This is a genomic window from Eubacteriaceae bacterium Marseille-Q4139 (genome assembly GCA_018223415.1).
Taxonomy (GTDB): Bacteria; Bacillota; Clostridia; order Lachnospirales; family Lachnospiraceae; genus CABSIM01.
In genome coordinates this window covers 574,329-631,999 of sequence record JAGTTQ010000001.1, presented here as the reverse complement: position 1 = coordinate 631,999, position 57,671 = coordinate 574,329, and the positions used below count along the sequence as shown (strand labels likewise).

The 57,671-nt window shown below is 50.7% G+C and carries 55 protein-coding genes and 1 tRNA gene (2 of these 56 cut by a window edge); 41 read left to right on the top strand and 15 right to left on the bottom strand.

What is annotated here, in order from left to right; genetic code table 11:
- The 7 genes from KE531_03060 to KE531_03030 form a co-directional block, all read right to left on the bottom strand.
- Positions 1 to 1,575, bottom strand: the 5' portion of a protein-coding gene (locus KE531_03060) for a DEAD/DEAH box helicase family protein (protein MBR9952608.1). It extends 1,059 nt beyond the left edge of the window; the window shows 1,575 of its 2,634 coding nt (coding positions 1–1,575); the start codon lies at positions 1,573 to 1,575; its stop codon lies off the left edge, out of view.
- Entirely contained in the window at positions 1,572 to 2,495 is a 924-nt protein-coding gene (locus KE531_03055; protein ID MBR9952607.1) for a DUF1837 domain-containing protein, read from the bottom strand. The genes KE531_03060 and KE531_03055 overlap by 4 nt, the downstream gene beginning before the upstream one ends.
- A gap of 73 nt (positions 2,496 to 2,568) precedes the next feature.
- On the bottom strand, positions 2,569 to 5,544 hold the full coding sequence (locus tag KE531_03050) for a type I restriction endonuclease subunit R (GenBank protein MBR9952606.1): 2,976 nt from the start codon (positions 5,542 to 5,544) through the stop codon (positions 2,569 to 2,571).
- A gap of 2 nt (positions 5,545 to 5,546) precedes the next feature.
- Complete coding sequence (locus KE531_03045; GenBank protein MBR9952605.1) at positions 5,547 to 6,866, bottom strand: restriction endonuclease subunit S; 1,320 nt, start codon at positions 6,864 to 6,866, stop codon at positions 5,547 to 5,549.
- Positions 6,866 to 8,698, bottom strand: a complete 1,833-nt coding sequence (locus KE531_03040; GenBank protein MBR9952604.1) for an SAM-dependent DNA methyltransferase — start codon at positions 8,696 to 8,698, stop codon at positions 6,866 to 6,868. The genes KE531_03045 and KE531_03040 overlap by 1 nt, the downstream gene beginning before the upstream one ends.
- Before the next feature lie 97 nt (positions 8,699 to 8,795).
- Entirely contained in the window at positions 8,796 to 9,005 is a 210-nt protein-coding gene (locus KE531_03035) for a helix-turn-helix domain-containing protein (GenBank protein ID MBR9952603.1), read from the bottom strand.
- Positions 9,002 to 9,874, bottom strand: coding sequence for a hypothetical protein (locus KE531_03030; protein MBR9952602.1), 873 nt, complete (start codon positions 9,872 to 9,874; stop codon positions 9,002 to 9,004). The genes KE531_03035 and KE531_03030 overlap by 4 nt, the downstream gene beginning before the upstream one ends.
- 253 nt (positions 9,875 to 10,127) lie before the next feature.
- On the opposite strand from KE531_03030, the gene KE531_03025 reads away from it, so the two are divergent.
- Together KE531_03025 and KE531_03020 are read left to right on the top strand one after the other, a co-directional pair.
- Positions 10,128 to 10,268: a hypothetical protein gene (locus KE531_03025; protein ID MBR9952601.1), complete on the top strand. Its 141-nt coding sequence runs from the start codon at positions 10,128 to 10,130 to the stop codon at positions 10,266 to 10,268.
- 282 nt (positions 10,269 to 10,550) lie between these two features.
- Positions 10,551 to 11,024 (top strand): helix-turn-helix domain-containing protein, encoded by a 474-nt coding sequence (locus tag KE531_03020; GenBank protein ID MBR9952600.1) that lies wholly within the window; start codon positions 10,551 to 10,553, stop codon positions 11,022 to 11,024.
- A gap of 71 nt (positions 11,025 to 11,095) precedes the next feature.
- Here the strand turns inward: KE531_03020 and KE531_03015 are convergent, their stop codons facing one another.
- The 3 genes from KE531_03015 to KE531_03005 form a co-directional block, all read right to left on the bottom strand.
- Complete coding sequence (locus KE531_03015) at positions 11,096 to 11,278, bottom strand: Sec23/Sec24 zinc finger-containing protein (GenBank protein ID MBR9952599.1); 183 nt, start codon at positions 11,276 to 11,278, stop codon at positions 11,096 to 11,098.
- A 118-nt stretch (positions 11,279 to 11,396) separates the two neighbouring features.
- The gene (locus tag KE531_03010; protein MBR9952598.1) at positions 11,397 to 11,807 is read right to left on the bottom strand and encodes a hypothetical protein; all 411 of its coding nucleotides are present in this window, start codon (positions 11,805 to 11,807) and stop codon (positions 11,397 to 11,399) included.
- Positions 11,804 to 12,862, bottom strand: a complete 1,059-nt coding sequence (locus KE531_03005) for a MerR family transcriptional regulator (GenBank protein MBR9952597.1) — start codon at positions 12,860 to 12,862, stop codon at positions 11,804 to 11,806. The genes KE531_03010 and KE531_03005 overlap by 4 nt, the downstream gene beginning before the upstream one ends.
- A 273-nt stretch (positions 12,863 to 13,135) precedes the next feature.
- Between KE531_03005 and KE531_03000 the strand changes: the two genes are divergently transcribed.
- The 16 genes from KE531_03000 to KE531_02925 all read left to right on the top strand — a co-directional run bounded on the left by KE531_03000 (position 13,136) and on the right by KE531_02925 (position 29,661).
- Positions 13,136 to 13,363, top strand: coding sequence for a hypothetical protein (locus KE531_03000; protein ID MBR9952596.1), 228 nt, complete (start codon positions 13,136 to 13,138; stop codon positions 13,361 to 13,363).
- Positions 13,360 to 13,731, top strand: a complete 372-nt coding sequence (locus tag KE531_02995; protein ID MBR9952595.1) for a hypothetical protein — start codon at positions 13,360 to 13,362, stop codon at positions 13,729 to 13,731. Before KE531_03000 ends, KE531_02995 begins: the two co-directional genes overlap by 4 nt.
- A 236-nt stretch (positions 13,732 to 13,967) precedes the next feature.
- On the top strand, positions 13,968 to 15,710 hold the full coding sequence (locus KE531_02990) for a recombinase family protein (protein ID MBR9952594.1): 1,743 nt from the start codon (positions 13,968 to 13,970) through the stop codon (positions 15,708 to 15,710).
- Between the two features lie 182 nt (positions 15,711 to 15,892).
- On the top strand, positions 15,893 to 16,399 hold the full coding sequence (locus tag KE531_02985; GenBank protein ID MBR9952593.1) for a hypothetical protein: 507 nt from the start codon (positions 15,893 to 15,895) through the stop codon (positions 16,397 to 16,399).
- A gap of 128 nt (positions 16,400 to 16,527) precedes the next feature.
- A complete protein-coding gene (locus tag KE531_02980; protein MBR9952592.1) occupies positions 16,528 to 17,295 on the top strand; it encodes a M15 family metallopeptidase in 768 nt (255 codons plus the stop codon).
- Positions 17,296 to 17,695: 400 nt separating this feature from the next.
- A complete protein-coding gene (locus KE531_02975; protein MBR9952591.1) occupies positions 17,696 to 19,597 on the top strand; it encodes a leucine-rich repeat domain-containing protein in 1,902 nt (633 codons plus the stop codon).
- An 18-nt stretch (positions 19,598 to 19,615) separates the two neighbouring features.
- Positions 19,616 to 20,101, top strand: a complete 486-nt coding sequence (locus KE531_02970) for a pyridoxamine 5'-phosphate oxidase family protein (protein MBR9952590.1) — start codon at positions 19,616 to 19,618, stop codon at positions 20,099 to 20,101.
- 44 nt (positions 20,102 to 20,145) lie between these two features.
- Positions 20,146 to 21,582 (top strand): amidohydrolase, encoded by a 1,437-nt coding sequence (locus KE531_02965; GenBank protein ID MBR9952589.1) that lies wholly within the window; start codon positions 20,146 to 20,148, stop codon positions 21,580 to 21,582.
- A gap of 282 nt (positions 21,583 to 21,864) precedes the next feature.
- Positions 21,865 to 22,437 carry a hypothetical protein gene (locus KE531_02960; GenBank protein ID MBR9952588.1) on the top strand — a complete coding sequence of 191 codons (573 nt, stop codon included), beginning with the start codon at positions 21,865 to 21,867 and terminating at the stop codon, positions 22,435 to 22,437.
- A 135-nt stretch (positions 22,438 to 22,572) separates the two neighbouring features.
- On the top strand, positions 22,573 to 23,064 hold the full coding sequence (locus KE531_02955) for a tetratricopeptide repeat protein (protein ID MBR9952587.1): 492 nt from the start codon (positions 22,573 to 22,575) through the stop codon (positions 23,062 to 23,064).
- Positions 23,065 to 23,144: 80 nt separating this feature from the next.
- Positions 23,145 to 23,540, top strand: a complete 396-nt coding sequence (locus tag KE531_02950) for a DUF1801 domain-containing protein (protein ID MBR9952586.1) — start codon at positions 23,145 to 23,147, stop codon at positions 23,538 to 23,540.
- A 468-nt stretch (positions 23,541 to 24,008) separates the two neighbouring features.
- A complete protein-coding gene (gene uvrB, locus KE531_02945) occupies positions 24,009 to 26,015 on the top strand; it encodes an excinuclease ABC subunit UvrB (protein MBR9952585.1) in 2,007 nt (668 codons plus the stop codon).
- Between the two features lie 130 nt (positions 26,016 to 26,145).
- On the top strand, positions 26,146 to 26,379 hold the full coding sequence (locus tag KE531_02940; protein MBR9952584.1) for a ferrous iron transport protein A: 234 nt from the start codon (positions 26,146 to 26,148) through the stop codon (positions 26,377 to 26,379).
- Positions 26,372 to 28,372, top strand: a complete 2,001-nt coding sequence (gene feoB, locus KE531_02935; GenBank protein MBR9952583.1) for a ferrous iron transport protein B — start codon at positions 26,372 to 26,374, stop codon at positions 28,370 to 28,372. The genes KE531_02940 and feoB overlap by 8 nt, the downstream gene beginning before the upstream one ends.
- A gap of 72 nt (positions 28,373 to 28,444) precedes the next feature.
- The gene (locus KE531_02930) at positions 28,445 to 29,218 is read left to right on the top strand and encodes a threonine/serine exporter family protein (GenBank protein MBR9952582.1); all 774 of its coding nucleotides are present in this window, start codon (positions 28,445 to 28,447) and stop codon (positions 29,216 to 29,218) included.
- A complete protein-coding gene (locus KE531_02925; protein ID MBR9952581.1) occupies positions 29,215 to 29,661 on the top strand; it encodes a threonine/serine exporter family protein in 447 nt (148 codons plus the stop codon). The genes KE531_02930 and KE531_02925 overlap by 4 nt, the downstream gene beginning before the upstream one ends.
- Here the strand turns inward: KE531_02925 and KE531_02920 are convergent.
- Positions 29,597 to 30,565, bottom strand: coding sequence for a hypothetical protein (locus tag KE531_02920; GenBank protein MBR9952580.1), 969 nt, complete (start codon positions 30,563 to 30,565; stop codon positions 29,597 to 29,599). The genes KE531_02925 and KE531_02920 overlap by 65 nt on opposite strands.
- A 494-nt stretch (positions 30,566 to 31,059) precedes the next feature.
- Here KE531_02920 and KE531_02915 point away from each other — a divergent pair, with 494 nt between their 5' ends.
- From KE531_02915 to KE531_02905, 3 genes are all read left to right on the top strand, one after another.
- Positions 31,060 to 32,148, top strand: a complete 1,089-nt coding sequence (locus tag KE531_02915; protein ID MBR9952579.1) for a response regulator — start codon at positions 31,060 to 31,062, stop codon at positions 32,146 to 32,148.
- Between the two features lie 135 nt (positions 32,149 to 32,283).
- A complete protein-coding gene (locus KE531_02910) occupies positions 32,284 to 33,633 on the top strand; it encodes a diguanylate cyclase (GenBank protein ID MBR9952578.1) in 1,350 nt (449 codons plus the stop codon).
- Between the two features lie 31 nt (positions 33,634 to 33,664).
- On the top strand, positions 33,665 to 34,282 hold the full coding sequence (locus KE531_02905; protein MBR9952577.1) for a flavodoxin family protein: 618 nt from the start codon (positions 33,665 to 33,667) through the stop codon (positions 34,280 to 34,282).
- A gap of 422 nt (positions 34,283 to 34,704) precedes the next feature.
- Here KE531_02905 and KE531_02900 read toward each other — a convergent pair.
- Positions 34,705 to 34,776 (bottom strand) — tRNA-Arg (locus tag KE531_02900).
- Positions 34,777 to 34,907: 131 nt separating this feature from the next.
- On the opposite strand from KE531_02900, the gene KE531_02895 reads away from it, so the two are divergent.
- Positions 34,908 to 35,705 carry a hypothetical protein gene (locus KE531_02895; protein MBR9952576.1) on the top strand — a complete coding sequence of 266 codons (798 nt, stop codon included), beginning with the start codon at positions 34,908 to 34,910 and terminating at the stop codon, positions 35,703 to 35,705.
- Positions 35,706 to 35,724: 19 nt separating this feature from the next.
- The gene (gene queA / locus KE531_02890) at positions 35,725 to 36,750 is read left to right on the top strand and encodes a tRNA preQ1(34) S-adenosylmethionine ribosyltransferase-isomerase QueA (GenBank protein MBR9952575.1); all 1,026 of its coding nucleotides are present in this window, start codon (positions 35,725 to 35,727) and stop codon (positions 36,748 to 36,750) included.
- Between the two features lie 59 nt (positions 36,751 to 36,809).
- Here queA and KE531_02885 read toward each other — a convergent pair whose 3' ends face one another.
- Positions 36,810 to 37,679: a LysR family transcriptional regulator gene (locus tag KE531_02885; GenBank protein ID MBR9952574.1), complete on the bottom strand. Its 870-nt coding sequence runs from the start codon at positions 37,677 to 37,679 to the stop codon at positions 36,810 to 36,812.
- 106 nt (positions 37,680 to 37,785) lie between these two features.
- Between KE531_02885 and KE531_02880 the strand changes: the two genes are divergently transcribed.
- Both KE531_02880 and KE531_02875 read left to right on the top strand, forming a co-directional pair.
- Positions 37,786 to 38,298 (top strand): YbaK/EbsC family protein, encoded by a 513-nt coding sequence (locus KE531_02880; protein MBR9952573.1) that lies wholly within the window; start codon positions 37,786 to 37,788, stop codon positions 38,296 to 38,298.
- Complete coding sequence (locus KE531_02875) at positions 38,279 to 39,070, top strand: PhzF family phenazine biosynthesis protein (protein MBR9952572.1); 792 nt, start codon at positions 38,279 to 38,281, stop codon at positions 39,068 to 39,070. Before KE531_02880 ends, KE531_02875 begins: the two co-directional genes overlap by 20 nt.
- Before the next feature lie 193 nt (positions 39,071 to 39,263).
- Here KE531_02875 and ychF read toward each other — a convergent pair whose 3' ends face one another.
- Together ychF and KE531_02865 are read right to left on the bottom strand one after the other, a co-directional pair.
- Entirely contained in the window at positions 39,264 to 40,361 is a 1,098-nt protein-coding gene (gene ychF, locus KE531_02870; protein MBR9952571.1) for a redox-regulated ATPase YchF, read from the bottom strand.
- A 97-nt stretch (positions 40,362 to 40,458) separates the two neighbouring features.
- Complete coding sequence (locus tag KE531_02865; GenBank protein MBR9952570.1) at positions 40,459 to 41,757, bottom strand: amidohydrolase; 1,299 nt, start codon at positions 41,755 to 41,757, stop codon at positions 40,459 to 40,461.
- Between the two features lie 181 nt (positions 41,758 to 41,938).
- On the opposite strand from KE531_02865, the gene lgt reads away from it, so the two are divergent.
- From lgt to KE531_02785, 16 genes are all read left to right on the top strand, one after another.
- Entirely contained in the window at positions 41,939 to 42,817 is an 879-nt protein-coding gene (gene lgt / locus KE531_02860; GenBank protein ID MBR9952569.1) for a prolipoprotein diacylglyceryl transferase, read from the top strand.
- Positions 42,817 to 42,972, top strand: a complete 156-nt coding sequence (locus tag KE531_02855) for an aspartyl-phosphate phosphatase Spo0E family protein (GenBank protein ID MBR9952568.1) — start codon at positions 42,817 to 42,819, stop codon at positions 42,970 to 42,972. Before lgt ends, KE531_02855 begins: the two co-directional genes overlap by 1 nt.
- A 254-nt stretch (positions 42,973 to 43,226) precedes the next feature.
- Positions 43,227 to 43,652, top strand: a complete 426-nt coding sequence (gene mraZ, locus KE531_02850) for a division/cell wall cluster transcriptional repressor MraZ (GenBank protein ID MBR9952567.1) — start codon at positions 43,227 to 43,229, stop codon at positions 43,650 to 43,652.
- Positions 43,649 to 44,593: a 16S rRNA (cytosine(1402)-N(4))-methyltransferase RsmH gene (gene rsmH / locus KE531_02845; GenBank protein MBR9952566.1), complete on the top strand. Its 945-nt coding sequence runs from the start codon at positions 43,649 to 43,651 to the stop codon at positions 44,591 to 44,593. The genes mraZ and rsmH overlap by 4 nt, the downstream gene beginning before the upstream one ends.
- A 17-nt stretch (positions 44,594 to 44,610) precedes the next feature.
- Positions 44,611 to 45,102 (top strand): septum formation initiator family protein, encoded by a 492-nt coding sequence (locus tag KE531_02840; GenBank protein ID MBR9952565.1) that lies wholly within the window; start codon positions 44,611 to 44,613, stop codon positions 45,100 to 45,102.
- Positions 45,080 to 47,308 (top strand): penicillin-binding protein 2, encoded by a 2,229-nt coding sequence (locus KE531_02835; protein ID MBR9952564.1) that lies wholly within the window; start codon positions 45,080 to 45,082, stop codon positions 47,306 to 47,308. Before KE531_02840 ends, KE531_02835 begins: the two co-directional genes overlap by 23 nt.
- A gap of 21 nt (positions 47,309 to 47,329) precedes the next feature.
- On the top strand, positions 47,330 to 47,989 hold the full coding sequence (locus KE531_02830) for a YkgJ family cysteine cluster protein (protein ID MBR9952563.1): 660 nt from the start codon (positions 47,330 to 47,332) through the stop codon (positions 47,987 to 47,989).
- 69 nt (positions 47,990 to 48,058) lie between these two features.
- On the top strand, positions 48,059 to 49,771 hold the full coding sequence (locus KE531_02825; GenBank protein MBR9952562.1) for a peptidoglycan glycosyltransferase: 1,713 nt from the start codon (positions 48,059 to 48,061) through the stop codon (positions 49,769 to 49,771).
- Between the two features lie 126 nt (positions 49,772 to 49,897).
- Entirely contained in the window at positions 49,898 to 50,866 is a 969-nt protein-coding gene (gene mraY / locus KE531_02820) for a phospho-N-acetylmuramoyl-pentapeptide-transferase (protein MBR9952561.1), read from the top strand.
- Between the two features lie 11 nt (positions 50,867 to 50,877).
- Entirely contained in the window at positions 50,878 to 52,224 is a 1,347-nt protein-coding gene (locus KE531_02815; GenBank protein ID MBR9952560.1) for a UDP-N-acetylmuramoyl-L-alanine--D-glutamate ligase, read from the top strand.
- Positions 52,225 to 52,247: 23 nt separating this feature from the next.
- Positions 52,248 to 53,405 carry an FtsW/RodA/SpoVE family cell cycle protein gene (locus KE531_02810; GenBank protein ID MBR9952559.1) on the top strand — a complete coding sequence of 386 codons (1,158 nt, stop codon included), beginning with the start codon at positions 52,248 to 52,250 and terminating at the stop codon, positions 53,403 to 53,405.
- Between the two features lie 58 nt (positions 53,406 to 53,463).
- The gene (gene murA / locus KE531_02805; protein MBR9952558.1) at positions 53,464 to 54,723 is read left to right on the top strand and encodes a UDP-N-acetylglucosamine 1-carboxyvinyltransferase; all 1,260 of its coding nucleotides are present in this window, start codon (positions 53,464 to 53,466) and stop codon (positions 54,721 to 54,723) included.
- A gap of 67 nt (positions 54,724 to 54,790) precedes the next feature.
- Complete coding sequence (locus KE531_02800; protein MBR9952557.1) at positions 54,791 to 55,495, top strand: cell division protein FtsQ; 705 nt, start codon at positions 54,791 to 54,793, stop codon at positions 55,493 to 55,495.
- Between the two features lie 193 nt (positions 55,496 to 55,688).
- Entirely contained in the window at positions 55,689 to 56,882 is a 1,194-nt protein-coding gene (gene ftsZ / locus KE531_02795; protein MBR9952556.1) for a cell division protein FtsZ, read from the top strand.
- 113 nt (positions 56,883 to 56,995) lie between these two features.
- Positions 56,996 to 57,244, top strand: a complete 249-nt coding sequence (locus tag KE531_02790; GenBank protein ID MBR9952555.1) for a hypothetical protein — start codon at positions 56,996 to 56,998, stop codon at positions 57,242 to 57,244.
- A 50-nt stretch (positions 57,245 to 57,294) separates the two neighbouring features.
- Positions 57,295 to 57,671 carry the start of a sigma-E processing peptidase SpoIIGA gene (locus KE531_02785; protein ID MBR9952554.1) on the top strand. 412 nt of this gene lie beyond the right edge of the window, so the window shows 377 of its 789 coding nt (coding positions 1–377); its start codon is at positions 57,295 to 57,297; the stop codon falls past the right edge of the window.

Below are 57,671 nucleotides of genomic sequence, written 5' to 3'. Positions count from 1 at the left end.
GACAAGAAATACATTCCCATAAAGGTTGTATTCTATCCTGCCTACACGTCCGATCAGATTACGGAAATCAACTGCATCCATATAGGCATAACCCTTTTTGTAACTTGTGATAAAGAGGTTATCAGCAGGCATATTGACTCCCTCCACGAGGGTACTGGTGCAGAAGATTGTAGTAATGGCACCGCTTCGAAATAGTTCTTCAATTCTCATTCGAATAGTAGACGGGAGATATCCAATATGATAAGCAACGCCTTTTGTGATCAATTCCGCAAGGAAATAATCGCCGTGGACCTCCTGCTTTATCTCCTTGGAAAGAGTCCAAATATCCTGATTAGCCGTTACTGTAGGAATTTTATTTGCATAGCTGCGGGCAAGGTTTACTGCCTGTGCAATGGAACTGCAATATACAATATTCTGCTTGATTCTCCCGTCAGAGTCTCTGCTTACAAGCGGAAGAATTGTGTCGAGGCTGATTTCTCCGGTGAACTGTGCAATCTTCGTCAGCATCCTCGAATAGTCGTTAAACATACTAATCGAACGTTGCCTAAAACTAATAAGAAACTTAAACTGTGTCACAGGAGAAAAAGAAGACGCCAGTTTCCATTTTTCAGGTGTTTCTATGTCCGGTATGCTTCTTAAATATATTTCCGGATTTGGAATATTGGGCGAAGCAAAGATGACATGAGGCTTATTCTTTCTCTCAACCAGTTTATCTATAACCTTATAGTAAAAAGGACCGCGGCTATCCACCTCAGACAGCTTGTGTGCCTCATCCACAAAAAGGTAGTGCAGTTCTAAATCGGGATTGCTTATCAATAGGTACAAAAGGCGCTCTGGTGTCAGTACAAATATAAAATTATGTTGTTCCTTCAAAACAAGAGCACCTGCGGAGGTAACAAGCCTGTAATTGTATTTCTTAAGATTTTCTTTGAGATCGTTGATTATTTTGCTTGTGACTTCGTTAATAAGTGCCTTTGTAGGAACAATCAATGCAAAATTTTTCTCTACACCAGACTCGACCTGCGATTTAAGAAACATCCTCATAATAAAGGATTTTCCCATTGATGTCGGACCAGAATAGCTAAAATATTGATCAGTAAGATGGTCGTACACCTGCTTTTGAGCGCGGAGGAACTGAAACTCAGGCATAGCCGGAATCGTCAGCAGTTCCTTGGAATATTCCGAATACATACGGTCAAGCACGGCTCCACTCTGGTAGTCTTTCGCTACAAGATTCCGTCCTTGGTAATTTCCTGTACTGGTTAAAACAGAACCAGCATAATAGCTTACGGCAGGGTCATCAGGATAAATGCTGCACAAAAGCGTGATGATTTCCTGTGCCCACATTTTGTGTTGGTCGCTGTTTGTCGAATGCGTTGATTTTGACAGCAAATCTGCAAATCGAAGGGCATCGATTTTATCCACGGGTCTTGATGTCTGATCAAATATGTTAAGCATCTTCGCAGCATAATTGTATAAGAGATTGTCGTGTATTTCTCTCAGATATTCATTACTGTCAATATCTGCATATATGACATCACCGAGGTGGATGGTTGCAACTTTGTTATCGCTCATGGCATCACACCTCCCCGCATGGCTTTCTCCATAATGTCTGACTTATCCTTGTCAGCGTCATTCAATGGTAAGATATAAAAATAAAATGAATGTGTCCCAAGCCCACGACTGTTGATTTGCCGGGCAATGTATGCGGCATGATTCTTTATATCGGTATTCATCTTATGGTTTAACGCATTTTTGTATTGCATCGTCGAATAGCTGGCAGGGTTAAGCCCAAGAGTATATCCTATGAACACACCATAGGCTGTATCTCTAACGACACTAGAGCCCTTTTTCGGAAAAACAACTTCCTTGATTTGCCGTGCTGTTTCTGGATCAAAGTCTCTATCGAGACTTGACGGTTCTAAAAGCTGAAGCCGGTTTTTATTTGTTTGCTCGATGTCCATTATGGCATCAAATGCTTGGTCAATGGCATCTCGCATATCACCTACTACACTGGATGAACCAAAAACAAGCTGATAATATGGCTGGCCATAGCCTCCGAGTGAAAGCAGGTGAATACCATCACATTTGCTGCTTTGGGTATTCGTTGTTGAAAACAACTCGACCTTGCTCATAATTTTGGGTGCATCCAGTATCTGTTCCAGGAACGCATACAGCAGGATTTCCCCCAGTGAATTCCCTGTGTTCTGCTGTCCGGGGCGTCCATTTTTTTGCATGACTGCCATAGCCTCAAGGCCAATGCTCTCCAAGTCATCATTTATCTTAAACTGCTCCAGCTTTGCTCTTGAGAACACATATCTCCCTACATTTTTTCGGATGAATGCTTGCAAATCATCCGAAACAAATTCATTATTCATGACATTGAGGTGAAAAAGGCGCAGTTGTTCTGGGTTAATCAATCCGAGAGATTCCGAATGTATAACCTCAGTGAAGATGTTGTCAAAATCACTGCCTTTTATTGTTTTATTCAGCATACAACTGCCTCCTTTTCACCTATTTGCGTTGACCGCCATGCAGGGCATCCTCTGTCACCACACCCACAGGAGTCTAATGCTGAGCGTAGTCCAGGATTTTTGCGTCCTTATCGGTCTTCGGTTCGTATGTCAAATTGAAAACCATATCCGATAGCCACTTCTTAAAGGAAGGATTATCCTGAAACTGTTTGAATAGCTCCATGTTGTCCGCCATAATAGAGAACATGACCTGTTGCAAAGCACGTTCACTTTCTGTGCGTGCTTCCTGTTCATCAGAGTTCTTCATGGCATTCTGATACTTCTTATCCTTGGACACCATCTCCGGAATGGCCAGAATCTGGCGCTGCACATTGTCAGCATCATTCCAGTTGATATTTCCGAACATATCATTGAAGTCCATGATAATCTTGGAAAGCAAATCCATTTCAGGCTCAACGGTATGGCCAATCTTGCCTGCGGGCACCGGTGCAATTTCCGCATCGGTGTCTTCCAGTTTGATTGCAATGGCCTCCTGCGCCTCATTCCGATAACTGCTCAGATCGATAGTTTGAAGGATGCCCTCCGAGAGGTCATCGTCACGCGGCGACGGAAGTTTCGGAATCAGCAGATTCAGGAAAATCGACAGTTTCTCCCACTCGACGTTTCCGTAAGGCAGGATTGCACCAAGGAAACCATAGGTACGCACAAAAGATTTAGCCGCACTCTTGAACTTAATCTGATCGTCCAGCTCCAACTGCTTATATACGGCTGTGCAGGCATCCAAAATCGGATCAAGCCTATCACGCTCCGCACCACTCAGGAATAGATCAACCAGCGTTTCAATATCGCTGTCATCGTAAACTTGATAGCTGTCCATCAGCGTTATAAGGTCATAGAGCTTATTCGGATCAGTCTCGCCAGAAAGAATCGTAGTCCTGTAGAATTTCTGGAAGGCGTCTTCAATGGTGGATGTTTTATTGGCAAAGTCCAGAACATAGACCTCATCCTTGCCGGGACAAGCTCTGTTGAGACGAGAAAGAGTCTGCACCGCAGCAATATCATAGAGCGGCTTGTCCACATACATCGTCTGCAGCAGCGGCTCATCAAATCCCGTCTGGAACATATCCGCCACAATCAAAATCCTATACGGTTCCTTCTTAAACTCCTTCGGAATCTTTGCATCTGGAAATCCGTTCATCGCAGCCGATGTAAGCGCAGGTTCCTGACCGTTATATTTATGCTCACCGGAAAAGGCCACAATTGTCTTATACGGACTATGCCTGTCTGCGAGACACTTGTTGATCGCATAGTAGTATTCGATACATCTCGGAATGCTGGCCGTAACCACCATTGCACGAGCCTTGCCGCCCAGCTTCTTCTTTGCAATAACCTGCTCGTGGAAATGCTCCACCATTATAGCAGCCTTCTTTGCGATAACGTCAGGATTGCCCTCCACGAAGGCACGCAGTTTTTTCTGCGCACGCTTCTTATCAAACATCGGATCATCCTCGACCGTCTTCATGAGCTTGTACCAGCTGTCAATGGTTGTATAGTTGCGGAGCACATCCAGAATGAAGCCTTCCTGAATGGCCTGCTTCATGGTGTAGACATGGAATGGGCGATGCTTGATTTCTCCGTCCTCTTCATAGAGAACACCAAACATCTCCTCGGTCTTATTCTTCGGTGTGGCTGTGAAGGCAAAGTAGCTGGCAGAAGAGACGAGCTTACGTCCCTCCATCATGGCATTGATTTTGTCTTCATTATCCGCTTCGTCGTCTGTAGCAAGGCCGGAAAGTGCCAGATTCATATTGGCAGAGTTACGCCCGCTCTGGCCAGAATGCGCCTCGTCGATGATAATGGCAAACTTGTTATTTTTATGTTCCTGCCCGATCTCGGAGATAATGTACGGGAACTTTTCAATCGTAGATATAATGATGCGCTTGCCATCCTGTATGGCTTTGCGTAGATCGCCGGAATGCTCCGCCCAGACGACCGTATTCTTGACCTGCATGAACTGCTTGATCGTATTACGGATCTGCTTATCCAGAATACGGCGGTCGGTAACCACAAGAACAGAGTCAATCATCGGATGACCATCTTTCTCAAGACCGATCAGCTGATGTGCAAGCCATGCTATCGAGTTTGACTTTCCGCTTCCGGCGCTGTGCTGGATCAAATAACGCTTGCCGACACCATTTTCCTGCACATCAGCCAGCAGTTTTTCTACGCAGTCGAGTTGATGATAGCGAGGCCAGATCTGCTTGACGGATTTCTTTTTGGTATCCTCATCTACCTCTTCGATAACCTGTGCGTAGTTTTCTATAATCCGGGACAGCTTTCTCTTGGTAAGGATGTCCTTCCAGAGATAGTCCGTCATAAGGCCGTCCGGATTCGGCGGATTTCCTGCGCCGTCGTTGTAGCCTTTATTAAACGGCAGGAACCAGCTATCCTTTCCGGCGAGCTTGGTGCAGAACTGAATCGTAGCGTCGTCCACAGCAAAATGAACCATGCAACGCTTGAAAGAGAACAGGAGGTCATGGAAGTCCCGGTCTTCCTTATACTGGCGCACGGCGTTTTCAGTATTCTGCTTTGTGAGCTGGTTCTTCAGCTCCATCGTGATGACCGGAAGTCCGTTGATAAATAGACAAACATCCAGAGCCAACTTCCCGGCATCCTGCGAATAGCGTAGTTGCCTCGTCACGCTGAAGATATTCTTCTCATACATGATTCTGGCTTGCTGGTTATTCTCGGTCGGCGTCAGATAGAACATGATGAGGTCTGCCGGGTAGACCTTCACACCATTGCGAAGCACATCAATGATGCCGCGCTTGGCGATTTCTCCAGACAACCGGTTCAGAAACTGGCGCTTCTTAGTGTCCGAGATAAACACGCCCAGCTTGTCCATTTCCTTCGGCTGCGTGTCTTGCAGGAAGCGGAACAGCCGAGTCTCGTCGACAGCATATTCTTTGTTATAGTCGGCGTTTGTTCCTTCCTCATACCCATTCTGTTCAACCAGCCACTTCACGATTAAGGATTCAAGACCGCTTTCCTTTGTGTTGGTAAAAGCCATTGTCAATCCTCCTGTTCTTCCTCTTCGCTATCTTCGTCATCCACATATTCATAATCGGGAATACTTACTCCTCTGACATCGAGTTTTCCTGTCACTACAGAAAAAACAATTTGCTTTTTCAAATCTGTCAGTACATCTATCTCTTTCTTGAATACTTTTTCAATGTTATCGTAATGTTTAATTACTTCCGCAACATCTGAAACGATGGAGGATTGTTCTTCCTCTGAGGGCAGGTAAATGCTTTGGTTCAAAAAATTATTTGTTTTTATCACCTTTCTGAGCCCTGAATACAACGGTTTTAATGCCTTTTCATCATCAAGCACTGTAAAAAGCTGTAGTAAGTATTCTGGATTGCATTGCTTAACATCAAAAACAGTATAAGCTCCGGTTATCATTCCTTGCATAGTTGCCAGCCCAACAGTTCGAGGTGTTTCATCTATATCAAAAAGGCAAAATACAAACTGCCCCGGATTAACGACTTGATAGGCAGAAAAGTCTGATGGGAATTTCCCCTTTGCCTCACTTAGGTCTCGTACAATAACACCGTTAGTTGTAAGCGATAACAACGTATATTTCTCACTTTCATCTCCAACAGATTCTTTCACCTCTGTAAAAAGGTTCCGTAATTTAACTTTCGTCCATTTCTCAGGAGCGTTTGTCATCCATGGATTATCAGTGGGCTTTCTATTTCCCTTTATATTCAATCCAAAAACAAGCTTTTTTACCTCGTTGTGCTTTATCTCTTTAACTAATTTTAGCTCGCGTCTCTTAGCAGAAATAAGTTTATTCATTCTTGATGTCTGCCAGTTTAAATAGTCAACAATCTGTCTTTGCTCAGTAATGGACGGCGCGGGCATTTTCATAGATAAGAAAGCATCTGCCTTGACTGTTTTTCTTAAGCCAGTATAGTAATACCTTAATGCCTTTATATCGTCTAAAGCAGTGTAATAATATGTAACATATTCAGGAAGCAGTCCCGATACCTGATATATTGTGTAAGCACCGGTCAACATTCCATCTTCATTGGCCAAACCAACTGTCCTTGGTGTTTCGTCAATATCAAAAAGGCAAAAAGCAATGTCATTCTTATGCACAATTTTGTACGATTTGAAATCAGATGGAAACTTCCCTTTTCCGCTTTCTAAATCGCGAGGGATCACGCCCTTTGTAGTCAAAGACAACAATGTGTAATTCGAAAAATCATCTCCGACCACATCCGTTTTTTCTGTAAAAATATCTCTATTGCGAACTAAGCACCACTGCTGTGGCATTTCGCTTAACCAAGGCAAGTCTACCTCTTTATAAGCTGGATATCGATTCACTATCTTATGCCTCCAGTTATTTCGTTAAACATTCCGTCTGTTTCTTGTTCCAGCGAATGCAACTCACTCATAACTTCTTCAAATGAACGCAATCTGAGCGGACGATAGAAACACTTTGTAAAGCTCACTTCGTAGCCAGCCTTAGTCTTTTTGTCATCAATCCAAGCATCGTCACAAAACGGAAGAATCTCACGATTAAAATATTCTTCGATACCTCCGTTATATGTGAATGGGACAATTTCGGTATAGGTTTTATCCTTGTCAGAAACTTTGTTTCCTTTTTTATCTATCTCAATCGAGCCATCCTCTTGATACTTAGGCCTCAATACTGTAACTTCCCAAAAACCGAACTCCTCATTCTTGTATATATGGCTTATATCGCTCTCTTCAAAAGAGAGGAATACATCCAATATCTGTTTTCTGAATTCAGATGTAAGTTCATTACTTTTGTCTCCCAGCTTTTTTCTTAATGGCTTTTTCATAGCCATTGCATCAATCAGTTGTATTTTGCCTTTACGTCTATCTTCTTTTTTATTTGAGATGACCCAAATATATGTGTTGAGCGGCGTATTATAAAACATCTTATCGGGAAGAGCGATAATAGCTTCCACAAGATCATTCTCAATTAAATATCGGCGGGCATTACTTTCACCGCTTCCAGCATCCCCAGTAAAAATGGAAGATCCATTATGTACCTCAACAATTCTACTTCCAAGTTCCGTATCCTTTTTCATTTTGGATACATTATTAAGGAGAAACAAAAGTTGTCCATCACTGGTACGCGGAATCATTGGCATCAGTTTTCCGCCTTCAAGGTAAGTGTTGAAGCGCGTGTCGAGGATCTCCTTTTTGCCGCCCATCTTTTCGGCATCAACTTTCCAGCTTTTACCATATGGTGGGTTGGAGAGCATGAAATCAAACTGGCGGGAAGCGTGCTGATCGTCAGAAAGCGTGGAGCCATACATAATGTGCTCGGCCTCTTCACCGTCACCTTTTAGCAACATATCTGCCGTGCAGATTGCATAGGTCTCTGGCTGAACTTCCTGCCCGAACAGATGGATAGCGACTTCCTTGCCGCGCCTCTTGGCAAGCGTCAAAAGTCTATCCTGAGCGACGGTGAGCATTCCACCGGTACCGCAGGCTCCGTCATAACAGGAATAGGAAGCGTCTTTGATTTTATCGGCAATCGGTATGAACACAAGGTCGGCCATGAGCTCGACAACATCACGAGGCGTCCAGTGTTCTCCGGCTTCCTCGTTATTTTCTTCATTAAATTTCCGAATCAGCTCCTCAAAAATAGTACCCATACCGTGGTTATCAAGACCAGGGTGCTTGAGGATCGTCTTCGCGTCGTCCTTGTAAATAGGATTCGGACTCAAGTTAATGTCAGAGGATGTAAACTTTTCAATGACTGCACCGAGAATATCCGCATCCACCATCGTATCAATCTGATTTCGGAATTTGAACTTATCCAGAATCACCTGCACATTGGGAGAAAAGCCGTCAAGGTATGCTATAAAGTCAGCTTTGAGTGTCTGCGCCTTGGCACGACTGGTCAAATCCTTCAGCAGGAAGGGCGATGCATTGCAGAAAGCCTGTCCAGCTGCATTGCATAGCGCAGGCCACTGATTATCGATCTTTGCAGCATCGAGCTGCTTTTTCATAGCCAATACTGCCGGTTTTGTTTCTTCCAGCATGGCATCCAGACGGCGGATGACCGTCATCGGGAGAATGACATCACGATATTTACCACGCACATATACATCACGCAGGCAGTCATCTGCAATTCCCCATATAAAGCTTACTATTTGATTATGCACTTGATTGTCCATATTTGTTTTCCTTTCCTGACCTATATATTTTCAGTCAATGCGATAAAGTTCACTCCTGCATTTTAATTTCATCAGCGATACTGCACATTATAGGGCCTTATTCAGAATCTTTGCTGTTGTCATCAGCCGCTCCACCTGAACGAATCCACTCATCCACCTCAGACAATTTAAATTTCCAAAGTCTCCCAACCTTGTAAGCAGGCATATTTCGCTTAGCAATCCAAGCGAGGACTGTTTCTCTGCCGACTCCGAGATATGACTGAACTTCTTTCACTGTTACCCATTTCTCGATGTTGACTTCACTCACTGTGTTACCTCCGTCTGTCCCTGATAATCCATTTTTGTGCTAACTACAAATATGAATATGTTGCTATTCGGAAAGCAATCATTGTTGTCACTGTCTACCATAATCCATCTGCATTCCGATTTTCCCTCAAAGCCGCGAGCATCTATGCTCACGGTTATTTTTACGCTCATATGCGGAGGCGTGTCTGGTATATCAATATAATTTGTTTCTGCTTTCGGTCGGACATCTTCGTGATTGGAAAAGAACAATCTTCGTCCACGCCACACCTGTGTGCCAGCATTTTCAAATTCCCATGTGTGTTGAAACTTCTCATATATATTCACTTGATAAGTTGGCCTGTTTTTAGACTTGAAACAAATCTGATCCCCTGGATACAAAATTCCCGCAGGTGGATGCGATTTTGTTTCTTCATCTTTCGGTTCTGCAAGCAGTTTTTGATATTCTATCGCTACAATGTCATCGACCTCATCAGAGTTACTTCCCACAAACATTCTGAACTGAATCGACAATGCTCTGCACAGACAATCCTTATTCTCTTCCATAGTTGGAGAAATGCCGAATGCAAGCATCACATTGCGTGTTTTATCATCTTCTATGTTCTCCTTATAAAAAGCGGTAAGGCTGGCATCGTCAAATGGATGGAAAGATGCCTTTATATCCGTCGTCATAGTTCGACTGCCATCATAAAGTTTTCTCGGCAACGGTACATCCTTGGAGGTGTACCGTTTTCCTTTTTTAAACGGGAAATAGTTGCTGCCTGCTGCGCAGAAGCAACGCACGACAAATATACCGCTATTCTTTCTGCTTGGATAGTAAAGCTCCTCCCGCATGTGCGTGTATAGCCGCTCAAAATATGTCTTTACCAGCACATCTGACTCTCCTTATCATATGCAATTAAATCTGTCCCATGTTTTGTCTCATCTGTCTCATGTTCGACCGGCTGCGCGTCTCATTTTGTGGTGCGATAATGCATTCGGAAGGATGAAGAGTGGTCCCAAGATACATTGCTAGGAATTGTATTTTTAGCATATTACAAAAATATGCAAAAATCAACTAATCCATGCAATTTAAATTGTAAACACTCATAAATCCACTCCAATAAAAGTTAAGGAGGTGAACGGCATGGCAAGCAACAGGAAGCAGACTTCCAAGGCGGTGGCTACCAAGGCAAGTCAGATTCTCAAAGATGGTCGCTATAGCAGCAAATCGAAATCCGTCGCAGGCAGTGCTTTGGCGCAAACCAAACCTGGCAAGAAAAAGTAAGATTTGAAATCGATGGGCAGCGATGTATTAGCTAATACGCCTGCCCCCCTTCAGGGGTTACCTCACCTAACACAATTATCACTCTCTCATAGTCCGAATAGCGCTATAAGGGCGGAGGGACGCATAAGAGTTCGAAGACGCAACGATGAAGGTTGCTTTTCGGGCGAAGATGCTCCCACCGCAGCTTTGTGCGCTTTTTTCAGCCTAAAGCCTGTGGTCATCTTCCGCCACAGGCTCTTTTTGTGTCCTTCCGTACCTAACTTCGGGCGGAAAGGACACATTATGAAGAACAAACAGAAATCTACTGTCACCAAGAAAAATGAATTTTTGGGGACTCCCACTATCCAACACGACACCTACATCTATCGCTTTGCAGACGGGACAAGCTCTACACTGGTTTTTGGCCCTGCCGATGTTGCTGGCCTGGGGAGCCGCTGGCTTGCTGAATTACAGGAGCTTGACCGCTGTGAGTACAATAACAACCATGCACAGACCCGCCGTCATTGCTCCCTGGAAGCTCAGGACCCGGAGGGGATGGGGGGCTACTATGAAGGCGACAACATGGATCGAGTACAGTTTAATCTTGAGGTAAAGGAATTTCTTTCTGTGTTGCCGAAGGATTTGGAAGAAATCGCCCTCCTTCTTTACGAAGGCTTCTCCGCCGCTGAAATTGCTCGTCTACAGGGCGTGAACCGGTCTACAATTTCGCGAAAGATTAAAAAAATACAGAGCATTATAATGCTCCACAATTCATAAAACTACAAAAAGGACGCATCACCCAACAGCGTATGACTGTTAGGTGATGCGTCCTTTTTGGGAAAAATCTATTATTTACTGTAATTTCTGAATTCTTCTTCAGATTCGTAAATGGAGTCTGCGGAAATACTGTTTTTATGACCGCATTCTGTGCATTTCCACACATAATGATGGTCATCAAATCCGGGCTGTACATTTAGGTAAGCATTGCAACGGTCACAATACCAGTCAACCTCCGGGAACCTTGCTCCCATGATGACACCTCCTTTCTTACCACTATGCGGTATCCATATCTGCCAACTTATCTTGGTTCCCAACTTGATGCACTTTATATAAGCATATACAACCCCAGCAACTCATGCCATTCAATATTTATTCACTGGTGTTGTTGTCTCGTTCAGAAGCAGATATATCTGTGGTGGTTGTTTCCGTTGCCGATGGAATCGTTTCTTTAATTGCAGCAAGAATTACTTGTCCTTCTTGCTCTAATGCTTTCTTGCGCTTAAATGCGGCATATTTCTCCTTAATATACACGCCACCAGCAGCAAGTGAGACAATTCCTAATGTAGTGAGTGACCCCTTGATCCAGCCGCGTTGTTCTCCCAATTTCAATCCACGTTCAAGGCCGATTTCTTTGGCTGTGGCCGAGAAGAAGTCGGATAACTTTTTTATGCCTTGTTGCATATCGCCATCGCCAATATTTTTTAGGGCTTTCGTCATATCAGGAGCCGATTTACCAGTGGTATTAATCAGATCATATATTTCCTCAGCTATGTTATTCATACTGTATCCTCCGTAAATTCATTTTCTTTAAGCCGGGTGCAATATATTTGAATGGCCCTGGAGATAAACCACGAGACTCCGCGCTCTGCTCCGTTATCGATAAGCTCTTTATATGTTTTGCTCCCAAACATATTTCCAATGTTATTCAATAAACTCAAATGAGCCGCTTGCGACATTGCAGGTATGTTTGAAAAGAACTCATGTATCCTTTTAACTTGAGCTTGTACTTCTTCGGAGCCAGTCGTATATTTTTTCCTGCCTAAGTTTTCGATGTTATTCAATGCATCAATCAGGTTCCGATCCGTGGGATTATCTTCATGCTTTGTACAGTAATAACACGTTGCCTGAAACAAATACTCAGCACTGCCAGGTCCATAAATATCATCGATTTCTGATGCAATTTCCGCCCCAGGCGCAAAATTAAGATTGTTCCATTTGAACAGAAAAATAGAATCCGAGAGCACTTTTGCGGTTATATGGTGCAAAGCACAAATCTGTACCTGTACACTGTCATCATCATAGGGACTATCTTCCTTAAAGAATACCATTACCTTGTCAAGGGTCTCAAACCAATAATTTTCATCTTCTTCTGTTAATACGGCCACAAAAGACTGCTCCATAGGCTCCTTGAGATCCATTGCATTAAATGCTGCTACAATTACCGGAACCAATGTATCATATGATAGATTTTCCAATCCATGCGAACCAAATCGAATTGCGGATATTGGAACATCCATTTCTTTCAAAAGATTTGCTGTTTCAATCAAACTTTCAAGATGCTTCTTTTTCTTTTCCAGTTGAGCTATTTGAAAAGAAAGGGCTTCTTTTCGATTATAGTGAGGGTTATTAAACACAGCCTTCATCTCGTTTTTTCCGTAGCCCAGTTCCCGATAAAAGCGTATTTGCCACAGTCGATCTATTTCTTTATCGGCATATAATAGGTGACCATATTTATTTGTGGCTGTCGGCGCAGTAGCTAGGCCAGCTTTCTCATATTCCTGAATAACGCGGCGCGTCATTCCAACGATTTGAGTTACTTCATGGAGTGTTTTCATTATTCATCACCACCCTACAAGCAAAGGTTACAGCTGCACGAGCCGTGCAGTCAATAGGGAAAGAAAAAATTTTGTTTTTTATAACTACAACGAGTTTCATCTTCCTATAGTGAAGCCCCTATCGAACGATGATAGGGGCTTTTCAACAAAAATTTCAGATATACGCAACAAACGCCCTCTGCCGTGGCCTACAAGTGAGAGGTACAAGTGCCAGGGAAGGGCACCAAGGCCGCTCAGACTTTGAATACACATAATCATAGGAGAGAAACGGCCATGGATTACAAAACCGAACCCAAGCAGCAGGAGCCGCAGCTGATTTGCCTGTGCGCAGCCTGTGCCAGTGCTTTTTATAATGTTCCCACCATAAGAATCAAGCGCGCAGATCGCTACCAATTTGTGAAAGATACCTGTACCTATTGTGGAATTCGCAGTGGATATGACTATATCGTCGCTCCCCGCAAAGTTCCGCAGCGCCATTCAGGTAATGAGGCGATGCCATGAACAAAAAGGATGTCTGCGCAACAAAAGTGGCTTATGTGCGCTTCACGGAAGATGATTTAGCGGATCTGGATCGTCAGGTCCGGAGGGTTGGCGCACCGTCAAGAGGCGCGTATATCCGCAATCTGGTCAAAAAGATTCGCCCCGTTGAGCTTCCACCAGCAGACTATTTATCCCTACTGGACGAGCTATCATCCCTTCGGCGCAGTATTGATGCTTTGGCAGCGCGAGCCGCTGAAGGTGGAGCATCTACTCTTAATCCGGTCGAATATTATACATTGTCCAGCCTTACAGCGTTAACACTCCAAAAAATCCGGCTTGCGGTGTTACCGCAGCAATGTCAATTACCGGAGGATATGATCCATGAATGAATCGATTATTGACCGCACCTATGTGTGCTTAAAGCTGATTGATATGCTCTACAAGAAGGGCCTTGTCAACGAGGCAACCTATCTGAATGTCAAGCAAACCTATCCGCAAAAGTGAACACTTTTCCGGCAAGTTGTCAAGGATATCAGGCCAGCGTCCGTATCATTGCTGATTCTGTTGTTTTCGGGTATTCTCGCCTTGTCAGAACAAATCAGAAGCCATAAAGGAGGAAGATGCTATGTACAATATGTCTCCGTACTCATTGTCCCGTTCTTTCCGGGACAAACCCTGCCGGGCAGTTATATATGGCCGTGCCTCAACAGAACACGAGGCCCAGGTCAAAGCCCTTCAGAATCAGATGCAGTGGTATGATGATGTTGCTCGATTTCATCCTCAGTGGAATGTTATCAACCGCTACATTGACCAAGGTATTACCGGAACTCAGGTCTATAAGCGGGATGCCTTTATGCAGATGATGGAGGATGCCAAACAGCATAAATTCGATTTGATCGTCACTCGCGAGGTCTGCCGCTTCGCCAGAAACACGGTAGATGCACTGGTCTGTGTTCGCCAACTCGCCGCCATGGGAATTGAAGTCTATTTTGTGAATGATAACATTTGGACTCTTGACGGTGATGGCGAGCTGCGACTGACCATTATGGCTACTATGGCACAGGAAGAAAGCCGCAAAATCAGTGAACGCTCTCTTGCAGGACAACGGGTCAGCCGCGAAAAAGGCGTCCTCTATGGAAACGGGAACATTTTCGGATATATTAGGAACAAACTCACCAAGCAGTTCGAGATTGATCCCGATCAAGCGGAAACCGTAAAAATGATTTTTGACCTCTATGATTCCGGTATGGGTGAAACCTTGGTAGCAAAAGAGCTGACCCGCCTTGGACGCAAAAACGGGGTGGGTAAGGTCAAATGGGATGCTGGGAAGGTATCAAAAATCATCAAGCGTAAAAACTATTTGGGGTACACAGTTTACTGTCAGTCCTATTCCAACAACTATTTGGAGCAAAAACGGATCAAGCGCGACGAGAGTGAGTTCGTCTATGTAAAAGGCGGTTTTCCTCAGATCATTTCAGAGGAGCAGTACGAGCGGTGTAACGCCATTCGTCGCAGCAGGACCAAACGGCTGACGGATGAAAAAGGCCGCACGCGGAGTTTTGGTGTTCAGCAGGCTCAGAATGTATGGGGCAGAAAAATGAGGTGTCGTTGCGGTTCTCCCATGCTTCGACATCGTTGGAGAACCAATAATGCAGGAAAGCCTATCTATGGATATGAATGCAAACGACACCATGATACGCCCCGCATCCGCCTTCAGAATGAACAAGGCAATCCAACACCTATCTGTGAGATCAAGCCGGTTGGACAAAGCAAGCTGGAACTGATGGCCTCCAAAATATTTGAGAGGGTATGGGGAGACCAAAGAGAAATCGTCCTCCAGACCTGCAAAATGCTGGATGCTTGCTACAAGCCAGACGCAGATCGTCGAGCAGATTTGATGAAAGCGAAAGATGATTCTATTCAGTTGCTCCAACAACAGCTGGATGACTTGGTTGTGGTCCGTGCCCGTGGAGAGATTGAGCAGGATAAGTTCCTCCAGCGGACCATAGAAATTCAGCAGCAGATGGAGGCCCTTCGTCAGAGCAAAGCTCAAATTGCTTCAGAGGACTACAATCCCGGACGCCTGGATATGGAAGCCATTGAGGCAGCGTTGTGCGAAGCAGTTGAAATGCATGACGGTCTGGTAAGCGAGGATTTCATTGATCTCTTTGTTTCACAGGTTACACCACTGTCTGATTCCCGCTTTGCCTGGTGCTTGGACTTTTCTCCGCAGCCCACAGTTGCCTTTCTGAATTTAGCCGGGCAGAGGAAGTACACGACCTGCTCTATGGATAGTAAATTACACTTTGGTCCTTTCGCTGATGAGGAGGGGCACACCATCCCTTTTCCGGGCAGCCTGCGTCGGTGAGCTGCCCGGACAGCTCTAATTCAAAATGTACATCGTTATATACACAAGGTATGTACGGCGCAGGCTGCTCTTCATGAAAAAGGATACAAATAAAATCTGAATCTGATTCAGCATGGGCCCTTTGACGCTATGTCAGAGGGCCCGTTTTTTCATTTTCAAAGTATCAATCAGGGGGAAAAGGCATGGCAAGATACACAAAGGACATCGAGCTCCAGCTTCCGGCAGAGGAAGTGGAGGAAGAGGTGCAAAAGTTTATCGCACAAGCAGGGCTTTATCCGACCAACTGGAACGGGGAAGACTGTTTCTGCGCGGACTACACGCCGTTCGGGATGCCGGCTGAACAGGAGTTTTATAAACGGATCTATTTTTTCAAATCCGTCTATGAAAACGGCGTCCTGCACATGGAGGCATGGATCCGTGACGGGAGAATGAAAGAGGACACCCTGACGGGAATGAGTGCGATGACGATGAAGCAGCCATACCTGAACGAGATCCTGCGTTTTGAAAACAGGCTGCTTGCGAAGCTGCCGGAAGACAGTGAGCTGAGAAAGAAAAACACGGAAGCTGGCCAGGCGGTGAGGAAGGCGGACAAACGGCAGAAAGGCGGCATGAAGGCGCTGTGGGGAATTTCGGCGCTGGTGCTTTTATGGGCAGCTTTTGAGTGCCTGAGGCATTTGGGAATTTTATAGGGGAAAGGCTGCCATGAGGCTGAACAATGATTCATGCCGGACGGCAGCCTTTTTCACAGCAGGCGCGCTTGGAACGGACGGGACTCCTGTCTCATAAAATAGAAAAAACAGGACAGGAGATGCAGGATATGAGAGACATTACCATGTGCCATCCGGTTCTTCAGGAGCTGGCTGCGCGGTGGATGAAACAGTGCGAGCAGGTCGGCATCGTCGTGAGGATCGGTGAATGCCTCCGCACGGTGGCAGAGCAGGACGCCCTCTATGAGCAGGGGCGGACAAAGCCGGGAAACATCGTCACGAATGCGAAGGGGAGCAGTTACAGTTCCCAGCACCAGTGGGGGATTGCCTTTGACTTTTATCTCCAGATGGATGTGGACGGGGACGGGAAGCTTTCCGATGACGCCTATAACGACAGCACGGGCATGTTCGGAAAGGCGGCGGACATCGGAAAGCAGCTTGGACTCGGCTGGGGCGGCGACTGGAAATCTATCGTCGACAAGCCGCATCTTTATCTGCCCGACTGGGGCAGTACCACATCGAAGCTTAAAAAGCTCTACGGGACACCGGAGGCCTTTATGCGGACATGGGAAAAGACAGGCTGGATCCAGGACGGCAGAGGCTGGTGGTACCGCCATGCCGACGGGAGCTATTCTCAGAATTCCTGGGAGCTCATCGACGGAAAGTGGTACTGGTTCGACGGCGCCGGCTATATGGTGGCCGACGCATGGAAAAAGACGAAGGATGTCTGGTACTATTTAGGCTCCGATGGAAGCATGGTTTACAATGAGATTCGCAAGATTGGGGACGAGTTTTTTGCCTTTGGAAAAGACGGAGGCCTGATGACCGGGGACGTGGCACTGAAAACCAATGACCGCGGCGCGCTGATAATCGGGTAGAGAAAGTACAAGAATTGCTTTCCTGAGCTTTCGCGGTGTGGTATAATGACCGCATAGCGGGCATTATACCTGCGCATGCCGATTTCCGCGTTCACCGCGGAAATCCGGGCGCTAAGTTCCGCCGGAGGCTCATGGGCGCGGAGCGGACGTGATATAATGACCGCATAGCGGGCATGATACCTGCACATGCCGGTTTCCGCGCCCGCAGCGGAAAGCCGGGCGCTAGATTCCGCCGGAGGCTCATGGCCGCGGAGCGGACAAGATATAATGACCGCATAGCGGGCATTATACCTGCGCATACCGGTTTCCGCGCCCACCGCGGAAATCCGGGCGCTAGATTCCGCCGGAGGCTGCCGCGGCAAAGCGCAGCCGCTTCCGGCATAAATTTTAAGGAGTTTTTATGCAGATTACTGAGCTTCGATGTTCCGCCTGCAACGGGACGTTAAAGATGGATGAAAATAACCCGAACCGTGCTGTTTGTGAATACTGCCGGGCGGAGTATGTGATTGAATGGAAAAACAATGTTGCCCATCTCGGGACAAATATTCCGGCCGGACAGAACAGCCCGCGGCAGGAGGTTCCGAGAATGGAGTACCGTGTTCCGAAGACTCAAGAGGAACAGCAAACAAGCATAAATAAGGGCTGGATCCCTGCTGCGGCACTGTGCGTTGTCGGCCTGGTGCTTTTGACATCCACTCCGCTTTTAGACAAAATCGGGACGAAGGAGCCGGAAGTGTCAGCAGAGGCGAGCGCAGAGGCCGTAGCGGAGGCCGTGGCGGAACAGCGTTTGCCCGAGGGAATGCTGGCGGCGTTTTGCGAGGAAGTTTTTGAAATGCCCGTTGATGATATTCCGGAGAGCCGCCTTAAGGAAATTAAATGGATGGAGACAAAGGCGGCCATAGATTATTATGGGATCGGATACAGCTTTGAGGATCCTCTCGAGTCGGAGGATGCAGAGCTTACCTGGGTGCGGTTTCCGCGGGATGCATACCATGGAATTGATTTAGAGTCCCTTCCTGCCTTCCAGGGGCTTGTGAAGCTTTCCACCAGCCAATCTCTGAGTGCAGAGGACGTGGCCGGCCTGAAGCTTAAGAGCCTGGGCGGGCATTTTGAGAGCTTTGATGAGGTTTCCGCCCTTCTTGAGGCGCCGGAGGAGCTTGCGGAGCTTTCTGTCTCCGGCAGCAGCTTCAGCCTTCAGGGAGCCGGCAGTTTCCCGAACCTGGAACGGCTTTCCATTGATGCCTCGGAGATTACGGAGGAAAAAGAGCTTGTCCGGATGTCCGGCTTAAAAGAGCTGACGTTTGACATGTATGACGGCTCTGCGGATTTTTCGGTCTTCGGCATGCTTCCTGGCCTGGAGAGCCTGAGCGTCAGCTCCAAGGGGCTGCGCGACATCGGCTTTCTGTCCGGCATGACCGCGTTGAAAGAGCTGAAGCTGGAAAACGGCACCTTCCTGACGCTGGAACCCTTGAGCGGAAGGCCGGAGCTGGAGTCCCTCTCCGTTATAAACTGTGATGAACTGAAGGACATGTCGGCCATCGGCGGGCTTACGAACCTGAAATCTCTGGAGGCCGATCTTCCATACGGCTGCCCGGAGCCGGATCTTGGTGGGCTGACAGGCCTTACATCCCTGTATCTTTCTGGTTTCGATCAGACCGGCTTTTTAAGGAATATGGGCAGCCTGGAGGAGCTGGTTCTGGACGGCTGCGGCTTAAATGACAGCGGGGATTTTTCAGGCCTCACGAACTTAAAGACATTAAAATGCACGGCCTTTACCCCTACGGAAAAGGATTACAGCTTTATTGCCGGCCTTCCGGCCCTGGAAAACCTGGATCTTGGCGGGATGGGTACATACGAGGACATTTCCGGGATTTTCAACATGCCCACGCTGAAAACCCTGAATATCAGCAATATGGAATGCGAGATCAATTTTGACAAGATTGCCGAAAACACCAGCCTCACGGAGCTTTCTATGGATCACATGAAGCTTTACGAAAATGTCCAGGTGAGCGGCGGGGGCGGCATTTACTATGTGGACTGGGACGATGTGAGCCTGGTGGAGAACCTTGGCTTTTTAGGGAAGTTTACGGCGCTTCAGAAGCTCAGTATCTGCGAGAACGAGCTCACAGATCTGAATTTTGCATCGTCTCTTCCGGCGCTTTCCGAGATTGATTTTTCTGATAATTATGTGACGGATCTTACCCCGCTTTTAGGGCTTAGGAATCTGAAAACCGTGACCTGCACCGACAATCCGATTTCCAATTATGAGGTGTTAAGCGATTCGGTTTCCATTATAAAATAGAAAGAGAGGAGGCGTACCATGCGGAGAAAAGACAGGGAAATGCAGAATATGGAAGAAATCCTGGAAGTGATAAAGAAAGAGAACGTCTGCTGCGTGGCATTTCAGGACGAGCCGTGCCCGTACCTGATCCCATTAAATTATGGGGCAAGAATGGAGGACGGGAAGCTGGTTCTCTATTTCCATGGTGCGGCGGAGGGGACGAAGCTCGACAGGATCCGGGAAAATCCCAATGTCTCCTATACGGTTTACGGCGGATATGAACTCCGGTTCTTTGAGGATCCGCCATGTAAATCCAGCGCCGGTTTTGTGAGTGTCTGCGGAAGCGGGCGCGCGGAGTTTGTGGAACCGGAAAAGGCCGGTGAGGCGCTGGCAGTTCTCATGAACCACATCGGCGGGCCGGGGAAAAAGACGTTTCATCCGGAAGATTTCCCGGCGGAGGCATGCCGGAACATTCAGGTGTGGCGGATTGTCACGGAAACGGTGACGGGAAAGCATCACGAATAAACACGGGCGCACTGTGCGCCTGATAAAGAAAGGGGTAAGCAAAAATGGGAAATGATTTCAGAAGTGAGATTGAGGCGCTGATCGAGGAGAAAAAAGGCGAGTACACGAAGATGAGCGATACAATCTGGGGGTACGCGGAGCCGAGATTCCAGGAATATCAGTCTTCTGCGCTCCAGCAGGAGTATTTAAAGTCCAGGGGCTTTTCTGTGAAGGCGGATCTGGCCGGCGAGGAGACGGCATTTATCGCAGAGGCAGGCCAGGGAAAGCCTGTCATCGCCTTCCTCGGGGAGTTTGACGCGCTTTCCAGCCTTCAGCAGGAGGCAGACGAGACGGAGCGCCGCCCGATTCCTGGAAAGGAAAACGGCCATGGCTGCGGCCATCATCTTTTGGGCACTGCATCTGTGGCAGCGGCAGATGCTTTAAAGTCGTATATGGAGGCTCATAACCTTTCCGGCACCGTCCGGTATTACGGCTGCCCGGCCGAGGAAAATGCCGGAGGAAAGGCGTATCTTGTCCGCGACGGATATTTTAAGGACTGCGATATTGCCGTGACATGGCACCCATATACGTTAAATAAGGTCATGAAGGGAAATCATCACCTCGCCAATTTCCGTGTTTTCTTCACCTTCCGGGGGATTTCTGCCCATGCGGCCGCTGCTCCGGAGCTGGGGCGCTCTGCGTTAGATGCCGTTGAAATCATGGATATCGGCGTCAACTACATGCGTGAGCACATGATCGACGAGGCGAGGGTCCATGGCGCCATTACCAATTCCGGCGGCATCGCGCCCAACGTCATCCCGTCGGAGGCTCAGATTCTTTATGCCATCCGTGCGCCGAAGGTGACGCAGGTGAAGAAGCTTTACGAGCGGATGTGCGACATCGCCAAAGGTGCGGCCCTGATTACCGGGACGACCGTGGAGATTAAGCAGGTGGCTGCGTATTCCAATGTCATCAACAACGACACGCTGGCCGACCTGATGGAGGAGAATCTGGAGCACTTTGTTCCGATTGGCTATACGGAGGAGGAAAAAGAGTACGCGAAGAAGTTTCAGCAGGTGATTACCGATCTGGACAGAGAGGGCTTAAAGACCATGGCATCCGTCCTTGGCGGAAAGGAAAAGAGGAAGGAGCTTCTTGAGATGCCGCTGTTTGACTTTATTGCCGATAAGAACAGCAGCTACGGCGGAGGCGGCTCCACCGATGTCGGCGATGTGAGCTGGGTGGTTCCCACGGGACAGGTCTACACAAACTGCTATGCAGCAGGAACGGCGCTTCATTCCTGGCAGGCCGTTGCCCAGGGAAAGGCCTCCGCTGCCCATAAAGGCATGCTGGCAGCAGCTAAAATCATGGCCTGCGTCGGCGTACAGCTTTTAGAGGATCCGTCCCTCGTGGAAAAGGCCAAAGCCGACTGGAAGGAAGAACTGGACGGGGAAGAGTACCCGAATCCGCTTCCGAAGGATTTAAAGCCATCCATCTGGTAAAAGAAAACAGATTCCCGGCGTTCCGTCCTGAGATGGGCGGGAGGCCGGGATGACCTGCGGAAAAGTCCGGGAAACCGGGCTTCTTGTTTTTATATCAGAAGCGGTGTTCCGGCGGGGGCATAAAGTCACTGTTTGTCCAATAACACAACGCCTTATTTGCCGGTCAGACACATTCTCCGAGGTCTGCGCGCACACACGGCCGAAGTCTCCAAAGCCCAGAGAACTTGCAGAATAATGAGGGAAACAGGATGATAAAACGGAAGTTATAAAGGAGGTATTTTAGTGAAAATAAAAATAATAACCGTATTTATAGCCGCAGGTTTCATATTAAGCGCGTGTTCTGAAAGCAGTCTAAATGAAAGCCAAATGCAGAAAACAGAAGAATCATTTGAAGAGACAGTCGCAGCATATGAAACAGAGAATAGTATTGGTAATAGCGAGTCAGAAGTGGTAAATGCAGATGGATTTGGAAACCCCAGAGAAGTGTTGGATAATATGAAAATTACATCCAATATCGAAGTGATAACTTCCCAGGAGGATGAATTAAAAATTGAATTTGAATTGGAAAATGTCGGATTGTGTACCTTTTCCGCAAGCAAAGGGAAGGAACTCTCTCTGCCAGATGAAGAATTCGTAGATTCAACCAAGATTGAATGGACAGCAGTAACTGCGGATGAAGAATATATTTTTCCATATATGAAAGTAAATAAAGAAGGGGATATGTTTCTGATAGATTGGATATATGAAGAATACCGTTTTGCTATCTATGGAAAATCACCGCAGGACACAGCAGATAGAGATTTGGCCGGAAAGATTGCGTTGGCAATCATTAAAAACTTAGGTAAAGAAAATTAAAGTTCATAGACTTTCCCATTTATCGGCTGGCCATGTCTCCGGCAAGCCTGCGCCGGGCAGTCATGGAGAGATGGATTCAAAGCCTGGCTCCCGCAGAATAGGGAGACCGCAAAATAAAATTTATGGAGGTATCTTATGGGACTGTTTTCAAAGGCAGGAGAGGAAGAAGAATTTGATGAGCTGACTCCGGAAATAAGAGCAAAGCTGGATGAATTGGCGGAAAAAGGCAATGAGCTTGAAGGGGCAGCACTCTATGAGGAAGCGATACAGACATGGAACGAAGCTCTGAACCTGATACCGGGGCCGCAGCAATTTTACAGTGAATCCATATGGTTTTTAGCTGCCATCGGCGATATTTATTTCCAACAGGGACAGTATGAAAAAGCACATGACTGTTTTGACAGAGCAAGAGGAAATTTGAGCGGTGCGGGGTATGGAAATCCGTTTATCATGCTTCGGCTGGGGGAATGCTGTCTGGAAATTGGAGATGAAAAAAACGCCGTAGAATATTTGCTGAGAGCCTATATGTTTGAGGGAAGGGAAATATTTGAACCGGACGAAGACGGCAATGACGATGGGAAAAAATATTTTGATTATTTAAGAACGCATGTTAAAAATATTGAGTGAAGATTGGGAAGACACAGCGCCGATTTATCGGGCAGGCGCACCTTCTCGAGCTTAAGTAAAATCTGAGGAGAAAATACGATATGTGGATATGCCCTAAATGTGGGAGAGAATTTAAGAGAACAAACCAGGGACATTATTGCGGTGCGGCGCCCAAAACAGTATTGGAATATATAGAATCACAGCCTTTGGAATCGCATTCCCATCTGGCCGAAATAGCGGCTGTAATACGAGACAATATTCCATGTGTAAATGAACATATATCGTGGAGTATGCCAACATATACCAAAGAAGGGAAATCCGTTTCTTTTTCTGCCTGCAAAAACCATGTTAGCCTTTATGTTGGCTGTGAAGCTATTGAGGAATTTGCCTCAGAGCTAAAGGAATTTACCACGAAGAAGAATGCCATTTATTTTCCTTATGATCGAAGCCTGCCATCAAAACTGATTGAGGATATTGTAAGATGGTGCTTTATGTAGAAAGATAACTTCAGATTTCTCGGGCGGGCATATCCTCCATGGCCTGTTAGGATGATAAAACGGAAACAGGGAGAGTGCTATTCTGTTCCAGGATTATATCAGTTGTCAGAAAAATGAAAAACGGCAACAGCATGACCTTTCTTTATGGCAATATGTGGCGTGGAAAGTGAGAAATGCCATGCCCCTCAAGGAAAAGAACAAATGTTTGCTTTCTCCTATACATTTCAAACGGTTTGTGATATACTAGAAAGCAATCTGTAAATGGTTGTTCAGGCCATTTGTTCCTGTTCTGCCCGTATAGAATTACAGAGGTGTGCCAAGCAGCAAAAAGAGCAAATTGTGAACAACATTCGTCGTGGGCCTGTTTTATGCTCATTCGGGTCAACGCCACGACGAAAAAACTGTGTTCCACGACGAATTTGCGGCGAATAGACGTCTTTTTTCTTATAGATTTTGGAGGTGCTTTTTATGCAAAGTGAACAAAAAATCTTCCAACTCCATTCTGAATACGCCCCTACTGGCGACCAGCCCCAGGCTATCGACGCCCTGGTGGCCGGCTTCAAGGAAGGCAATCAATTCCAGACTTTACTGGGTGTCACCGGCTCTGGCAAGACGTTCACCATGGCGAATGTCATCCAGGCATTAAATAAGCCGACGTTAATCATTGCCCACAACAAAACTCTCGCAGCCCAGCTTTACAGCGAGTTCAAGGAGTTCTTCCCCAATAACGCAGTAGAATACTTTGTCTCCTACTACGACTACTACCAACCCGAAGCCTACGTCCCATCCACCGACACCTACATCGAAAAGGACTCGGCCATCAACGACGAAATCGACAAGCTGCGCCATTCCGCCACAGCCGCCCTTTCGGAGCGCAGCGACGTGATTATCGTGGCGTCCGTTTCCTGCATCTACGGACTCGGAAGCCCTATCGACTACAAGGAGATGGTGATTTCCCTGCGTCCCGGAATGGTAAAGGACAGAGACGAGGTGATCCATAAGCTGATCGATATCCAGTACACGCGGAACGACATGGATTTTAAGCGCGGAAGCTTCCGCGTCCGCGGCGACGTGCTGGAGATTTTCCCGGCGTATTCGGGAAGCGAGGCGTACCGGGTGGAATTTTTCGGCGACGAGGTGGACCGGATCACGGAGATCGACACGCTGACCGGTGAAATCAAGGCGCAGCTCGGCCATGTGGCGATTTTCCCGGCTTCCCATTACGTTGTGCCGAAGGAAAAAATGATGCAGGCCACGGAAAACATCCTGGCAGAGCTAAAGGAGCGGGTGGCCTATTTTAAGAGCGAGGACAAGCTTCTGGAGGCACAGAGGATCTCGGAGCGGACAAATTTCGACGTGGAGATGATGCGGGAGACCGGCTTCTGCTCAGGAATCGAAAACTATTCCAGGCACCTGACCGGTATGGCGCCCGGTGAGCCGCCGTGTACGCTTTTAGACTATTTCCCGGAGGACTTTTTAATCATCGTGGACGAGTCCCACATCACGCTGCCGCAGGTGCGAGGTATGTTCTTCGGCGACCGCTCCAGAAAGAAGACGCTGGTGGACTATGGCTTCCGCCTTCCGTCGGCTCTGGACAACCGGCCCTTAAGCTTTGAGGAATTTGAAAGCCACATCAGCCAGATGATGTTTGTCTCGGCAACGCCTTCGGTCTATGAAGCCGACCATGAACTGATGCGGGTGGAACAGATCATCCGTCCCACGGGCCTTCTGGATCCGGAAATCTCCGTGCGCCCCGTGGAGGGCCAGATCGACGATCTGATCGGCGAAGTAAATAAGGAAGTGGAAAAGCACAACAAGATCCTGATTACGACGCTGACGAAGCGGATGGCAGAGGATCTGACCGACTACATGCGGGAGGCGGGCATCCGGGTCAAATATCTCCACTCGGACATCGACACGCTGGAGCGGGCGGAGATCATCCGCGACATGCGCCTTGACGTCTTTGACGTGCTGGTGGGAATCAACCTATTAAGAGAGGGACTGGACATACCGGAAATTACCCTTGTTGCCATCCTGGATGCAGACAAAGAGGGATTTTTGCGGTCGGAAACCTCACTGATCCAGACCATTGGCCGCGCGGCCAGAAATGCAGACGGCCATGTGATCATGTATGCTGATACGATCACGGATTCCATGCGTGCGGCCATCGACGAGACCAACCGCCGCCGCGAGATCCAGAAGAAATACAATGAGGAGCATGGAATCACGCCTCAGACCATCAAGAAAGCCGTCCGTGACCTCATCGCCATCTCCAAGGCGGCCGAAGAGAGCGAGGAAGACTTTAAGAAAGAGCCGGAGTCCATGGATGCCAGAGAGCTGGACAAGCTTGCCAAAGAGCTTTCCAAGAAGATGCGCCAGGCAGCCGCAGAACTGAACTTCGAGGAGGCCGCAAGGCTGCGTGACAGGATGAAGGAAGTCCGCCAGATGTTATTCGAGCTGGAATCGGAAAAGTGATATTGACAAATATTATCAATAAGACTACAATTACCTGCGTGTAGGAAATGCAGCGGATACCGGGAGAAAGACCTGATGAGGCCATTTCTCCCGGTTTGTGCATAGAAAACAAGGTCGGAGGATGAAATCCATGAAACTGCGCGAAGGTGAAATCGGAAAGTCCTATGAGGTCTGTTCCGTAAACGTGGAAGAGGCAGTCACCAGACGGCTGGAAGCGCTGGGCGTCAACGAGCGGACGGAAGTGTCTGTCCTCAATAAAAAGAGAAGCGGCACGATGATTATCAAGGTACGCGGCACCAGGCTGGCCCTGGGAAGGAAAATCGCAGAGGGAATTCTTGTAAAGGAGGCGGAAAACCATGGATAACAGGGACGAAAACAAACCGATTACCGTCTGCTTTGTGGGAAACCCAAACTGCGGGAAAACAACGCTGTTCAATGCGTTCACAGGCTCCAAGTTAAAGGTGGCAAACTGGCCCGGCGTTACGGTGGAGCGGGTCGAAGGCGAAACCGTATATAAAGGAAGGCGGATTCATGTGGTGGACACGCCGGGAATTTACAGCCTGACCTCATACACCATCGAGGAGCTTGTCACAAGGCGGTGCATCGAGGAGGACGGCGTGGACGTCATCATCAACGTGGTGGACGCCTCGTCTCTCGAACGGAACCTTTATCTGACGCTTCAGCTTCTGGAACTGAAAAAGCCGGTGATCCTGGCCCTTAACATGATGGACATCGTCGAGGAGCGGGGCATGGAAATCGACCTCCACCGTCTGCCGGAGATGCTGGGCCATATCCCGGCCGTCCCGGTATCGGCCAGAAAGCGCACCGGACTGGACGTGCTGATGCATGCCGTCGTCCATCATTACGAAGAAGAGCCCCAGGGCATCGTCGTCCGCTACGACAGGGAGATGGAAGACAAGATCCAGCGCACCGAGTCTCTTCTGCGGGAGACATACCCGGAGCTTACGAACCTGCGCTGGCATGCCATTAAGATGCTGGAAAAAGACAAGGAGGTCATGAGCGACCACCCCGTCGACCTTTCCGGCATTGTCTCCCAAAGCTACGAAAAAGAGATTATCAACGAAAAGTATGATTATGTGGAAGAGGTCATCCGGGAATGCCTGTTCCATAAGGAAGAAAAATCGGCCATGACGGATAAGGCAGATAAGCTTCTGACGCACCCGGTTCTGGGGATCCCGGTCTTTTTCGGGATTATGGCGCTTGTGTTTTTCCTGACCTTCACCGTCGGAGACTTTTTAAAGGGCTATTTTGAGCAGGGGCTTGAGCTGTTTTCCGGCGGCGCCCTGGAATTTTTGCAGAGTGCCGGCGTATCGCCGTGGCTCGTGTCCCTGATTGTGGACGGCATCATCGCAGGCGTCGGAGGAATCTTAACCTTCCTTCCGAATATTTTCATCCTGTTTCTGGCGCTGGCCTTTTTGGAGGACAGCGGCTACATGGCGCGTGTGGCCTACGTGATGAACGAGACTATGAGCATGGTGGGGCTCTCCGGAAAGGCATTCCTCCCGATGCTTTTAGGCTTCGGCTGTACGGTTCCGGCCGTCATGGCAACCAGGGCGTTAGAAAGCCATAAGGACAGGCTGCGTACCATTCTCGTGACGCCGTTCATGTCCTGTTCAGCCAGACTCCCGATTTATGTGCTGTTTGCCGAGCTGTTCTTCCCGGACTCGGCGCTCCTTGTGGCCTATTCCCTGTACCTGATCGGTGTTTTAATGGCGATTCTCGTATCGCTCGTGGTACATAAGACATGGAAGGGCACGTCAGAGAACGCACTCTTAATCGAGCTTCCCGAGTACAAAATGCCGAATCTCCGCACCGTTGCCATTTATGTCTGGGACAAGGTCAAGGATTACCTGACGAAGGCGGGAACGACGATTTTCCTCGCCTCCATCGTTTTGTGGTTCGTCTTAAACAGCGGGCCGTCCGGATTTGTGACCGAGGTTTCGGAAAGCTTTGCCGCGAAATTCGGACATCTTCTTGTGCCGGTGTTAAAGCCGGCCGGCCTGGGAAGCTGGCAGATCGCCGTGGCCCTGATTTCCGGAATTTCCGCCAAGGAGGTTGTGGTATCCAGCTTTTCCGTCCTTTACGGGATCAGCAACATCAATTCGGCCGCCGGCATGGCAGAACTTACGGGAGTGTTATCCGCTTCCGGCTTCGGCCCGGCAAATGCCTACGCACTCATGATTTTCTGCCTGCTCTATACGCCGTGCATAGCAACGATTGCCACCATAAAAAGAGAAACTCACTCTTTAAAATGGACGATAGGTATGGTATTATTCCAATTAGTGCTTGCATGGGCGGCGGCGGTGCTGGTCTTCCAGGTCGGAAGCCTTCTTTAATGCCGTTCCTCACCGGGAATGCAGGCATGACAGCAGCAGTGACAACATCAGCAACAGAGTGAGGAAACGAATATGGACGAAAAAGTTCTGCTGGATGCCGTGCTTCTGGCAGGAAGGATCATGCTGGTAAGCGGGGCAGAGGTGTACCGCGTGGAAGACACCATGCAGCACATGCTCCAGAAGTCCGGCTACAAAACCATTGAGACAATCGTTTTTGCGACAGGAATTTTCCTGACCCTGAACGATCCGATGCGGGAGCCGGTGACTCTAATTAAGCGGGTGCCGGACAGGAGCACGAACATCAACAAGATTTACCGCGTCAATGATATATCCAGGCGGTTCTGCGCCGGGAAAATCAACATCGAGGAGGCATACGAGGAGTTAAAACTGGTGGAGACGGATGTGCCTTACAGCCAGCTTCAGAAGGCCATCGGAACGGTCGGCGTGGCAGCGTTTTTTACGCCGCTTTTCGGAGGCGGCCTCATCGACTTTTTTGCGGCAGGGCTGGTCGGTATCTTTCTGGTGCTGTCCACCTGGATGATGCAGAAAGTCAAGATCAACGATTTCTGTGTCAGCGCCTTCCACTCCTTTGTCGTCGCATTTTCCGCCATGGTGCTCCAGCGGTTTGTGATTCCGGCGGCAAATGCTGACGTCATGATTATCAGCTCCATCATGCCGCTTGTGCCCGGCGTGATTTTTACAAACGCAATCCGTGATACCTTAAACGGCGACTATGGAGCCGGGGCGGCCAGGATGTTAGAAGCCATCGTCGTGGCGCTTGCCGTGGCGGCCGGAGTCGGCTGCGGAATCGTCCTGTTTATGACAATCTGGGGAGGTGCCGCATGACAGCTCAGATCGTAGGTGCATTTTTTGCCGTTTACATGTTTTCGGCCCTTTTGGACGTGCCGAAAAAGTATGCCCATTATTCCGCCGGAATCGGAGCCGTCGGCTGGTACGTGTACATGGTGATCCAGGCCGACACGAATTCGGCCATGATGGCGGCGTTTTTGTCGACACTCATGATCGCGCTGTTAAGTCATATGATGGCGCGGATTAAGCGGGCGCCTGTGACCGTGTTCCTGATTTCCGGGATCCTGCCGTCGGTGCCTGGAGCCGCCATGTACCGGTTTGTCCATTACCTGATCCAGAATGATTTTGCGCTCTCCAATCACTACCTGATTGAGACGCTCCAGATTGCCGGCGCCATCGCCATGGCCATCTTCATCATGGATTCGATTTTCCGTCTGGTTCAGGTGTATTCGGAGTCGCGTCATGGCGCCAGACAGTAAGCTGCCTCTTCTCCCTGAGATAGAGATAGAGCTCGTCGGACAGCCGGTCTTCGGCCGGGACGTCCTCCGTATTAACTTTTTGAATCATTTCCCGGATTTCTCCATAGCGGTAAACATGGGTGTCCGGGATCATTAAGACTTCGTGGATGCTGGACGGCAGGATGATGAGATCCGTGCCGGCGGCGTCTGCGAAGTTTTTTAATACGTCGCTGTATGCCAGGCATGCGGCTCCGTGGATCCCGACGGAATTGGTGAGGACATAGATTCCCGGGGAGCTGCCGTCTTCTGCGGGCAGATGAGCAGGTGCGGCGGTTTCCTGCCGGGGAAGTGAGGGGAGCTGGCCGGACAGAAGTTCTTCGAGGCTGAAAATGGACGCAGGGAATAAAGCCGGTGTGTTGGCGACGGCAAGGGCGTAGAGTCCGGCGGATGTCAGGTTCCAGAAGGAGAGCTGTTCATTATGGATCAGGGCCGTAGTCTGGGCCGAGGCGGTACTTCCAAGCAGGAGATAAAAGACCATGGCGAGATCCAGAAAAGGAACCCATGGGATATCGTTTAACAGCCCGCTGTTGGCGTCCCGGGAAATGAGCCGGAAGGCGATTCGGCCGCGGACAGTGCTGAAATCGTGGAGTGCATCAAGGAAGCCGTCGGAAAAAGGCGGCTCTTTTTTTATGGCTGCCAGAATGTCAAGACAGATGTCCTCCATGGTGCGGCCGGAGAGGTACTCCCTGTAAAACGTATCGGGATAGACCATAGGGGAACAGCCGGCGCCTTCTTTTAAAAAGCAGAGCGCGTCCATGAGAATTCCGTTATTTTTTTGGATTTTCTGAAGATGTACATTTGTTTCCGGGGCAAGATAAGAAGAAAGAGACAGTGTCAGCGCATTGCAGAATGATGTGTAATCCATAGAGATACCTCCTGAAATGAGAAATGTGGTTTAGAATCGTAAAAAGAAATGAAAAAGATAATCTTATTGTAGCGGAACTGGGTGGAAAATGCAACAGGAAAATGGGGAGATGACATAATATAAATTATGTCATGTAACCTCAAGTATTTGTGTGCAGTTCCATTTTAACATCCTGCCCCTGCTTTTTCAATGGTTTTGTCCGGCCGGAGACAGAAGAAAATCCCGCAGGGCCGCCTGCCTGCCGCCATGCAATTTATACGGTTCTCATGCATGCAAACACCTTGAAAAAAGAGCTGCAAAATGATAAAATAATGACAATAAAGAATTTCCGCCGCCGTTTACACTTCATATATTTTATATTATGCTGTGTAAATCCCAAGTGCATCATTCAAAAGACAGACATTTCACGCATGAAACCGACGGTTTTTGGAGAGCTTAAGGACGGGAACCGGAAGCGGAATGCGGGAATGTTCCGAGGAAAGGGAAGAGAGCATATGAGTGACAGCATAATTTTTGGCAGCGGCTCCAGGGAGAGAAACAAGGTACTGATCATCGACGATACGGAGATGAACCGGGTGCTTTTGAAAATGATTTTTGAGGACGAGTATCAGGTCGTGGAGGCGGAAAACGGCGCCGAAGGGCTTAAGAAGCTCAGGGAAGATGAGGACAGCATCTGCATGGTTCTTTTGGATGTTGTCATGCCGGTGATGGACGGGATGAAATTCCTGGAACAGTTTATGACGAATCCTGTTTCAGAACAAATTCCTGTGTTTTTAATTACGGCCGAGGCCGACAGCAACGTCATCCGGCGGGCATACGACATGGGCGTCATGGATGTCATCAGCAAGCCGATCATGCCGTATATTGTAAAGCGGCGGGTCGATTCCGTGGTCGAACTGTACCGCGGCCGGGCACGGCTGGACGACAAGGTACAGAAGCAGCAGGAAGAGCTTCTGCGCCAGGCAGACGAAATTATTGAGCTGAACAAAGGCATGATCGAGGCTCTGTCCACGGCCATTGAGTTCCGAAGCGGCGAGTCGGGAGAACATGTAAAGCGGATCCATGATATCACAGGTTTTCTGCTCCGTGAGACGAAGCTGGGAGACGGCTTGAGTGAGGAAGAAATTATCCAGATTGCAATGGCATCAATCATGCATGATATTGGAAAAATTGCAATTCCTGATGCAATTTTAAATAAACCGGGACGTCTGACGCCGGAGGAGTTTGAGATCATGAAGCAGCATACGGTTTACGGCTGTCAGATGCTGGAAAAAATCCCGCAGCTTCGGAAGAGCGCGGCGTACCAGTACGCCTACGACATTGCGCGCCACCATCATGAGCGGTGGGACGGAAAGGGATATCCGGACGGCTTAAAGGGAGACGAAATTTCTGTCTGGGCCCAGATTGTGTCCCTGGCTGATGTGTATGATGCACTGGTAAGCAAACGGGTTTATAAAGACGCATATGGCTTCGATGAGGCCGTACAGATGATCCGCGACGGGAAGTGCGGCATCTTTAACCCGCTGCTCCTTGACCTGTTCTGTGAAAAGGAAAAGGAAATCCGAAAGATTTATCAGGCCTAGGAGAGAATACGGGGAAGAAGCGCGGAAAACAAAAAGGCAGTGAGGCCTTTTAAGCATGCAGGTTCTTTTGGCAGAGGAGGATGGACTGGAACGTGGACTTGCAGACTTCAAGCTGAATAAATGGAGGTGATGAAGATGACGAAAAACGTCTGTACCAATGAAATCTGGGAACTTCTAAACCGGTTTTTCTGTGCTTATCTGAGAGAGAGGAATTTGGAGAAAGCATTAGACTGTGTTTCGGAGTCTGTCATCACCGTGGGGACAGGGGTGAGGGAGATTGCCTTCGGGAAAGAAGGGCTTCTCGAGCTTCTGACACGGGAGTTTAAGCAGCAGCCGGCGCAGATGGATTATGCGATGGAAGAATACTGTGTGAAGGAGCACGGAGATGCTGCGGCATGTGCGTTCGCGCATATGAAGATCCGGATGCCTGAAAAAGACGGCATCGACGTGGAGATGGATACGCGGCTGACAGCCTCAATGATCCGGGAAGACGGCCGCTGGAAAATTGCGGAAATGCATCTCTCCACCTCCACGAGCATTCAGGGAGAAGAGGAGTTTTTCCCGTTAAAATTCAGCCGGAATGCGAAAAGCAGCCTGAGTCCTCAGGAAAGCCGCGAGCTGATCAATGTTCTGACGGGCATCATCCCCGGCGGGATCATAGGAGGGTACCTGGAACCTGGCTTTCCCCTCTATGTCGTCAACGATACCATGCTGAAGGCCCTGGAGTACACCTATGAGGAGCTGGCAGAAACGTACGGGGAAAGGCTGATCCGCATGATCCACCCGGAGGACCGGGAGATGGTGGAGAAGACGATCATGGACTCGGTGGAAAAGGCCGGGACATATACGATCCAGTACCGGCTCATCACAAAAAGCGGGAAAATCCTCTGGGTTTACGACCAGGGGAAGAAGATCATCACCGACGAGGGGCGGTCGGCATTCATCAGTGTCATGACAGATATCTCCAACAACATGATGATGCAGAGCAGGCTGAAGAAAGAGGCAGGGCTGGATCCGCTGACAGGAATTTTAAACCGAAGGGAAGCCATCCACCAGATCGAGCTGTCCATGATCCGCGGTGAAGAAGGAATCCTGTTTTTTATTGACATCGACAATTTTAAGAAGGTGAACGATACATACGGACACAGGGCCGGTGATGAGGTGCTCATCCGCCTGGCGGAGCTTTTAAAAGAGAATGCAAGGAGTCAGGACGTGGTGGCAAGAATGGGCGGCGACGAGTTCCTGATCTATTATATAGGGCTTACGGATCTGAAGGTTGTGAAACGGAAGGCATCTATGATCCAGGAGGAATTCAGGGCACGGATGTGCCAAAGATCCCCGGAAATTATGGCTTCCGTGAGTATGGGAATTTGCAGGCGCGGCCATGGGGAAAGCTTTGAGAGCATGTACCAGCGGGCCGACCGGTACCTTTATAAAGCAAAGCTGGAGGGAAAAGGCATGTTCCATATCAGCGATCAGGAATAAATTTCTGAAAACAGAGGGAGGCGTTTACATAATGAAGGTTTTGATTATCAACGGAAGTCCAAGAGAAAATGGGAATACCGCCATTGCCCTGAAAGAGATGGTGAAGGTGTTTGAGGCGGAAGGCGTGGAGACGGAGATCATACGGGTCGGGAACCAGGATATCCGCGGCTGCATCGCGTGCGGCTCTTGCTTTAAGACGGGGAAATGTGTGTTCCAGGATCTGGTAAATGAGACGGCGCCGAAATTTGAAGCCTGCGACGGCCTTGTGGCGGCAAGTCCTGTGTACTATGCGTCGGCTAATGCTACGCTGGTGGCGTTCCTCACCAGGCTGTTTTACAGCACGCATTTTGATAAGACCATGAAGGTCGGCGCCAGCGTTGTCTGTGCGAGACGCGGCGGCCTGTCCTCTACGTTTGATGAACTCAACAAATTCTTTACCATCAGCGGGATGCCGGTGGCCTCCAGCCAGTATTGGAACAGCATCCACGGCCGCAATCCCGGCGAGGCTGCGGAGGACGGCGAGGGACTTCAGACCATGCGGACGCTGGCGAGGAATATGACGTTTTTGATGAAGAGCATTGCCCTCGGAAAGGAAGCTTATGGACTGCCGGAGAAGGAGGAGCCGGTTCGGACGCATTTTATTCGGTAGGAAATGGGGGAAGATGGCTTCTGGTGGCGTGGGAGACGGTTTTTCATATTTGACAAATAATTTGATTTGACATATAATGTACTTAACAAGGGAGCCGGAAGGTGAGCGCACTTCACCCGACCCGGCGAAAGCTAATACTAAGCTATGAAATAGCCGTTCCTAAACTTTGACGAGAGCAGGACGGCTATTTCTTATGTGTGTATGTCAGAATGGCTACAATCAGTAGAGCGACGCTCACGATGAGGCTCAGTTCTTCATATGTACTCATAATAATCACCGCCTTCCGTAAGGTCTCGGAACGGGTGAGAGCACGTCCCCCGGCTCCCCAGGTAAGTATATTACATTGTCAAGGTAGAGGCCCCTGAGGACATTAGAAACCGGTTTTTTGCACGAAGCCCCATAAAATCAGGCAAATAAAAAAATGCATCTGATAGGAATCGAACCTACGCACGCGGCTCCGGAGGCCACTGCTCTATCCACTGAGCTACAGATGCATCTCTAATATAATACAACATTTTATGTATTCTGGCAAGTGTTTCTTTCTTGCTTTTTAAAATTTATTCTGGTACAATGAGCAGGGCAAAGGCCAGCATGGAACGTATATATGGAAGGGAGGGAGGCCGCCGTGAACAGCGAACCTTCCAAGGAGCGCCGGAAAAAAGCGGATCCCCGCCGTCTGGCAATCCTTTTCTTTATCCTGGTACCGGCTGCTATCATTGCAGGGATCATGGCAGTGCGGCAGCTCTCCGGGCGGGAAAACACCCAGACAGCGCCTGCCGCAGAAGAAATCCTGCCGACGGCAGGAACGGAGCCGGAGAGCGCGAATATTACCTTGTCGGAAGAGCCGGAGCCGGAAACGGATGGAACGCCGGAAGGGATGGAATTTACAAGAGATCTTCCGCCGGAAATCCCCGCGCTGTTTGAGGGTTATTTTAAGGCGAAGCTTTCGGGAGACGCCCGCCTTGCCGACAGTTATTTTTACGGAGAGGAAGCCTCCGACTATGAGGCAGAGTCCCAGCGGCTTCTGTGGTCGATGAAATACATCGAAGACTACCGGGATATCGCCTGCTACGGGATTCCAGGTCAGGAGCCGGATTCCTACGTGGTCTACGTGGCCTATAAAATGAAATTCTACCAGTCCGAAGTACCGGCGCCCAGCATGTCGGCTGCCTATGTAAAGAAGGACGAAGACGGGATTTATAAAATATACGAAGAAGGAACGGACGAGGCCGTAAAGCAGTACATGGAACAGGCCGCCATGCTGGACTCAGCCATGGCGCTGGCCGCCCAGGTGCAGAAGGAATTTCTGGACGCGCTGGCGGAGGATGAGAGCCTGACGAAGCTTTACGAGCTTGCCATGTCTGGGCCGGCGGCTGACGGCAGCGAAGCCGCAGAAGAAGAGATTTCTTCAGAGCCGTCATGAGGAAAACAGGAGAATTGTTATGGATGTAAAAGATTTTTACTTTGAGCTCCCGGAGGAGCTGATTGCACAGGATCCGCTGGAGGACAGGGCTGCCTCCCGGCTTCTCGTGCTGGATAAAACGACGGGGGAGATGGAGCACAGGCATTTCCGCGATATCCTTGGCTATCTGAAAAAGGGAGACTGCCTCGTCATCAACGATACAAAGGTGATACCGGCCCGGCTGATCGGCCAGAAAGTCGGAACAGACGCAAAAATTGAAGTGCTGCTTTTGAAGCGGAAGTCCGATCAGGTGTGGGAAACCCTTGTGAAGCCGGGGAAAAAGATGAAGGTGGGAGCGGAAGTGTCCTTCGGGGACGGCCTCTTAAAAGGGACGGTCATCGACGTGGTGGAAGAGGGGAACCGCCTGATCCGCTTCGATTACGATGGAATTTTTGAGGAAATCCTGGACAGGCTTGGCCAGATGCCGCTGCCGCCCTATATTACCCACCAGCTAAAGGATAAAAACCGCTACCAGACTGTTTATGCCAAACATGACGGCTCCGCAGCCGCACCGACGGCCGGCCTGCATTTCACAAAGGAGCTTTTAAAACAGATCGAAGACATGGGAGTCACCATCGCCCATGTCACGCTCCATGTGGGCCTCGGCACCTTCCGCCCCGTGAAGGTGGACACGCTGGAGGAACACCACATGCATTCGGAGTTTTATGTGGTGGAGGAGTCGGAAGCAGAAAAGATCAATGCGGCGAAGAAAAACGGCGGCCGCGTGATCTGCGTGGGGACGACAAGCTGCCGGACGCTGGAATCGGCGGCAGGGGACGATGGGATCTTAAAGGCGGGAAGCGGCTGGACGGATATTTTCATCTATCCCGGCTACCGTTTCAAGATCCTGGACTGCCTGATTACGAATTTCCATCTTCCGGAGTCCACGCTGGTGATGCTAGTGTCAGCGTTAGCCGGCCGCGAGCACATCCTGAATGCCTACGCGGAGGCAGTGAAGGAGCGGTACCGCTTCTTCAGCTTTGGGGATGCCATGTTCATAAAATAACACAAGAAGAGTCCCGGCGGCCATTGCGGCTTCCGGGACTCTTTGCCATATCCATCCCATCACGGCAGCATGTCCCGGTTTTCCGTCAGATACTCAATAAAATACTTGCTTGCAATCGGGATGCTGTCCTGATCCTTATAGCCGATGGCTAGGGTGCGGAAAATGGGCGGATCAATGGGCAGGCAGGCGATGTGGAAGCTGGTACGCCTGAGCATGAGTTCCGCTAGGATGCTGACGCCCAGCCCGGCCTCCACCATCGTCATGATGGCATAGTCATCATGAATGGTGTATTTGATGTCCGGTGCCAGCCCCGCTTCATGGAAGGCGTTTAATGGCTCGCTGAAATGCCCTTCTTCCAGAAGGATAAAAGGATCCTTTGTAAGCTCTTTTAGCGGTATGCTGTCACAGCCGGCAAAGGGATGCGCCAGCGGCAGAACCGCCAGCATCTCCCCGGTTTTTACGGGAATGGTTTTTAAGTCAGGGGCGGCGGCAGGCGAAATGAAGCCAAAATCAACGGCTCCGGTTCGGATCCATTCGGGAATCGTCGTGTAATCCCCCTGGTGAAAGAGAAATTCCACCTGCGGATAGATTTCCTGAAACCCCTTAATCAGCGCGGGCATCCAGTGGCAGGTGATGCTCGAAATCGTGCCGACACGGATGATGCCGGTTTCCAGCCCTCTAATTTCATTGGCTTTTTCCTGCATGGCGCGGTAGCTGATGATGCTGCGCTCGATAAACGGATACAGCTTAGCGCCCTCAATCGTCAGCCTGACGCCTGACCGGGAACGTGTGAGGAGCTTCATGGCAAGCTCGTTTTCCAAAGAGGAAATCATCTGGCTGATGGAAGACTGCGTGTATCCCAGGGCATCGGCCGCCTTTGTAAAGCTGCCCAGCTCCACAATTTTCTGCAAGGCCATGTATCGGTTCATATGACAAATCATCCTTTCTAATACTTGCATTAGAAATATTCGTTTTACTTATTATAATATCTGCGCTACAATGCAGTCAATCCATTATGAAAGGAAGGAATCTGTTTTGTCTTATGAAAGAGTAAAACAATATTTTGAATCCATCGGCCTGCCGGAACGCATTACGGAACATGATTCGACCGGCGACACGGTGGAACATGCGGCACAGGTCATTGGCTGTGCGCCTGCGGAAATCGCAAAAACCCTGTCTTTTCTCGTGGACGGAAAGCCTGTCATGGTGGTCATGGCAGGAGATGCGAAGGTGAACAGCTCCAAATTTAAGGCAAAATTCCGCCAGAAGCCGTCCATGGTACCGCGGGAGGAGGTGGAACGCCTGATCGGACATAAGCCGGGCGGCGTATGCCCTTTTGCCATCAGGGAAGGCGTCCCCATCTATCTGGACGTCTCCTTAAAACGGTTTATAAAGGTTCACACGGCCGCAGGAATAGATATGGCAACCTTATGGGTCAGCCTTGCGGAGCTGGAACAGTATTCCGGCGCGTCAGAATGGGTCGATGTATGCAACGGCTGGCAAGAAAACAAACAGGGAGGAATCGAACATGAAATATTATGTTGCTGATGCGTTTGCAGAAAAGGTTTTTGAAGGGAACCCGGCCGCGGTCTGCGTCCTGAACCAGTGGATTCCAGACACACTTATGCAGGAGATTGCAGGGGAAAACAACCTGTCAGAGACGGCGTTTACCGTAAAGGAACAGGACGGCTATCACCTGCGCTGGTTCACGCCGGGCGGGGAGATCGACCTCTGCGGCCACGCCACGCTGGCGACGGCTTATATTTTATTCCGCTTTTATGAACCGGAGGCCGCGAGCATTTCCTTCCGGACGAAAAGCGGGAAGCTGGAGGTTATCAAAAACGGCGAGCTCTTGGAGATGGATTTCCCGGCCTATTCGCTGACGCAAACGGAAGTCACAGACGAGATGGAAGCGGCCATCGGCGTACGCCCGACGGAAGCATGGATGGGCCGGGATCTTGTCTGCGTCCTTGAAACAGAGGAACAGGTTTATGCCGCCCGGCCGGATCAGGAAAAAGTCCGGATGCTGGACGGGCTGCTCCTTCACATCACCGCAAAAGGAAGTACATACGACTGCGTCAGCCGTACATTTGCGCCGAAAATGGGAGTGCCCGAAGATGCGGTCTGCGGCTCCGGACACTGCCATATCATCCCGCTTTGGGCGGAAAAGATGAAAAACGATACCCTGACTGCAAGACAGGCGTCCAGACGCGGCGGGACGCTTTACTGTAAAAAACAGGGTGACCGGGTAAAACTGGCGGGGAAAGCCGTGCTGTACGCTGAGGGTGAGCTGTTTATCGATGCCCCGGAGAAAGCATGACGGGGGTGCTTCGATGAGCGCCCGGCCGCAAAATGTACCGGCGATGGCGCTGATTGCCGCTTTTAGTGAGCAGCCTGTCCGGGGAGAGCAGAAAAACCAGACAGGGGTAGGATAGGGGTAAAGCGCAAAATGGGGACTGCCGAAACAGAACGGCAGTCCCCAAAAACTTAGATTTATGGACAAAAAACAGGTCTTAGACGTTAAACCGGAAAAGCACAACATCCCCGTCCTTCACCACATAATCCTTTCCTTCAATCCGCACAAGTCCCTTTTCCTTCGCGGCCGTGTAAGAGCCGCAGTCCAGAAGATCCTGATAATTCACAACCTCGGCCTTGATAAAGCCGCGCTCGAAATCCGAGTGGATCTTTCCGGCAGCCTGGGGCGCCTTGGTGCCGACCTTGATGGTCCAGGCGCGTGTCTCCTTTTCCCCGGCCGTCAGGTAGCTGATGAGTCCGAGAATGCGGTAGCTGGCGGCGATGAGCTTTTCCAGGCCGGATTCCTTAAGGCCCAGCTCTTCCAAAAACATCTTCTTTTCATCCTCGTCAAGCTCTGCGATTTCCTGCTCGATCTGGGCACAGATGACGAAGACCTCGCTGCCGTTTGCCGCGGCGAACTCCTTAACCTTGCTGACATAGGGATTGTTTGCCCCGTCGTCGGCCAGATCCGCCTCGCCTACGTTGGCAGCAAAAATCACCGGCTTCCAGGTCAGAAGATTTAAGGTGCTGATGAAGGAAGCCTCGTCCTCATCGGCCGGCTCATAGCTTCTTGCAAGCTTCCCATCTTCCAGATGGGCCTTTAACGCCCTTAAAATCTCGACTTCCTTTGCCAGGGACTTGTTGGCCGTGGCGCTCTTTGCAGTTTTGGAGATCCGCCTCTCGAGAATTTCGATGTCGGAAAAAATCAGTTCCAGGTCGATGGTCTCGATGTCACGGAGGGGATCGACGCTCCCGTCCACATGGATGACATTGGGATCGTCAAAGCAGCGCACAACATGGACGACGGCATCCACCTCGCGGATGTTGGAGAGGAACTGGTTCCCAAGGCCCTCGCCCTTGGAGGCGCCCTTTACGAGGCCTGCGATGTCGACGAATTCGATGACGGCAGGCGTAGTTTTTTCCGAATTATAGAGGTCTGTCAAAAGCTTTAAGCGGAAGTCCGGAACCGGCACGACGCCCACGTTGGGGTCGATGGTGCAGAACGGATAATTGGCGGACTCGGCGCCGGCCTTTGTCAGAGAGTTAAACAAGGTACTCTTCCCTACGTTGGGAAGGCCAACGATTCCTAATTTCATGGCACATATCCTTTCCTGGTGCATTCGTTCAGGCGCCGCGAAAAGAAGCGGCGCCCGGCATTCAGCATATCACAAAATATCCCGAAAGAAAAGGGTTTTATGACAAGATCTCCCACAGAACAGCCAGATAAAGCTTTAAACCGATGAAAAGCGACCGCTCGTCAATGTTAAAGGAATCATTGTGGTGCGGCGCTGCAATGTTGGAGCCGATGCACATGTAGGCAGCCTTTCCGCCGTGGGCCTGCACCCGCGCCATCAGATAAGCGGCGTCCTCGGAGCCGGAAAAACCGGATTCCGGGATATACCTGGTGATTTCCGGCACATGGGCCGCACCGGCCGCAATGTACGTTTCCAGTTCTTTGTCGCTGTCGGCGCTGGAGGCGCTTCCTTTAATTTCAATAGAAGACGTGCAGCCGAACATGGCGGCGGCGCCTTCAATGGAGCGGCATGCCCGTTCATAGACAGCGGCCTCGATTTCCGTGGTTTCGCCGCGGGTTTCAAGCTGGAGTACAGCCGTATCGGCCACCACGTTCCGTCCGCTTCCGCCATGGATCGTCCCCACGTTGATGCGGGAGGCACCGCGGGAGTCCTGGCAGGCCGTATGCATGGCGAGAGTGGCCGCGCAGGCCGCGAGAATGGCGTTCTTCCCGTCCTGAGGCGATGCGCCGGCATGGGCAGAAAGGCCATGGAACACGGCGTCCGCCTTTCTTGTGGATAAAAAGCCTTTGGAGAGCGCCACCAGCTCGCCGGTTTTGGCGCCCATTCCCAGATGGCTCGTGAGGAAAATGTCCACATCGTCCAGGATTCCGCCCTCTGCGATGGACTGGGCGCCGCGGACGCCTTCCTCGGCCGGCTGGAAAATAACCTTTATGGTGCCCTTAAGCTGATCCTTCCGCTCGTTTAAGGCCTGGCAGACGGCGATTCCCATGGAGGCATGTCCGTCGTGGCCGCAGGCATGCATGGCGCCGGGATTCATGGAACAGAAGTGTTCCCTCACCGGCTGGCGGTCAGGCGATTGGCTCTCCGTCACGTCGTTGGCGTCGATGTCGAACCGGAGCGCAACCACAGGCCCCGGCCGCCCCGTTTCGATGACGGCGCAGGCGCCGGTAAACGTCCCCATTTTTTCCAGAATACCGGGATCTGCCCCTTGTTCTTCGGCACGCTTCCTGGCAGCCTCGATTTCCTCTTCCGTCGGATAGGACCAGAGGTAGCCGCGGTTTATGATCTCATGGCCGTATTTGACCGGGATCCCGGCCCCTTCCAGAGCCTCGATGATCTTCGCCGTCGTCCGGAATTCCTTCCAGCCCGTCTCAGGATGTGCATGGAAATCCCGCCGCCTTGCAGTCATTTCTTCCTTATAATGGTCGAGCCCCTCCAGATACATTTCAATTCCCATAGAAGTCAACCTCCCCATAAAATATGATAATTCCAGTATAAAAGCAGCGGAGCGGAAAGTCAACAGGCCGGAATATGGGGCCTTGTCGAAAAAAGGGGAGGCCTGTCACTCGAATTCGTTTGCTTTTTGTAGTATTTCGGAGTAAAATAGGAGTCGCAAACGATTTAGAAGGAGAGAACGCATGACAGCAGGAGCAGACATAACTTTCGTTCATCTTGGAATTTCAATTCAGAATATGGTAAAAAGCTTCTCAATAGGAGGGATTTCCTTCGCCTACTATGGCCTGATTATAGGGATCGGCATCATCGCGGGTCTTTTCATGGCGCAGGCGGATGCAAAGCGCCGGGGCCAGGATCCGGATCTCTATCTGGATTTTGCCATTTACGCTGTGTTCTTTTCCATTATAGGAGCAAGGCTTTACTATGTGGTGTTCCAGTGGGCATACTATAAGGAACATCTGGCAGAAATCATCAACCTGAGGAAAGGAGGACTGGCAATTTATGGGGGAGTGATCGCTGCGGTGATCACGCTGATCGTCTTTGCGAAAAAGCGCAGGGTGTCATTTTTTTCCATGGCTGACACCGGGTGCATAGGACTTGTAACAGGGCAGATCATCGGCCGTTGGGGCAACTTCGTAAACTGCGAGGCCTTCGGCGGCTATACCGACTCTTTATTTGCAATGCGTATAAAGCGCAGCATCGTCAATGAAACGATGATTTCCCAGGATTTGCTGGATCATCTGATCCTGGAAGACGGGGTGGAATACATACAGGTCCATCCGACGTTCCTCTATGAATCCGTGTGGAATCTTGGGCTTTTGTTGTTTATACTCTGGTATAGGAGGCGAAAAAAGTTTACTGGGGAGATTTTGTGGATCTACCTGGCCGGATACGGGATCGGACGTGCATGGATCGAGGGGCTCAGGACAGACCAGCTTCTGATCCCCGGCACCTCTCTTGCAGTTTCACAGCTCCTCTCAGTGGTGGCAGCGGCAGTTTCCCTCTTTATGCTTTGGCGGGGACGCCGGAAGGTCGTACAGGAAAGTGAGGAAGTAGCTTAATGAAGGAATCAAAAGAAGAGTTGATTGCTCGAATCGAAAAGGCACGGAAGGCACTGAACGAAAGTATTGATACGAAAGATAAGTACGAGACCATTTATCAGCGCAGCGTGGAGCTGGACCGCCTGATAGAACAATATATTGTAGCAGGATATTAAAAGAATAATAGATGTGGTGGCAGCCGGAAAAGTGGGGATTTTCGGCTGCCTTTTTACGTCAGACGGCCTGAAGCGGGGGTTCTGGAAATTCTTTCCAGAGCCCCTGTTTCCTTTAAAAAAAACGAAAAAATTCCTTGCTATTTCCTTTCAAATGTACTAAACTGGTAACAAGAAGTGGTGGAAAGTGGGGTAAAGTGGTGCCAAATGGGATGAAAGTGGTGTCCCATGGCGCGTCAGTGTACCAGGAGGAAAGGATGTTCATTGGAGAGTACAGTCACACGATAGATGCAAAAGGCCGTCTGATTGTCCCTTCCAGGTTCCGGGAGCAGTTGGGCGAGGAATTCGTTGTGACGAAGGGACTGGACGGGTGTCTCTTCCTGTACGAAAATTCCGAATGGAAATCCTTTGAAGAAAAGCTCCACGCACTTCCTCTTACAAATGCCAATGCCAGGAAATTCACAAGGTTTTTCTTAGCGGGAGCCAGCGCCTGCGAAGTGGACAGGCAGGGACGGATCCTGATCCCGGCCGTTCTCCGGGAATTTGCAAAGCTTGAAAAGGACGTCGTATTGGTTGGCGTCGGGCGGCGCATTGAAATCTGGAACAAGTCGCTGTGGGCGGAAAAGAACGTCTATGACGATATGGAAGAAATTGCTGAGAATATGGAAGGTCTTGGAATATGACATTTGAACACAGATCAGTTCTCCTCAACGAAACCGTGGACAGCCTGAACATAAAGCCGGACGGCATTTATGTGGACGGCACCCTGGGCGGAGGCGGACATGCTTACGAAGTGGCAAAGCGGCTCGGGCCTTCGGGCCGGATCATCGGCATCGACCAGGATGCGGATGCCATCGCGGCGGCCACAGAACGGTTAAAGGATTACAAGGATAAAGTTACGATAGTGAGGAGCAATTACCGGAATATCCGGGAAGTCCTCGAAGGATTAAGGATTCAGAAGGCAGACGGTATTTATCTCGACTTAGGTGTTTCCTCCTACCAGCTGGACACGGTAAACAGGGGATTCACCTATCGGGAAAATGCCCCTCTGGACATGCGGATGGACCAGAGGAACGAAAAAACGGCGGCAGACATCGTAAACGACTACGGGGAGATGGAGCTGTACCGTGTCATCCGCGACTACGGAGAAGAAAAATTCGCAAAAAACATTGCAAAACATATTGTGCAGGCACGAAAGACAGGGCGGATCGAGACGACGGATCAGCTTGTGGAGATCATAAAAGCCGCGATCCCGGCCAAAATGCGGGCCGAAGGCGGCCATCCGGCCAAGCGCACCTTCCAGGCGCTCCGGATCGAGTTGAACCAGGAGCTTGAAGTCTTAAACGAGTCCATCGACACGATGATCGGCCTGTTAAACCCGGGCGGACGCCTCTCCATCATCACGTTCCACTCCCTAGAGGACCGGATCGTGAAGACGAGGTTTCGCACCAACGAAAATCCCTGCATCTGCCCGCCGGACTTCCCGGTCTGCGTGTGCGGGAGAAAGAGCAGGGGAAAGGTCATCACGAAAAAGCCGATTGTGCCAGGTGACGAGGAGATAACCGAGAACAGGCGTTCCAAAAGCTCGAAGCTTCGTGTTTTTGAACGCGGCGATTCTGAATAGAAAGGGATGAAGATTGTATGGCAGCAGCAAGGAGCCGCCGGACACAGGCAGCAAAAGTAGAATACATACAGGGCAGCGCGGCAAGACAGCTTACGGCGCCGGAGCGCGATGTGCGCCGGGAAAAGAAGATCAGGGAACGCAGCTTAAGCCATACCGTTACAGTCAGAAGAAACAGGGAGAGAGCTCTCCAGATGGATCTTCCGTTCGTAGTCGGACTGACGATTGCGGCTATCTGCGCCCTTTACCTCTGCATCAGTTACTTGAACCTTCAGTCGTCCGTCGCGGCCAGGCTTGCAAACATCGAGAGCCTGGAGCGTCAGATCGAGACATTAAAGAACGACAACGACGCCCTGGAGACTAGGATCAATACGTCCGTGGATCTGGACTATGTCTACAAAGTAGCGACAGAAGAGCTCGGCATGGTCTATGCAAACAAAGATCAGGTCCGGCTGTATGAGAAGACGGAAAGCGAGTATGTAAGACAATATGAAGACATCCCGGAACGGTAGCACGAAAAAAATTTTCACAAGGTACATGCAGGAAAAGCTGGCGGTTACGGTTCTCGTAATTACGCTGGCTTTATTTGGCCTTGTGGCTGTGATTTACAACATCATCAACGAGAACAACGAGGAGTACACACAGCTTGTCTTGAACCAGCACTCCTCCTATGACAGCAGGACGATCCCCTACCGGCGCGGCGATATCGTGGACAGGAACGGGACGTATTTAGCCACCAGCGAGAAGGTCTATAACCTGATCCTGGATCCCAACCAGATCAACAAAAGCCCGGAAAAATACCTGGAGCCGACGGTGACGGCTCTCTGCGACGTGTTCGGGTATGACAGGACAGAGCTTCTTGCGGCCATCAACGAAAACCCGAATTCCTACTATATCCGCTACGCCAGACAGCTTTCGGCCGACGAAAAGGAGGCCTTCGAGGCGAAGGAAGATGAGATGAATGCCGCGTTTGCCGCGGAAAAGAGCTCGAACCACGTCAAAGGCGTCTGGTTCGAGGACGAATACCGGCGCGTGTATCCTTACGATTCCCTGGCCTGCAATGTGATCGGTTTCGCCTTTGACAACAGCACCCAGGGAAGCGGCGGAATCGAGCAGTATTACAACGACCAGCTCATCGGGAACAACGGCAGGGAATACGGCTACTTAGACGATGAATCCAACATGGAGCGGGTCATCAAATCCCCGGAAAACGGCAATACCATCGTTTCCACCATTGACGTCAACATCCAGAAAATTACGGAAAAATACATCGACGAGTGGATGGACGGCATCGGAAGCCAGACTGCCGCCATTCTCGTGATGGATCCCAACAACGGGGAAATCCTGGCCATGGCTTCCAACCGCCGGTTCGACTTAAACGATCCGAGGAACTTAAGCACCATGTACTCGGAGGCGGAAATCGCCGCCATGACCGAGGAGGAAGAGCTTGAGGCATGGAACCAGATGTGGCGGAACTTCTGCGTCAACGACTCCTATGAGCCAGGCTCTCCGGCCAAGCCCATGACGGTGGCGGCCTGCCTGGAGGAGGGAATCATCAGCCAGAATACGGTCTTTGTCTGCGACGGCGGCTACGATGTGGGCGGCTATCGGATCAAATGCTCCAATATCTACGGCCATGGGCCGCTGGATGTGGAGCACTCCCTGATGAAGTCCTGCAACGACGCCATGATGCAGATGTCGGCCATGCTGGGCACGGAGCGGTTCGCAAAGTACCAGAAGCTTTTCGGCCTTGGGCAGAAGACAGGCATCGACCTTCCCGGCGAGGCCGACACTGCCGGCCTCATCTATACGGCCGACAACATGAGCCCTACGGATCTGGCGTGCAGCTCCTTCGGCCAGACCTACAACTGTACCATGATCCAGATGGCGGCAGCCCTCTCTTCGATCATCAACGGCGGCTCCTACTACGAGCCCCATGTGGCGAAGCAGATCTTAAATGAACAGGGAGCCGTCGTAAAGAAAATAGAACCGAACCTGGTGCGGGAAACCGTGTCCCAGGCCACCAGCGACTTCATCCGCGAAGCCATGTTCCAGACGGTAGAGAGCGATGAGGGAACAGGAAAAGCAGGCCGCGTCGCCGGCTACAAGATCGGCGGAAAGACGGGTACTGCCCAGAAGCTTCCGAGATCGGCCAACAATTACCTGCTGTCCTTTGCAGGCTTTGCGCCGGCCGACGACCCGCAGGTGTTAGTTTATGTCGTCGTCGATACGCCGAACCTGCCTGGCAAGGAACAGGCCCACAGCACCTTCGCTACGGAGATTTTCCAGAAGGTTATGGAGGAAATCCTTCCTTATATGAATATCTTCCCGGATACGGAAGTGGAAGGCGCCGTGGACGAGAACCTGTCCGGACAGGAGGAAGGCATCACAAACAACAACGAGGGCGGCCTGGAGCCGGGCGGCAGCACGGAACCGGAGGGAGAGACAGACGCTTCGGAACCCTCGGAACCGCAGACCGACGAAAACGGCGAGACACTCCCGGAGGCATCAGCACCCCAGACGGATGATGAGGTCGTCATGGGAGAGGACGGCTTCGGCCTTCCCGACAGCATGGCCGGCATGGGAACGATCCTTCCGTCGGAGGGAAACGTGGAGTCCATGGAGAATCCGGGGCCAGGCGATTCGGTGCCGGGAGGCGCAGGGGCGGACGGGAGCGAGACGTCCCAGGCCCCATCAGAAACAGACAACGAGACTTGATTTGGCAAAGAGGAAACACATATGGAAAGACAGGTTGAGCTGAAAGAAATATCAGACGGAAAGCTCTACGGCCTGGACGATTTGGTAAGAGCAGACTGTGCAGGATGTGCAGGCTGCTCTGCCTGTTGCAGGGGGATGGGCGCATCCATTGTCCTGGATCCCCTCGACGTCCACAGGCTCTGTATGGGGCTTCAAACAGATTTTGAGACGCTCTTAAAGAGCAGTCTGGAGCTTCATGTGGTGGACGGGATCATCCTTCCGAACCTTGCCATGTCCGGCGAGGGCGAGGCATGCCCGTTTTTAAACGGCGAAGGCAGGTGCAGCATCCATGCCTTCCGCCCGGGGATCTGCCGGCTGTTCCCGTTGGGGCGCCTTTATGAAAACAGGAGCTTTTCCTATTTTCTCCAGGTCCATGAGTGCAAAAAGCCTGGACGCGCAAAGATCCGTGTTAAGAAATGGATCGACACGCCGGAGCCGGAAGCCTATGACAGCTTCATAAGCGAATGGCATTACTTTTTAAAGGACATGGCGGCTGCCGTGAGGGAAAGCGGAAATGAGCAGGCGGAAAAGGCCGTCAACATGTACATTTTAAAGAAATTTTACTTTGAACCGTATCCGGAGCCGTTTTATGAAGAAATTGGCAGCCGGATAGAAAAAGCGAGGCGTCTGTTTCTTCCCTGAAACAACCACTCATAATCCTGCGTTTTTTCAATATAATGAATAACAAGACATGCAGCAGGATGTGACAGCATGGCATCGTTTCTGACCCATCACAGGAAAAAGCTTCTTGTGGTTTTCCTGTTTTCTGCCGCCCTGATGGCCGGCCTCATGGGACAGCTCGGTTATCTGATGATTTTCCGTTCCGAGCATTACAGCGAGATGGCCGACGACCTCCACCGGAGGGAGCGCACCATCAAGGCGGCCAGAGGTGAAATCCTGGATCGAAACGGGACGGTGATTGCCGCCAACCGGACGGTCTGCACAGTTTCCGTCGTCCACAGCCAGGTGACAGAACCGGAGCGCGTCATTGAAATGCTCTGTGCGGAACTTGGCCTGTCCGAGGAAGATGTGCGGAAAAAGGTGGAAAAACGCTCATCCAGGGAGATCATAAAGACCAATGTCGCCAAGGAGACCGGCGATGCCATCCGCGGCTACGGCCTTTCCGGCGTAAAGGTTGACGAGGATTACAAACGCTATTATCCATATGAGAGCATGGCGTCGAAGGTGCTTGGCTTTACGGGCGCCGACAACCAGGGAATCATCGGCCTGGAGGTCATGTACGAGGAGTATTTAAAAGGAAGGGACGGCTTAATTTTAACCCTCTCCGATGCGAGAGGCGTGGAGCTTCCCTACGCGGCGGAGGAACGGCTGGAGCCGGTGGCCGGCGATACGCTGACCTTGAGCCTTGACGTCAACATCCAGAAATACGCCGAACAGGCGGCCTATAAGGTCATGGAAGAAAAAGGCGCAAACGCCGTCTCCATTATCATCATGAATCCGCAGAACGGGGAGATTTACGCCATGGTAAACGCCCCGGAATTTGACTTAAACGATCCCTTTGCCCTAGCAGAGGGAAGTGTCTATGAGACGGCCGAGGAAAAACAGGAGCTTTTAAACCAGATGTGGCGGAACCGCTGCATCAACGACACGTATGAACCTGGCTCCACCTTTAAAATCATCACGGCGGCGGCCGGGCTGGAACAGGGCGTCGTAAAGCTTACCGACCAGTTTTCTTGCCCGGGCTTCCGGATCGTGGAGGACCGGAAAATCCGCTGCCACAAGGTAGGCGGACACGGCGCGGAGACCTTCCTTCAGGGGGCCATGAACTCCTGCAACCCCGTCTTCATCGACGTGGGACAGCGCCTCGGCGTCGACGGCATGTACAAATATTTCGAGCAGTTCGGCCTTCTTAAAAAGACCGGCATCGACCTTCCCGGGGAAGCCGGAACGATCATGCACAAGAAGGAAAACATGGGACTTGTGGAGCTGGCAACCGTCTCCTTCGGCCAGTCCTTCCAGATTACGCCGATCCAGCTTGTGACGACGGCTTCCTCCATTATAAACGGCGGAAACCGGATCACGCCCCACCTGGCCGTAAAGGCGGAAAGCGCCGACGGAACATCCGTCACAAAATTTTCCTATCCGGTGGAAGAGGGCGTCGTATCCGAAGAGACAAGCGAAACCATGCGCTATATTTTAGAGCAGGTGGTGGCGGAGGGCAGCGGAAAGCGGGCCCAGGTGGCGGGCTATAAAGTCGGCGGAAAGACGGCCACATCGGAAAAGCTTCCGAGAAGCAGGAAAAAATACATTTCCTCGTTTTTAGGCTTTGCGCCGGCCGATGACCCGCAGGTCATCGCCTTAATCACCATCGACGAGCCGGTGGGCGTCTATTACGGCGGAACCATCGCGGCGCCGGTGATTGCAGATATCTTTGAAAATATTCTGCCTTATCTGGAAATTTGAATCCGAAAATCTTACGGTTGATTATTCGCCTAAAAGGACTTATACTAACCTTAATGCTAAAATTGGTCGAGTTGTGCCCGCGCATCTGCCGGAAAGACCAAATTACATAAGAGATAGAGGTGCAGCATGGTAAATGAGACGATTCTTGCGATTATAATAGCATTTGCAATCAGCGCGGCCTTATGCCCCGTCGTGATCCCGTTCCTTCACAGGCTGAAATTCGGCCAGCAGGTGCGGACGGACGGCCCGGAGGCCCATTTAAAAAAACAGGGGACGCCTACCATGGGCGGCCTGATCATTCTGACCGGAATCGTGATCACATCGCTTTTTTACATCAGGGACTACCCGAAGATCATCCCGGTTCTTTTTGTGACCGTCGGCTTCGGGATCATCGGCTTCTTAGACGACTATATCAAGATCGTCATGAAGCGGTCGGAGGGCTTAAACCCGAAACAGAAGCTCTTGGGCCAGATCGTGATTACGGGGATTTTCGCCTACTATCTCGTGACGTCCAAAGAGGTGGGAACGGCGATGTTAATCCCGTTTACCGGCGGCTTTGAAAACGGATATTATCTGGATCTGGGATGGCTGTTCATCCCGGCCCTTTTCTTTATCATGCTTGGCACCGACAACGGCGTCAACTTCACCGACGGCTTAGACGGCCTCTGCACAAGCGTGACAATCCTCGTGGCCACGTTCTTTACGGTGGTGGCCCTCGGGGAAAAGAGCGGCATCAGCCCCATCACCGGCGCTGTCGTCGGGAGCCTTTTGGGCTTCCTCTTATTCAACGTCTACCCGGCGCGGGTATTCATGGGCGACACCGGCTCTCTGGCCCTCGGCGGCTTCGTGGCCTCCAGCGCCTTCATGATGCAGATGCCGATTTTCATCGCGCTTGTGGGGCTTATCTACCTGGTGGAGGTTCTTTCGGTCATCATCCAGGTGACGTATTTTAAGAAGACCGGCGGAAAGCGGATCTTTAAAATGGCGCCGATCCACCATCACTTTGAGCTTTGCGGATGGTCGGAGACGCGTGTGGTTGCAGTCTTTTCGACGGTTACGGCAATCCTTTGCCTGATTGCTTACTTAGGATTATAGGAGGAAAAACCATGGGACAGAAGGTATTAGTTGCGGGAACGGGAATCAGCGGGATTGCCGCGGCAAAGCTGCTCCTTTTGCAGGGCGGCGAGGTTGTTTTATATGACGGGAACGACAAGCTTTCGGAAGAAAAGCTTTTGAAAAATTTTGAAAAGGACGCGAAGGTAACAGTCCTTTTGGGAGAGCTTAAGAAATTAGACCTGACGGGCATCGAGCTCTGCGTCATAAGTCCGGGCATCCCTCTGGACGCGCCGTTTGTGGCAGTTTTAGATGAGGCGAAGATTCCGATCTGGAGTGAAATCGAGCTGGCGTACCACTGCTCCCTTGGAAAGCTTGCGGCCATCACCGGCACCAACGGGAAAACCACGACGACGGCTCTCACCGGCGAAATCATGAAGAAGCATTATGAGAGCGTGTTTGTTGTCGGGAACATCGGCGAGCCCTACACGGCCCACGCAAGAGAGACGACGGAGGAATCCGTAACCGTGGCCGAGGTCTCCAGCTTCCAGCTTGAGACTATTATGGACTTCCACCCCAACGTCTCTGCCATTACCAACATTACGCCCGATCATCTGGACCGCCATAAAACCATGGAGGGCTATATCCAGGTGAAGGAGGGCATCACCCGCAACCAGACCGAGGAGGACTGCTGCGTTTTAAATTATGACGATCCGATTTTAAGGGAATTCGGCACCGCGTTAAAATGCAAGGTTGTCTATTTCAGCAGGCAGGAAAAGCTGGATTCCGGCATTTATATGGACGGAGACATGATCGTATGGCGCCATGACAGGAAGGAAGAGCCGGTCATCGACGTGAACGAGCTCCAGATTATCGGCGGCCACAACCACGAAAACGTCATGACGGCCGTCGCCATCGCCCTTCAGTTGGGCGTGACCTTAGACGAGATCCGCGAGGCCTGCCGGGAGTTCAAGGCGGTGGAGCACCGGATCGAGTTTGTCAGGGAACGGTTCGGCGTCACCTACTACAACGATTCCAAGGGGACGAACCCGGATGCGGCCATTCAGGCCATAAAAGCCATGCCGGGCCCGACGCTTTTAATCGCCGGCGGCTACGACAAGCACTCGGAATACGACGAGTGGATTGAGAGCTTCGACGGAAAAGTTCGCTATCTGGTGCTCATCGGCCAGACCCGCGACAAGATTGCCGAGTGTGCCAAGAAGCACGGCATGACGGACATCATGTACGCCGAAGACATGCAGGAGGCCGTCCAGGTCTGCGCCTCCTACGCAAACATGGGAGACTATGTGCTGCTGTCCCCGGCATGTGCAAGCTGGGGCATGTTTAAGAACTACGAGGAGCGGGGACGGATTTTCAAGGAATGCGTCAATAACCTGTAAAAGCAGGAGTCAGGAGGTGGATCATGGCAGAAACGGCCGGTAGGAAAAAAAAGAAGAAGCCGCGCAGGTTTTATGATTACAGTCTGCTTTTTACGATCATTTTCCTGACTGTATTCGGGCTGATTATGATTTACAGCTCCAGCTCGTACAGCGCGCAGCTGGACGGACGGCCGCCTTCTTATTATATGGAGCGCCAGGGAAAGATTGCCCTGGCAGGCTTTCTCGCCATGCTGGTGGTTTCCAAGATGGACTACCACTTTTTTGCAAAATTTACGATACCGGCCATTGTGGTTTCCTATGTCTGCGTCATTCTCGTAAACTTCACGCCGCTGGGCATTGAGGCCAACGGAAAGAAGCGCTGGCTCGGCGTGGGATCTGCCAGCTTCCAGCCGGCGGAGCTTGTAAAAGTGACGGTGATCCTGGTTATGGCCGTGATGATTACGCGTCTCGGGAAAAAGGTGGACGAATGGCGCTCCTGGGGCATCATGGCGGTGCTGCTTCTGCCTCTGGCCCTGCTCGTCACGATGAACAACTTAAGCTCCGGTATCATCATCTGCGGCATTGCCTTTGTGATGATGTTTATCGCCTGCAAAAAGAAATGGCCGTTTGTGACATGCGTGCTTTTGGCTGCGGCGGCTATGGCCTTTGCGCCCCCGGTGGCGATGGCCTTAGAGAGCGCAGGCATCCTTCATGATTATCAGTTAAGCCGTATCCTGGTCTGGAAGAGCCCGGAGAGCTATCCCCAGGACGGCGGCTACCAGGTGCTCCAGGGACTTTACGCCATCGGCTCCGGCGGCCTTTTAGGCAAGGGCCTGGGCCAGAGCATCCAGAAGCTTTCTTTCCTCCCGGAGCCGCAGAACGACATGATTTTCTCTGTCATCTGTGAGGAGCTGGGACTTTTCGGGGCTGTGTCGGTGATCTTAATCTTCTTATTCATGATTTACCGGTTCATGCTGATCTCCGGAAACGCGCCGGATCTCTTCGGTGCCATGCTGGTAATCGGCGTTTTGGCCCACATTGCGATCCAGGTTATTTTAAACATTGCGGTCGTTACGAACGTGATCCCCAACACGGGAATCACGCTTCCGTTCATCAGCTACGGCGGTACGTCGGTGCTGTTTTTAATGCTGGAGATGGGCATTGTCCTAAGCGTCTCCAATCAGATCAAACTGGAAAAATAGGAACCATTTCCTGTTTTCATACATAGGATACTGTATAGTCTTTCATGGGGGGATCCGCGTGTCTGCTGTACAGGTCCGGGGGCTTTTGCCCCTTTGCGGTAAAATTAAGGTTCAGGGTTCCAAGAATGCCGTGCTTCCGATGATGGCGGCCGCGTTCTTGGCGAAGGGGACGACGGTGATCCGCAGAGTCCCGGCCATTGCGGACGTGTTCTGCATGATGGAAATCCTGGAAGCCCTGGGGTGTCAATGCTCCCTGGCAGACGGTGTCCTTGTGATGGATACGTCGGCTGTGGACGAGGTGCGGATCCCGGAGGAATTTGTGGGGAAGATGCGCTCCTCGGTCATGGTGCTCGGGCCGCTTCTTTCCAGGTGCGGTGAGGCCGTCACCTACTATCCCGGCGGCTGCGTTCTTGGGAAACGCCCCATCGACCTGCATCTTTATGCATTGAGGGCCCTGGGAGCAGAGATCCACGAGGCCGGCGGCATGATCTTAGCCCAGGCCGGACGCCTTCGCGGGGCAGAAATTTCGTTTCGTGTGCCAAGTGTGGGAGCCACGGAAAATGCCGTGACGGCGGCTGTTCTGGCAGACGGGACGACGGTACTTAAAAACTGCGCCAGGGAACCGGAAATTTCGGAGCTCTGCCGTTTCCTTGCGGCCATGGGCGCCGACATAAGCGGGGCCGGAACGAGTACCCTCATAATTCGGGGCATGCCGTCCCTTTCCCCGTGTGAATTTGACCTGGGAGCAGACCGGATTGCGGCCGGGACATATCTGGCGGCCGGTGTCTGCGGACTGGGGGATGTGGCCGTGGAGGGCGTTTTGGCGGCGGAGCTTTCCGCGCCGTTATCCGTCTTTCGGAAGATGGGGGCAGAGATTTCCGTGTCGGAAGGCGGAAAGGAGATCCGCCTTAAGATGAAAAAGCGGCCTTCGGGGTTTTCCCTGCGGACAGGGCCGTATCCCGGCTTCCCGACGGATCTTCAGTCGCCGTTTCTGGCGGCGGCATGCATGGCGGCCGGGGAGAGCCGGATCGAGGAGACGGTTTTTGAAGCCCGGTTCGAGGCCGCCAGGCAGATGCGGCTTTTCGGAGCCAGGCTCGCGTTAGAGAGCCAGACGGCAAAGGTTACGGGACAGTACCCGCTTATGCCTGCCGTGGCGCGTGCGCCGGATCTTCGCGGCGGGGCGGCGCTCCTTCTTCTGGCACTTGCGGCGGATGGCTTAAGCATCGTCACGGACATGGGCCATGTGAAGCGGGGATATGAGGATATCTGCCGCGACCTTGCACTTTTGGGAGCAGACGTTTTGGAGTTGAATCTATGAATACAGGTGGAATCGGATGAGGAGAAGAAGAGGATACAGACGGAGAAGGCGGGGCGGAAAGCCCGTCATCGTGCTTGGGATCCTGGCAGGCGTGCTCCTTCTGGCGGCGGTGCTTTTTCTGGCCGTGCGCGTCACGAAGATTGACGTCACAGGGAACAGGCAATATACGGAGGAACAGATTATTAACCTGATCTTTGACGGAAAGTGGTCCCGGAATTCGGCCTACTGCTATTATGAAAGCCAGTTCCGGGAGCATAAATCCATTCCGTTCATTGAGGAATATAAGGTAGAGTTCAAGAGCCCCACCCATGTGGAAGTGGTGGTGTTTGAAAAGAGCGTTGTCGGCTATGTGTCCAGCATGAGCAGCTACATGTATTTCGACAAGGACGGCATCATCGTGGAAAGCTCCGGAGAACAGCTTCCCGGGGTTCCCTGGGTGACGGGGTTGGAGTACGGGAAAATCCTGCTCTATGAGCCTTTAGAAGTAAAAAATGACCCGGACGGAGAGATTTTCGGAAGGATCTTAAACCTGACCCAGGTTCTCTCCATCAACGAGGTGAAGGTGGACAAGATCGACTTCGACTCCTTCGGGAACGCCAACCTGTCCGTCGGGGACATCACGGTGGAGCTTGGCGGAAGCGAGAACCTGGACGGCAAGGTGACGGAGTTAAAGGGCATCCTGCCGGAGCTTTCCGGGCTTTCGGGAACGCTTTATCTCGACACCTACGACGAGGCCAACACGAACCCGACCTATACCTTTAAGAAGAATTAAGGTGCCGCTTCAGGAAGATATTTCCAGGTGTAAATTTATAAAAATAATAGTTGATATTTTCCTGAAAATCAAATATGATATATGGTAGATTAAATTGGACTAGTTGTATGCAGACTGAAAATTAGGATCTCCGTCCGGCATCGCCCGGTCGGCCTGGAAAGAAGAAATAGAGGAAATAAAGGAGGAAGCAGTCTTGTTGGAGATTAAGATAAATGAGACGGAAAATGCCGCAAGGATCCTGGTGATCGGCGTCGGCGGCGCCGGAAACAATGCGGTAAACCGCATGGTGGAAGAGAACATTATGGGAGTAGAATTCATCGGGATCAATACGGACAAGCAGGCGCTTCAGTTCTGTAAGGCCCCGACGGCCATGCAGATCGGCGAGAAGCTGACGAAGGGACTTGGCGCCGGCGCGAAGCCGGAGATCGGCGAGAAAGCCGCTGAGGAGAGCCAGGAGGAGCTTGCACAGGCCATGAAGGGCTCCGATATGGTCTTTGTTACCTGCGGTATGGGCGGCGGTACCGGTACCGGCGCGGCTCCCGTCATTGCAAGGATTGCCAAGGACATGGGAATTTTAACCGTCGGCGTTGTGACAAAGCCGTTCCGTTTCGAGGCAAAGCAGCGTATGAACAATGCCTTAGAGGGGATTGAGAATTTAAAGAATGCCGTTGACACGCTGATTGTGATCCCCAACGACCGTCTCCTTGAGATTGTCGACAGGCGGACTTCCATGCCGGATGCCTTAAAGAAGGCCGATGAGGTTCTTCAGCAGGCTGTCCAGGGAATCACCGACTTAATCAACGTACCAGGCCTTATCAACCTGGACTTCGCAGACGTCCAGACCGTCATGACCGACAAGGGCATTGCCCATATCGGAATCGGAAAGGCCAAAGGCGACGAGAAGGCCTTAGAGGCTGTGAAGCAGGCCGTATCCAGCCCGCTTCTTGAGACTACCATCGAGGGTGCGTCCCATGTGATTATCAACATTTCCGGCGATATCAGCCTGATCGAGGCCAACGAGGCCGCAAGCTACGTTCAGGAGCTGGCTGGCGACGAGGCCAACATCATCTTCGGTGCCATGTACGATGAGTCCGCAGAGGACGAGGCGACGATCACCGTTATCGCAACAGGCCTTGATGCCCACGGCGCCAATACGCCGGTGGAGCGCGCTATGAAGGACTTCACGTCCTACAAGCAGAAGATGCCGGCATCGGCTCAGAAACCGGCCGCAGCCCCGGCAAGACCGGCGTCCCCGGCAAATCCGGCCGCAGGTGAGGCAGCCGCCGCAGCGCCGCGCTTCAACATTCCGAACACGACTCCGGTGTACCGCCCGGCAAACAAAGAGACCCAGATCAACATTCCGGATTTCTTAAAGAACCGCAGATAATCTGATCTTTTGATTCTTCAGGGTGCTGCGTCCGCAGCACCCTTGTCTTTTTTCTTTTTTATATCCAAGTTGTTTTTGTTTGAAAATTCTTTCGTGCCGCAGGCATGTCTTTTTTGCGTATCAAAAACAGACCCGTCTTTTATCTTTCAAATTTCCGCAGGATCCGTTTCTTTTCTTGCCGGCCGTTTCCTGAAAAAACGACAGGTGCCGTTTGCCCTTTTGGAGAAAAAGCCCCGGAACAGGCCATTTTATTCGCCGCAGCCCGTCTACATTTGCAGGCAGAAAAAGGGTGGAAAAAGGCGATGAAAAAACAGGGAAAGGTCTGCCGTTTTGACAAATTCTTCCGCACCGCCCGGCTATAATAGGCTCTGTCACGAGATCGGCGGCAGGAAACGGGGGGGGAGAAGCACCGGTGGAATATGAACTTTATGTCGATGTGCTTTTTCTTTCGGAGGTCTGCGGAAGCTTTCTGGCCCTTTATCTTTTATCGGCCATGGCCGGATGGCCGTTTAAACCGTTAAGGGCAGCCGCCGCGGCATCCTTTGCAGGAATATGGACGTGTTTTGTCACGGTGTTCCCGGTCTTTCCGCTTCCTTTGGAGCTGGCCCTGACGGTGGCCGGTATTGGAAGCGCGATGACGGCCTTCACATTTTGTCTTAAGGGGTTCAGAGCGATTCTCAAGGCTGATTTTCTGCTGGCCGGGGCATGCGCTTTCATGGCGGGGGCCATGACGTTTCTTAAGCAGTTCTTTTATCTGCCGGATTCCTGGGCGGCCGTCTCCCTTGGGGC

What these genes read in the sequence shown, in the direction of transcription:
- KE531_03055 (MBR9952607.1), bottom strand. Translation starts at nt 2,495, where the DNA reads ATGCTGAATAAAACAATAAAAGGCAGTGATTTTGACAACATCTTCACT.
- KE531_03050 (MBR9952606.1), bottom strand. Translation starts at nt 5,544, where the DNA reads ATGGCTTTTACCAACACAAAGGAAAGCGGTCTTGAATCCTTAATCGTG.
- KE531_03040 (MBR9952604.1), bottom strand. Translation starts at nt 8,698, where the DNA reads ATGGACAATCAAGTGCATAATCAAATAGTAAGCTTTATATGGGGAATT.
- KE531_03025 (MBR9952601.1), top strand. Translation starts at nt 10,128, where the DNA reads ATGGCAAGCAACAGGAAGCAGACTTCCAAGGCGGTGGCTACCAAGGCA.
- KE531_03020 (MBR9952600.1), top strand. Translation starts at nt 10,551, where the DNA reads ATGAAGAACAAACAGAAATCTACTGTCACCAAGAAAAATGAATTTTTG.
- KE531_03015 (MBR9952599.1), bottom strand. Translation starts at nt 11,278, where the DNA reads ATGGGAGCAAGGTTCCCGGAGGTTGACTGGTATTGTGACCGTTGCAAT.
- KE531_03010 (MBR9952598.1), bottom strand. Translation starts at nt 11,807, where the DNA reads ATGAATAACATAGCTGAGGAAATATATGATCTGATTAATACCACTGGT.
- KE531_03005 (MBR9952597.1), bottom strand. Translation starts at nt 12,862, where the DNA reads ATGAAAACACTCCATGAAGTAACTCAAATCGTTGGAATGACGCGCCGC.
- KE531_03000 (MBR9952596.1), top strand. Translation starts at nt 13,136, where the DNA reads ATGGATTACAAAACCGAACCCAAGCAGCAGGAGCCGCAGCTGATTTGC.
- KE531_02995 (MBR9952595.1), top strand. Translation starts at nt 13,360, where the DNA reads ATGAACAAAAAGGATGTCTGCGCAACAAAAGTGGCTTATGTGCGCTTC.
- KE531_02990 (MBR9952594.1), top strand. Translation starts at nt 13,968, where the DNA reads ATGTACAATATGTCTCCGTACTCATTGTCCCGTTCTTTCCGGGACAAA.
- KE531_02985 (MBR9952593.1), top strand. Translation starts at nt 15,893, where the DNA reads ATGGCAAGATACACAAAGGACATCGAGCTCCAGCTTCCGGCAGAGGAA.
- KE531_02980 (MBR9952592.1), top strand. Translation starts at nt 16,528, where the DNA reads ATGAGAGACATTACCATGTGCCATCCGGTTCTTCAGGAGCTGGCTGCG.
- KE531_02975 (MBR9952591.1), top strand. Translation starts at nt 17,696, where the DNA reads ATGCAGATTACTGAGCTTCGATGTTCCGCCTGCAACGGGACGTTAAAG.
- KE531_02970 (MBR9952590.1), top strand. Translation starts at nt 19,616, where the DNA reads ATGCGGAGAAAAGACAGGGAAATGCAGAATATGGAAGAAATCCTGGAA.
- KE531_02965 (MBR9952589.1), top strand. Translation starts at nt 20,146, where the DNA reads ATGGGAAATGATTTCAGAAGTGAGATTGAGGCGCTGATCGAGGAGAAA.
- KE531_02955 (MBR9952587.1), top strand. Translation starts at nt 22,573, where the DNA reads ATGGGACTGTTTTCAAAGGCAGGAGAGGAAGAAGAATTTGATGAGCTG.
- KE531_02950 (MBR9952586.1), top strand. Translation starts at nt 23,145, where the DNA reads ATGTGGATATGCCCTAAATGTGGGAGAGAATTTAAGAGAACAAACCAG.
- uvrB (MBR9952585.1), top strand. Translation starts at nt 24,009, where the DNA reads ATGCAAAGTGAACAAAAAATCTTCCAACTCCATTCTGAATACGCCCCT.
- KE531_02940 (MBR9952584.1), top strand. Translation starts at nt 26,146, where the DNA reads ATGAAACTGCGCGAAGGTGAAATCGGAAAGTCCTATGAGGTCTGTTCC.
- feoB (MBR9952583.1), top strand. Translation starts at nt 26,372, where the DNA reads ATGGATAACAGGGACGAAAACAAACCGATTACCGTCTGCTTTGTGGGA.
- KE531_02930 (MBR9952582.1), top strand. Translation starts at nt 28,445, where the DNA reads ATGGACGAAAAAGTTCTGCTGGATGCCGTGCTTCTGGCAGGAAGGATC.
- KE531_02925 (MBR9952581.1), top strand. Translation starts at nt 29,215, where the DNA reads ATGACAGCTCAGATCGTAGGTGCATTTTTTGCCGTTTACATGTTTTCG.
- KE531_02920 (MBR9952580.1), bottom strand. Translation starts at nt 30,565, where the DNA reads ATGGATTACACATCATTCTGCAATGCGCTGACACTGTCTCTTTCTTCT.
- KE531_02915 (MBR9952579.1), top strand. Translation starts at nt 31,060, where the DNA reads ATGAGTGACAGCATAATTTTTGGCAGCGGCTCCAGGGAGAGAAACAAG.
- KE531_02910 (MBR9952578.1), top strand. Translation starts at nt 32,284, where the DNA reads ATGACGAAAAACGTCTGTACCAATGAAATCTGGGAACTTCTAAACCGG.
- KE531_02905 (MBR9952577.1), top strand. Translation starts at nt 33,665, where the DNA reads ATGAAGGTTTTGATTATCAACGGAAGTCCAAGAGAAAATGGGAATACC.
- queA (MBR9952575.1), top strand. Translation starts at nt 35,725, where the DNA reads ATGGATGTAAAAGATTTTTACTTTGAGCTCCCGGAGGAGCTGATTGCA.
- KE531_02885 (MBR9952574.1), bottom strand. Translation starts at nt 37,679, where the DNA reads ATGAACCGATACATGGCCTTGCAGAAAATTGTGGAGCTGGGCAGCTTT.
- KE531_02875 (MBR9952572.1), top strand. Translation starts at nt 38,279, where the DNA reads ATGAAATATTATGTTGCTGATGCGTTTGCAGAAAAGGTTTTTGAAGGG.
- ychF (MBR9952571.1), bottom strand. Translation starts at nt 40,361, where the DNA reads ATGAAATTAGGAATCGTTGGCCTTCCCAACGTAGGGAAGAGTACCTTG.
- KE531_02865 (MBR9952570.1), bottom strand. Translation starts at nt 41,757, where the DNA reads ATGGGAATTGAAATGTATCTGGAGGGGCTCGACCATTATAAGGAAGAA.
- lgt (MBR9952569.1), top strand. Translation starts at nt 41,939, where the DNA reads ATGACAGCAGGAGCAGACATAACTTTCGTTCATCTTGGAATTTCAATT.
- KE531_02855 (MBR9952568.1), top strand. Translation starts at nt 42,817, where the DNA reads ATGAAGGAATCAAAAGAAGAGTTGATTGCTCGAATCGAAAAGGCACGG.
- mraZ (MBR9952567.1), top strand. Translation starts at nt 43,227, where the DNA reads ATGTTCATTGGAGAGTACAGTCACACGATAGATGCAAAAGGCCGTCTG.
- rsmH (MBR9952566.1), top strand. Translation starts at nt 43,649, where the DNA reads ATGACATTTGAACACAGATCAGTTCTCCTCAACGAAACCGTGGACAGC.
- KE531_02840 (MBR9952565.1), top strand. Translation starts at nt 44,611, where the DNA reads ATGGCAGCAGCAAGGAGCCGCCGGACACAGGCAGCAAAAGTAGAATAC.
- KE531_02835 (MBR9952564.1), top strand. Translation starts at nt 45,080, where the DNA reads ATGAAGACATCCCGGAACGGTAGCACGAAAAAAATTTTCACAAGGTAC.
- KE531_02830 (MBR9952563.1), top strand. Translation starts at nt 47,330, where the DNA reads ATGGAAAGACAGGTTGAGCTGAAAGAAATATCAGACGGAAAGCTCTAC.
- KE531_02825 (MBR9952562.1), top strand. Translation starts at nt 48,059, where the DNA reads ATGGCATCGTTTCTGACCCATCACAGGAAAAAGCTTCTTGTGGTTTTC.
- mraY (MBR9952561.1), top strand. Translation starts at nt 49,898, where the DNA reads ATGGTAAATGAGACGATTCTTGCGATTATAATAGCATTTGCAATCAGC.
- KE531_02815 (MBR9952560.1), top strand. Translation starts at nt 50,878, where the DNA reads ATGGGACAGAAGGTATTAGTTGCGGGAACGGGAATCAGCGGGATTGCC.
- KE531_02810 (MBR9952559.1), top strand. Translation starts at nt 52,248, where the DNA reads ATGGCAGAAACGGCCGGTAGGAAAAAAAAGAAGAAGCCGCGCAGGTTT.